Here is a 57,671-nt window from a genome sequence, read left to right on the forward strand (position 1 = left end):
TCTCGGCTGCCGCGCGCGGGTTCGTGCCGTGCGGGGGGCCGGGCGGCGCCGTGGCAGGCGAAGGCCCGCCCGCCGCCCGCCGGCCCCGCGCTCCGCCGCCGCGGCGCCCCGCAGCCGTACCGGGATTCCCGCCATGTCCCTCCCCCTCCCTCCCCTGTGCCCCCGTCATTCCCCCGTGAGCGACCCGAAGTCCGTGCCCGAGCCGAGCAGCAGTCCGGCACCGAGCAGGAGCATCGTCGCCGGGACCATGAACGTGGTGATCATCAGCGTGGCCCTGGGCACCGCGCGGGCGGCCTTGCGCCGGGCGTTCTGGGCGTCGGTGCGGCGCATGTCCTTGGCGAGGGCGACCAGGGTGTCGACGATCGGGGCGCCGAGTTCCTCGCCCTGCTGGAGGGCGGTGACGAACATGGCGACCTGTTCGGAGTCGTTGCGCCGGCGCAGTTCCGTGAACGCCTGGCGGCGGCTCATGCCGAGGTCCATCTGGCGCAGGGTGATGCGCAGTTCGTCGGCCCAGGGGCCCTCGTACCGCTCGGCGACGCGGTCGAGCGCCTGGCGGAAGCCGAGGCCGGCGCTGACGACGACGGCCAGGACGTCCAGGAAGTCCGGCAGGGTGCGCTCGATCTCGTCCTTCCTGATGCGGATCGCCGCCCAGATGCCGACCTCGGTCCAGAACGCGCCGAAGGCGAGGAGCAGCAGCGCCACCAGGAACTGGCCGCGCATCAGGAAGACCAGGAAGCCGGTCGCGCCCAGGAGGCCGTAGACGGCGCGGCGGGCGGCGTAGCGGTCGATGGTCAGGCCGCCGGGGTTGCCCGCGAGGTCGATCCTGCGGCGGTAGCGGGCGACGAGCGCGGGGCCCATCAGGCGCAGGACCGCGGGGGCGTAGCGCATGCCCATGCGGTCGACCAGCGAGTGGACGGCGCCGGTGCGGGTCGCGCCGACCTCCAGTGCCAGCGCGAGGTCGGCGGGCAGTCTGGTCTCCGCCCGGTACATGCGGATGCCGGCGAAGACGCCCGCCACGCTCAGCCCCATGGCCAGTGCGAGCAGCAGGCCCAGCGGTCCCGGTCCCATGTCGTCGCTCTCCCTTCCCCGGATGCTTCCGGCGGCTCAGACGTCGATCCGCGACATGCGGCGGATCAGGAAGAAGCCGACCGCGTACAGGCCGAACGCGATCAGTACCGCCGCCTGGCCGAGCGGTGAGCCGGTCATGCGGTCCAGGGCGCCGTCCTGGACGCCGTTCATCAGGAAGAGCGAGCCGACGCCGAGCACGGGCACGGCGTACGAGGTCATGCTGACCTGGGCGAGCTGGGTGCGGACCTCGCGCCGGGTCTCCTTGCGTTCCTCCAGCGTCTCGGTGAGGTTGCGCAGCGCGCTCACCACCTGGCCGCCGGCCCGGTGGGAGAGGACCAGCGTGGTGACGAGGACGACGAGTTCGCGTGAGGGGAGCCGTTCGGCGAGCTCGCCCAGGGCGTCGTCCATGGAGGCGCCGAGGGCGAGCTGGTGGGACACCTTGGCCAGTTCCTCGCCGGCGGGTGCCTCCAGTTCCTCGGCCGCGAGGCCGAGGGCGGTGCGCAGGGCGAGTCCGGCGTGGGCGGCGTTGGCGAGGATGCGGGCGAGTTCGGGGAGCTGGTTGATGAACCGCTCGATGCGCTTCTGGCGCTGCCAGTTGAGGAACTGCACGGCCGCCCACACGCCGAGCAGTCCGGCGATGGGGCCGAAGAAGGGGGCGAGCGCGGCCTGTCCGACGAGCCAGAGGCCCGCGACGGCCGCCAGCATCCAGACGAAGAACTCGCCCGGTGTGATGTCCAGGCCGGTCGCCGTCAGCCGCAGTCCGAGCCGCCTGCCCAGGGCGGTGCGGCGCAGCCGGCGGTCGAGTCCGGCGAAGCGGCGCCGCCGGCCGCCGGGGCCGGTGAGCTGGCCGGTGGCGGCCAGCCGTTCGACCAGGGCCTGGCGCCGGGCCCGGCCGGCCGCGTAGGCGTGCACGCCGGCCACGGCCAGGACGCAGGTCAGCAGCGCGGTGCCGGTCGTGAGGGCGATACGGGTCTGGAGGTCCATGGGCGGGGTCCTACCTGGCTTCTCGGGCGGCGAGTTCGAGCGGGGAGGAGGCGACGCCGAACGCCTGCGGGACCGGCTGGCCCGCCATGTAGAGGCGTTCGGCGGTGCGGCGGGGCAGCGGGTGGTGCAGGAAGGTGCCGTGGACGCGGCCGTCCGCCGTCATGGGCCGGGCGTCGAAGCGGGCGACGGTCACCAGGCGGTAGGGCTCGGCGCCGTGGCTGTCGAGGACGGCGATCTCGGTGACGCGGCGGGCGCCGTCCGGGAAGCGGGTCAGCTGGACGAGGACGTCCACCGCGCTGTTGATCTGGTCGTGCAGCGCCTCGAAGGGGACGGTGACGTCGGACATGGACGCGAGGGTCTTCAGCCGCATCAGGGCGTCCTCGGCGCTGCTGGCGTGCACGGTGGCCAGGGAGCCGTCGTGGCCGGTCGACATGGCCTGGAGCATGTCGAGGGACTCGCCGCCGCGGACCTCGCCGACGACGATGCGGTCGGGGCGCATCCGCAGGGAGTTGCGGACCAGGTCGCGGATGGTGATACGGCCCTTGCCCTCGACGTTCGGGGGGCGGGACTCCAGCCGGATCACGTGCCCCTGCTGGAGCTGGAGTTCGGCGGAGTCCTCGATGGTGATGATGCGCTCGGTCTCGGGGATGAGGCCGGACAGGGCGTTGAGCAGGGTCGTCTTCCCGGTGCCGGTGGCGCCCGAGACGATGATGTTGGACTTCGCCTGCACGAGTCCGGCCAGCAGGTACACCATGGGCTCGTCCAGGGAGCCGAGGCCGGTCATCTCGTGCAGGGTGAAGGAGCGCGGGAAGCGGCGGATCGTGAGGGTGGCGCCGGTCAGGGACAGCGGCGGGATGATGACGTTGACGCGCTCGCCGGAGGGCAGCCGGGCGTCCACCATGGGGTTGGACTCGTCGACGCGCCGGTTCACGGTGGAGACGATGCGCTCGATGGTCTGCATCAGCTGGTCGTGGGAGGGGAAGCGCAGCGGCAACTGCTCGACGCGGCCGCCCCGTTCGACGAAGATCGCGTCGGGGCCGTTCACCATGATCTCGGTGATGGACGGGTCCTCCAGGAGCGGTTCCAGGATGCCGAGGCCGAGTGCCTCGTCGACGACGCGGCGGATCAGCTGGGCGCGCTCGGCGGTCGAGAGCACGGGCCCCTCGCGGCTGATGATGTGCCCGAGGACGCGTTCCAGGCGGGCCCGGCGCTCGGCCGCGGCCAGCGAGCTCATCTCCGCGAGGTCGATCTCCTGGAGGAGCTTGGCCCGGTAGGAGGAGACCAGGTGGCCCTCCTCGCCCCTCCCGCCGTTGTCCTCGGGGGTGTTGATGCGTGACCTCAGGCTCATGGGGTTCCTCGTTCGGCGCCGGTGCGGTCGAGCGGCATGGTGGCGGTCTTCTCGGCGGGGTCGAACTGCCAGCCGGGGACGACGGAGGGGATCCGCACGACGGCGGTGACGGTCACCTCGTCGCCTCCCCCGCCGGCGCCGCAGGTGACGGTGAGCCAGTCGCTGACGGCGTTCGAGCAGGCCGCCTGCGCGCTCTGCTCCAGCGAGGCGGCGCGGGCGCCCGCGCGGGCCGCCGTGCCGGCCTGCTGGGCGGCGTAGGCGATGAGCCCGACCTGGATCCCGGCCAGCGCGACGAGGAGCAGGACCGGGACGAACCCGAGGTATTCGAGGGCGACCTGGCCGCGGTCGCGGGCCTTCCTGGCGTACGGCATCTCAGTCCTTCTCCTCCTCGACCGCGCCGGCGCGCCCGCGGACGTCCAGGGGGAAGCCGATCGCGCCGGGGAAGAGGACGGGGACCCGGAGGGTGACCTCGGCGGTGACGAGGCCGCCCCGGGCGCCGCAGTCGACACCGCCGCTCCAGGCGTCGGGGAGTTCGTCCAGTGCGGCCTGCCGGCACGCCCCCTCCCGCTCTCCGGGCGACGCCACCGCGCCGGCCCGCGCCGCCTCGTCCGCAGCATTCCCCGCGAGCGTGAAGGTGTACCCCACGAGCACGCACTGCCACAGCAGGACCAGGGTGACGACGATCAGGGGCAGCATGCCCAGGAACTCGACCGCCACCTGGCCGCCGTCCCCCCGCCGCCGCCTCACCGCCCGAGCTCCTTGCGCCTGCGGAAGGTCGGTGCCGCCCGCTCGGCGCCGCGGTGCCGCGCGCTCCGGGGGCGTGCGGCCTGCTCGGTGCCCTTGACCAGGCCCAGTTCCCCGGCGAGCGCCCACAGTGCCTGCTTGACGGTGGACTTGTGGTCGAGTTCGTGCACGCGGCCCGCGTCGACGGCGCCCTGGAGCTCCTTGAAGTGGGCGGGGACCGTGGTGGCGGCGACCGCGGTGCCGGTGATGCGCTGGATCAGGGCGGGCTGGATCTCGGTGGCGCGGGTGTGGCGGTTGACGACGACGGTGGTCTCCTCCGCCTTGCGGATCTGGAGGCGGTCCCACATCCGTACGGTCCGCTTGGCGCCGCGCACGGCGACGACGTCGGGGGTGGTGACGAGCAGCGCGGTGTCGGCGGACTCGATGGCGGCGGCGCCCGCGCCGGTGAGCTGGGCGCCGCAGTCGATGACGACGACCTCGTAGCGGGCGCGCAGGGCGGCGACGATGTGCCGGGCGGCCCGGTCGGTGACGTCCTCGCCGCGCTCGCCGTCGCCGGGGGCGAGCAGCAGGGCGAGCCCGCTGTCGTGGCGGAAGACGGCGTCGGCGAGGACGCGGGGGGTGATGTCGCTGATGGCGGCGAGGTCGGCCACCGAGCGGCGGAACTGGATGTCGAGGTAGGAGGCGATGTCCCCGGTCTGGAGGTCCATGTCGAGCAGGGCGGTCGCGCGGCCGGACGCCTGCGCGGCGAGGGCGAGTTGGACGGCGGTGAGGCTGGTGCCCACCCCGCCCTTGGCGCCGCTGACCGTCACCACGGTGCCGCCTGCGCCGTGGAACACGTCGGCCCCGGCGCCCAGATGGCGCCGTACGCCCACCGACCACTGGGCCACGGCGTGGACCCGGCTGGCCAGTTCCTCGTAGTGCAGGGGCAGTCCGACCAGGCCCCGGGCGCCGTAGTCCATGGCGGCCTGGAACAGGCCCGGTCCGGCGTCGGAGGTGACGAGGATGACGCCGACGGCCGGGAAGCGCAGGGCGACGTCCCGGATGAGTTCCAGGGCCGGTACGGGGCCGATGCGCTCGTGGACGACGACGACCTCGGGCAGTTCGTCGATGGACTCGGCGGCGAGCCGGGCGAGGGTGTCGACCAGCTGGGTGGAGTCGGTGACGGGGGTGACCGGCTCGGCGTCGGGGAGCTGGCTGAGCAGGTTCGTGAGGGTACGGACCGCGTCCGCGTCGCCGACGGCCGGGAGGATCCTCGTGGGCATGGGGGCCTCTCACTTGTCCTTGGCGAGTTCGTAGGTGCGGTCCGCGGGGGCGGTGTCGGAGGTGCCGCCCGGGGCCACCAGGGCGAGCCGGACCTCGTCGGCGAAGGACTCGGCGTAGGTGATGCGCTGGGCGTCGGCGGTCCGCAGCGCGAAGGTGATCGGGACGGCCTCGGTGGGCCGGCGCGCGCGGTCCGTGCGGTCGGGTTCGAGGGAGGTGAGCCGGCCGACGTCGATGACGCGGGCGTTCGCCACGATGAGCCGGGACTGGTCGGCGGCGCCCTGGCGCTGTCCCGGGAAGGTGGCGTAGACGTTCACCCTGGAGCCCGGGGTGATCTTGCCGGCGACTCCGGTGGCCGCGTCGATCATGATGGCGAGTTCCTGCTCGTCGGCCTTGAGGGCGGGCTGGTCGACGACCATGTCCTTCTGGAGCAGGGAGCCGGCCCGCAGACCGGTGACGGCGATCTTGCCGCGGATCTCGGCGAGGTCGGTGACGGCGGTGCGCGAGAGCCATCGCTCCGGCATCCGGATCTTCTCGAACTGGTCGGCGTTCAGCGGGGTGTAGGGAGCCACGTCGCCCTTGAGCCGGTAGGCGGAGACCTCCGGGCCGACCTTGGACTTCACGTCGTTGATGACGGACAGCACGCCGGCGAAGGCACCGAGGGCGCACAGGACCGACAGGAGCAGGAGTATCACGCCGCGGCGCTGACGGGAGTTCATGAACCGTGCAACCTCATTGGGGGAATCGGTCGGGGGCGGTGGGGTCGTACGGGTCCGGTCAGCCTGCGCGGGCCGGCTGCTCGTGGGCGGGCGGGGTGGCGGAGCAGAAGACGCAGCGGTCGCCGATGACGTCGATGCCGCACCAGTGGCAGACGCCGCGCCGTACGGAGGTGACGAGTTGGTGGAGCACCGGCAGGTCGGGCAGGTAGGCGCAGAACTCGATCAGCCTGGGCGTGCCCCACCAGCGGGCGGACTCGGCGGGCAGGGCGACCTCGCGCAGCCCCTGGGCGTTCCAGGACGGGGCCAGGGTGGCGGTGACCCAGTCGGACTGCAACTGCCCCTGGGCGACCAGCATCGAGGTGCCGAACTCGGGGCCGGGGAGGGTGACCTGCGGGGTGATGCGGGCGAGGTGCGGTGCCGGGTGGGCGAGCACCCCGAACTGGCTGCCGGGCATCCAGGACTTGGCGTGCGACTTGAGGTCGACGGGGACGCGGTCGAGGCGGGCGACGGAGCCGAGGAGCGCTCCGGCGTGCAGGTAGTGGGTGAGCAGCCGGCCGGCCGAGGCGAGGACGCCGGGGCCGAGGTCGCAGGAGGCCAGCTGGCGCAGCTGGCGGGCGAGGACGGCGAGGGCGAGCGGCGGCAGGTCCGGGCGGAAGAGGGCGATGCGGTCGCTCTCCAGCAGTGAGCGCACGGTGTGCAGCCGTTGCAGGACGGCCGGGGAGACCGACCGGGAGCAGACCACGACGAGGTGTCCGTGCTGCTCGACGATCTGCTGGAGGTCCTCCAGCGAGGCGTCCAGCGGCTCGCGTTCGAGGTCCTGGAGCACGACGGCGGGCACGGTCCGCTCGTCCTGCGCGGGCAGCGCCATGTCGGCACTGGTGACCGCAACGGCAGTTGACACGCGTCGCTCCCCGTTTCCCGCCCGGTCCGGTGCTCCGGCGTTGCTCCGGTGCGCCGGAATTGACTTCATTGCGTGACTGTCTCAGCACTGTATCCACGGCGCGATGACCGGAGAACAGCGTTTCTGTAGCCGGGAAATAACTCTCGACGCACAACTCACTCCAAATCGGGGCAGGTTGCGCGCACCGATTCTCCACGGACCGATCCCTTGACACCTGGATTGGTCTGGACCAACTTGTTGGCATGTCCATAAGCAGAGCGCACAGACGCTTCGCACGGCCGGCCCGCCTCCTCGCGGCAGCCGTGGCCTCCGCCCTCTCCCTGACCTTCCTCGGCGCCGGCCAGGCGTCCGCGGCCGACGTCAACAACGCCAGGAACGCCGGATTCGAGTCCGGCCTGAGCAACTGGACCTGTTCCGCGAACAGCGGCACGACCGTCTCCTCACCGGTGCGCGCCGGCGCGGCCGCGCTGAAGGGGACGCCGGCCGGCCAGGACAACGCCCGCTGCTCCCAGACCGTGGCCGTGCGTCCCTCCTCGACGTACTCGCTCAGCGCCTGGGTGCAGGGCGGCTACACCTACCTCGGCGTCACGGGCACCGGTACCACCGACGTCTCCACCTGGACACCGGACTCGGCGTCCTGGAAGCAGCTGTCCACCACCTTCACCACGGGCGCCTCGACCACCTCGGTCACGGTGTACACGCAGGGCTGGTACGGGCAGGCGGCCTACTTCGCGGACGACGTCTCCGTGTTCGGCCCCGACGGCGGCGGGGGCACCGACCCCGGCCCGACCGTCCCCGCTGCCCCCGCCGGGCTCAGGGTGTCGGGCACGACCTCGTCGTCCGTCTCGCTGGCCTGGAACGCCGTCTCGGGCGCGACCGGCTACAACGTCTACCGCAGCGGCACCAAGGTGACCGCGGTGAGCGGCACCTCCGCGACGGTGACCGGCCTGTCCGCCGCCACCTCGTACCCGTTCCAGGTGACCGCGACCAACGCGGCCGGCGAGTCGCCGAAGTCCGCGACGGTGACGGGGACGACGAACACCACGACGGGCCCCGGCCCCGCGCTGCCCAAGCACGCGGTGACCGGCTACTGGCAGAACTTCAACAACGGCGCCGCCGTGCAGAAGCTCGCCGACGTGCAGTCCCAGTACGACATCATCGCCGTGGCCTTCGCGGACGCGACCGGCACGCCGGGCGCGGTCACCTTCAACCTGGACTCCGCCGGCCTCAACGGCTACACCGTCGACCAGTTCAAGGCGGACATCCGCGCCAAGCAGGCCGCGGGCAAGAAGGTCGTCGTCTCCGTGGGCGGCGAGCGCGGCACCGTCGCGGTCAACGACGCGGCGTCGGCGGCGAACTTCGCGAACTCGGTGTACGCGCTGATGCAGTCCTACGGCTTCGACGGCGTCGACATCGACCTGGAGAACGGCCTCAACGCCACCTACATGACGCAGGCCCTGCGCTCGCTCTCCGGCAAGGCCGGCTCGTCGCTGATCATCACGATGGCGCCGCAGACCATCGACATGCAGTCGACGTCGAACTCCTACTTCCAGACGGCGCTGAACATCAAGGACATCCTCACCGTCGTCAACATGCAGTACTACAACAGCGGTTCGATGCTGGGCTGCGACGGGAAGGTCTACAGCCAGGGCTCGGTGGACTTCCTGACCGCGCTGGCCTGCATCCAGCTGGAAGGCGGCCTGGCACCGTCCCAGGTGGGCCTCGGCCTGCCTGCCTCGCCCCGCGGGGCGGGCAGCGGCTACGTGTCGCCGACGATCGTGAACAACGCGCTCGCCTGCCTCACCAAGGGCACGAACTGCGGTTCGTTCAAGCCGTCCAGGACCTATCCCGACCTGCGGGGCGCGATGACCTGGTCGACGAACTGGGACGCGACCGCGGGCAACGCCTGGTCCAACGCCGTGGGCCCGTACGTGCACGCGCTGTCGTAGCCGGCGCCGTGCCCGCCGGCGGGGTGAGGGGTGGCTCGGACCCCTCACCCCGCCGGCCGGTGGTGCCCCGGCACCCCGGCCGGCTGCGCGACGGGGGCGTACGCCTGCCGCGGTGGCGGCGCGTACGGGGGCGGTCCGTACCGCGGGGGCGGCGGGCCGAAGCCCGGCCCGGGTGGTGGTTGCTGGGGCATCCCTCGGGTCCTCGTCCCTCGCCCGGCCTGCGAGCGCGTACGGCGCGTCGGCGTCGCGGTGCGGGCCCGTTCTCCCCGCACCGCCGCACGCCCGTGCCGGGGGCCTCAGAAGAACCGGGACCACGGCTGGTCCCAGACCTGCTTCACGCACAGCACCAGGAACAGCAGGCCCGCGAGGGCGAGCATCGCGTTGCTCAGCGGGCCGTTGCGCCATTCCCTCGGTGTGCGCGAGGAGTTCAGGAGCCAGAGCAGGGTGCCGGCGAGGAAGGGCAGGAAGGCCGCGCCCAGCACGCCGTAGAGGATGATCAGGCGGAAGGGCTCGCCCTGGAAGAGCAGCACGATCGGCGGGAACGTCAGCCACAGCAGATACGCCCGGAACGGCCAGGAGCGCTCGCGGGTCCCGGCGGCGACCTCCTCGCCCTTCTGCTGGCCCTGGCCCCGGAAGCGGGCGACGAAGTCGGCGAACATCAGGCTCACGCCGTGCCAGACGCCGATCAGGGAGGTGTACGAGGTGGCGAAGAAGCCGATCAGGAAGAACTTGGCGGTCGCCGTGCCGTACTCGTCCTCCAGGATGTCGCCGAGCTGGAGCAGCCCCTTGTCGCCGCTCGCGATGGCCACGTTGGCCGAGTGCAGCAGTTCGGCGCCGACGAAGAGCATCGCGACGACGAAGACGCCGGTCGTGAGGTAGGCGACGCGGTTGTCGAGCCGCATCACCTTCATCCAGCCGCTGTCCGTCCAGCCCTTGGCGTTGACCCAGTAGCCGTACGCGGCCAGCGTGATGGTGCCGCCGACGCCGCCGACGAGACCGAGGGTGTTGAGGACCGAGTCCTTCTCGTCGGGCAGGACCGGCAGCAGACCGGCGAAGGCTTCCCCGAGGTTGGGGGTGACCCGGACCGCCAGGTACACGGTCACCACGAACATGACGCCCACCAGGACCGTCATGACCTTCTCGAAGACCGCGTACTTGTTGAACCACACGAACACCAGGCCCACCACACCGCACGCGACGGCCCACCACTCCAGGTCCATCACGCCCGGGAACAGGGCCTGGAGGGGCAGGGCGCTCGACGACATCGCGGCGGCGCCGTAGACGAAGCCCCAGACGACCGCGTAGACGCCGAAGAACCAGATGGTCCAGCGGCCGAGGCCGGCCCAGCCGTCGAAGAGGGTGCGGCCGGTGGACAGATGCCAGCGGCCCGCCGCCTCGGCGAGGGAGATCTTGACGAGGCAGCCGAGGACCGCCGCCCAGAGCAGGGTGTAGCCGAAGTTGCTGCCCGCGATGAGGGTGGCGACGAGGTCGCCCGCCCCGACACCGGTCGCGGCGACCACGATGCCGGGGCCTATGTGACGCCAACTGGACTCGCGGGGACGGGAGTCCGCCGCGCCGACAGGTGTTGCCGCTGTGTTTCCCGTGGTGTCCGCCATGGGCGTCAAGAAAGCGCAAAGGCGCGGCGGGGACAAGAGGGCGTACGCGATCTCCACCCGATGTGCGCACGCGGGCGCGCGGGGCGGGGCGCGCAGCCCGGCGCCGCGGACCTCACGCGCAGCCCGTCCGGCGCCCGCCGCAGTCCCGCGACCCGCAGGTGCCGAGCTCGAACCACACGGTCCTGCCCGGCCCGTCCTGGTGGCAGCCCCAGCGCCGGGAGAGCGCGTCCACCAGGAACATGCCGCCGCCCGCCGATCCGCGGGCGGCCCGCACCGCCCGCGCCCGGTCGCCGGTGTCGCGGACCTCGCACCGCAGCGTGCCGTGCGCGGCGGACAGGGTGAGCCGGAAGCGGCTCGCCGAGCGCAGCAGGGCGAGCGTGGCCAGCTCGCTCACCAGCAGCTCGGCGGTCTCCGCCACGTCGGCGACGTCCGTCAGCCCCCAGCCCTCCAGCTGCCGCCGGGTCCGCCGGCGCGCCTCGCGCACCGCCAGGGGCCGCGGGTCGTACTCGACGCTCAGATGGCCCGCCCCCATGGGCGGTTGGAGATACGAGCCGTAGGAGGGGACGGGGTCGGGCAGGCGGGCCAGGGAGCGGTGCGGCATGGGTCCACAGTGACGGGTGCGCGCGGCCGTGCGCACGGGGAGGAATACCCGATTCCATACCTGCACGGGGCAATCCCCTACCCGTACTGCAGCCGGACGCTCGCGCCGTCTCGCTCGTCGCGGACGTCGACGTAGGCGCACACCTGGCGGGCGAACCACAGCCCCTGGCCCGGTTCGGGCGTCACGCCGGGCGGTGGCACGAAGCCCGCCAGCGGGTCCTCCACGCGGCGCACGGTCCGCAGTTCGCACACGCAGGCGGGCGCCTCGCCCCACAGTGCGGCCGAGTCCAGCGGGCCGAGCGCGGCGGCCGCCTCGACGACGGCCGTCGCGAACAGTTCGGCGTCCGCGCGGGCCAGCCCCTGCACGGTCGCCCAGGTGCGCACGTGCCCGGCGGTGGGGGCCGGGCCGGGCACGCGCTCGACGTCGGGCGGGGGCGGCGGCAGCGGTACGGCGTCGAGTTCGGCGGCGAGCCGGGCCGGCTCCTCGTAGACCTCGGTGTCGGGGTGCGCGCGGCGGGCGGCGGCGACGACGGCGGGGCCGGCGTGACGGGCGTCGTAGGCGCACAGGGCCGTCGTGGCGAGCGGGGCGAACAGCAGGTTGGCGAGGGCCTCGTAGCGGATCCACTCGGCCGCCTCGCGGGGTGTGCGGCCCGCCCGGCCGCCCCACTCCGGCTCCATCAGCAGGTGGATGCGGCCGCCGGGCCCGGCGTGGGCGGCCAGGTAACCGGCGGCCTGGGCGATGGCGTTGGCGGCGGAGCCGGTGTACCACTCGGTGTGCGGGACGAGCCCGACGCCGTGGGCGCCGGGTCCCAGCACGTCGCGCAGGGCGTCCAGGTTGCGGGGGGCGGCGATGACCACGGGCGGCGGTTCGCCCGGGGCGCCGAGGGCCTCGGTGACGAAGGGGAGGGCGGCGGCGAGGAACTCCTCGTCGCCGCCGAAGACGGCCATGCGGTGGTCGAAGGGGGTGGCGGGCGGGCTGGTTCGGGGGGTCATGGGCGGGTTCTCCTCCCGGGCGGGGTGCGGGCCCCGGGCGGGCCCGCGGGGGCGGGGACACGGCGGGGCGGCTCAGCGCTGGGCCGCCACCCAGGCCGCGATCTGGCTGCGGTTGCTGAAGCCGAGCTTGCCGAGGATGCGTTCGACGTGGCCCTCGGCGGTGCGGCGGGCGATGACCAGGCGTTCGGCGATCTGCTGGTTGGCCAGGCCCTGGGCGACGAGTTCGGCGACCTCGGACTCTCGGCGGGTGAGGACGGCGCCGGTGACGGTGACGGGGGTGCGGACCACGGCCGCGGGCTGCGCCGGCCGGGCGCGGGCCGTGCGGACCGGGCCGCGCGGGCGGTGCGGCTGCCCGGTGTCGCCGACGGCGTAGGCGACGGTCTCGGGCAGGGCGAGCGCCGCGCCGCGGTCGTACGCCCGCCGGAAGCCCGCCCGCCCGAGGGCCTCGCCGGCCCGCGCCTCGCTGTCGGTGCGGGGGCTCAGCAGGGCCGGGGAGCCCCAGCGGTCCTGGTCGATGGCCGACCAGGTGTGGTCGGCGGCGCCCAGCAGGACGGCCGCCCGCTCGTGCGCGCCCGACTCGGTGGCGATACGGGCCAGCAGGTCGAGGGTGAGGGCGATGCCGATGACGTCGTGGACGGCGAGCTTGAGGCGCAGGGCACGGCATGCCTGGTGCTCCGCCCGGGTCCAGTCGCCGCGCACGGTGTGGGCGAGGGCGAGCACGCGCAGCACATAGGAGTGCACCCACTCCTCGCCGTGCCCCTCGCACAGCCGCCGGGCGTGTTCGCACACCTCGACGGCGCGGTCCGCCTCGCCCAGGAAGCCCAGGGCGCAGGCGAGTTCGACCTGGTCGAGCCCGTGCAGGCTGAGGTGCTGGCCGGGGACGGGGCCGCGGGCGACGCTGGCCTCGAAGTGCCGCAGGGCGGTCGGCAGGTCGTCCGTGAACAGGGTGATGACCCCGATGACGTACTCGGCGTGCGCCGCCTCGGCCGCCTCGCCGAGGTGCAGGGCGAGGTCGTGGGCCTCGCGGGCCCGCTCCAGGCCGGCGGTCAGGGCCGAGGTGGAGGCCGCGAGCAGTCCGGCGACCCACAGCGCGCGGGCCCGCTCCGGGGTGGGTTCGGGGTCGGCGGCCAGGGCGCGGTCGAGCCAGTGCCGGCCCTCGCGGGGGGCGCCGCAGGCGTGCCAGTAGAACCACAGGGTCCCGGCGAGGCGCAGGCCCGTGCGGCGCTCGCCGGGGGTGGCGAGGCTGAAGTCGAGGGCCGCGCGCAGGTTGTCCTGGTCGGCGCGCAGCCGGGCGACGATCTCGCGCTGTCCCGGACCGAACCAGGCCCGCTCGCACGCCTGAGCCCGCCGCAGCATCCAGTCCCGCAGGCGGCGCCGGGCGGCGGCCTCCTCGCCGGGCAGCCGGCGCAGCCGGTCCAGTCCGTAGTGGCGCAGGGTGTCCAGGAGGCGGTAGCGGATGCCGTCCGGGCCGGACTCGCGGGACAGGACGGACTTGTCGACGAGGCCGGTGACGGCGTCGAGGACGTCGTGGGCGCCCGCGTCCCGCGCGCCGTCCGGCCCGGGTTCCTCCTGCGCGCAGACCGCCTCGGCCGTGGCCAGGTCGAAGGCGCCCGCGAGCACCGACAGCCGTGCCCACACCGTCTGTTCGCGCCCGGTGCACAGGTCGTGGCTCCAGTCGACGGCGGCGCGCAGGGTCTGGTGGCGGGGCAGGGCCGCGGGGCTGCCGCCGGTGAGGAGGCGGTAGCGGTCGTCGAGGCGGTCGAGGAGCTGGTCGACGTCGAGGACGCGCATGCGCACGGCGGCGAGTTCGATGGCGAGGGGCAGTCCGTCGAGGCGGGCGCAGAGCCGGGCGACGGCGGCGCGGTTGGCGGCGGTCAGCCGGAAGCCGGGGACCACTGCGGCGGCCCGGTCGGCGAAGAGGGAGAGCGCGGGGTGGCCCGCGGGGCCGTTCAGGTCGCCGTCGGGGTCGGGGACCGGCAGGGGGCGGACCTCCAGGAGGTGTTCCTCGGTGAGGCCGAGCCGGTGCCGGCTGGTGGCGAGGACGCGGACGCCGGACGTGCCGTGCAGCAGCGCGGCGGCCAGGTGCGCGCAGGCCGCCGGCAGATGCTCGCAGTTGTCGATCAGCAGGAGCAGCCGGTGCTCGCGCAGCCGTTCGACCAGGGCGTGCAGCGGCGGGCGGGCCGAGTGGTCGTGGAGGTCGAGGGCGTCGGCGACGGCCAGCGGGACGAGCGCGGGGTCGTCCAGGCCGGAGAGGGGCACGAAGTGGACGCCGTCGGGGAAGGTGCGCCGCACGCCGGACGCGATGCGCGCGGCGAGGCGGGTCTTGCCGACACCGCCGGGGCCGGTCAGGGTGACCAGCCGGGTCCTGGCCAGCAGTTCGCGTCCGGCGGCCAGTTCGCCGCGCCGGTCGACGAAGCTGGTGGTCTCGACCGGCAGCCGATGTTCCCGTCGTGGCGCTGATCCGCCCATGACCAGCCGTTCTCCGGAGGGTGTGTCGCAGGGTGACCGGGTGTCCGGTGCCAGGGGACCGGTGGGGGGAGGTCCGGGGCCGGGGAGCCGGCGGGTGCGCCGGACTCCTCGCTGTGGCCGCTGCCGCCGCTGCCGCTCCCACCGCTCCCCTGGCGCGCGGACCCCCACCCTCCACCGGTCGCGCATCACCGTGCACGCCCGCATCACACGCCCGGGTGGATTTCACCCGTGACGGCTCGCGGGGAGGGTGGCGCGCGTACACTGCGCGGCCGATTTTGGGATGGTTCGCGGTGTCACGGACCGCCCCACCCTTGACCTGTCCATGCCATCACCGCACCATGAGCGCCACACCCGCACGACGCACGTCGCACTGAACCCCACCCCCACTCCCACAAGGAGAATTCATGCGACTTCGGATACGCGGCTCGGGCACCGGCGGCCGCAGACGGACCGCCGCCCTGGTCACCCTGCTCGCCCTCGCCATGGCGGCGCCGCTCTCCGCGAACGCGCCCGCGAGCGCGGACAGCGGAGTGCGGGCGGCCTCCTCCGCCGACGACGTACGGCAGTACGAGGTCCGCCTCCGCTCGACCGCCGAGGACCGCACGGCCCTGCAGCGCACCGGCGTGAGCGTGGACCGGGCCGACGACCACGGCGTGGTGGTCTCCGGCCGGGCGGACCAGATCAGGAAGGTGAAGGGACTCGGCTACGACGTCACCCCGCTCGGCGCGGTCCCGGACCGCTCCGCCGGGGACGGCGACGTCCGGCTCAACGACTTCCCCTCCGGCGACTCCGGGTACAGCAACTACGCGGAGATGACCGCGCAGATCAACTCGATCGTCGCGGCCAACCCGGCCATCGCCAGCCAGCGGGTCATCGGCACCTCGTACCAGGGCCGCAACCTCGTCGCCATCAAGATCAGCGACAACGTGGGGACGGACGAGGCCGAGCCCGAGGTGCTGTTCACCAGCCAGCAGCACGCCCGCGAGCACATCACCGTGGAGATGGCGCTGTACCTGCTGCGCGAGCTGACGTCCGGCTACGGCAGCGACTCCCGGGTCACGAACATGGTGAACAACCGCGAGATCTGGATCGTGCCGACCATGAACCCGGACGGCAGCGAGTACGACATCGCGACCGGCTCCTACCGGTCGTGGCGCAAGAACCGGCAGCCCAACTCCGGCTCCTCGTACGTCGGTACGGACCTGAACCGCAACTGGGGCTACCGGTGGGGCTGCTGCGGCGGCTCGTCCGCGTCGGCCTCCTCGGAGACCTACCGGGGCGCGTCGGCGGAGTCGGCGCCCGAGGTGCGGCAGGTCGCGAACTTCGTGCGCGGCCGGGTCGTGGGCGGCAAGCAGCAGATCAAGGCCGCGATCGACTTCCACTCGTACAGCGAACTGGTGCTGTGGCCGTTCGGGTACACCTACTCCGACACCACGACCGGGATGACGGCCGACGACCGCAACGCGTTCGCCGCGGTCGGCGGGAAGATGGCCGCGAGCAACGGCTACACCGCGGAGCAGGCCAGCGATCTGTACATCACGGACGGGTCGATCGACGACTGGCTGTGGGGCAGCCAGAAGGTCTTCTCGTACACCATGGAGATGTACCCGAGGTCCGGCGGCGGGGGCTTCTACCCGCCCGACGAGGTGATCGGGCGGGAGACGGCCCGCAACCGCGACGCGGTGCTGCAACTGCTGGAGAACTCCGACTGCATGTACCGCTCGATCGGCAAGCAGGCGCAGTACTGCGGCTGACCGGCTACTTGGCGGCGGCGTCCGCCGACTCGGCCTCGTCCGCGTCGGTGGCGTCCGCGCCGGTCTTCCCGGTGTCCGGCGTGCCGGTGTCCTCGGTGTCCGGCGCGCCGGTGTCCTCGGCGTCCGCCTCGTCGGCGCCGCCGTCGTCGAAGTAGGCGTCGAGGACCGCGTCCAGTTCCGCGTCCCACTCCGTGAAGCGGCTCCTGGCCGCCGCCTCGATCTCGATCGGGTACCAGCGGCGGTCGGGAGTGTGGACCGTGACGGTGTACCGCTTGCCGAAGCGCGGCGACTCGGTCTCCACCGCGCCGATCTCGTCCCAGCGGAACTCGCACCGCTGGTCGTCCAGCGAGAGCCGGACGCCCTTGTGGTCGGCGACGATCCGGGCCCGGCGGTCGGCGGCCTCGAACACCGGCCCGTCGACGGGCACCGCGTCCTCCCCGGCACCGTCGTCCCCGGCACCCTCCTCGCCGTCACCGTCCCCGGCGGCGGACCGCGCGCCGGCGTCCGGCGCGTCCTGGGCGGCGTCGCGCTCCGGCTCGCCGGGAGCCGTCCGTTCGGAGTCGCCCTCCTCGGCGGCGTCCTTCTTCTTGACGCCCTCCGGCTCGGCGGACGCGGGCGAGGTGAGCCCGGGGATGAAGGCCGGGTCGAACCCGGCGCCCTCCAGGGGCTGGCTGCCTGAACCTATGCGCTGCTCCACAGCGGGCAGTATGGTCGACAATCCTGTGCGCCGCGCAACCGGCCCCCGCATCGTTACAAGAACCACCGCTCCCCCAGGGGCCCTTCAGGCCACGGTGGCTGCAAGACGAGGCTCACCGCCGCCGCGGCGGCGGGTCCGGCCACCGACGGCACGCTCTCCCGCACCGTCCGCGTCCTGGGCGTGTCGCGTCCGCTGGTGCCGAAGTACCCGGCGACCGTCCGCAAGCCGCCGCCGACGTGCGGGGCGAGGATCGAGCCGACCGCGACTGCCAGGACGGCCAGGGCGGCCAGGGCGGCCAGGGCGGCCAGGGCGGCCAGGGCGGTGAACGCCCGCGAGGGGTGGATGCCGGGCGCCGCCGGTCACGGGAGCTCGCGGCATGGCGCCCCGGGGAGGGACGGGCACCATGCCGTGCGCGGCGTGCGGGGGTGCGGCGGCGTCAGCCGAGTACGGCGAGCGCGTCGATCTCGACGAGCAGTCCCGCGGGGAGGCCGACGTAGACCGTCGTGCGCGCGGCGGGCGGCTGGGTGAGCCCCTGCTCCTCGAAGTAGGTGTTGTAGATCCCGTTCATCTCGGCGAAGTGGTCCACGTCGGTCAGGTAGACGCGGATCATCATGACGTCGTCCCAGGAGGCGCCGCCCTCCTCCAGGATCGCCTTGACGTTGGCGAGGGTCTGGAGGGTCTGCTCGCGCAGGGCGGGACCGGCGGGCGTCGGCGGCTGCCCCTCGACGGCCGGGAGAAAGCCGACCTGGCCGGCGACCTGGAGGATGTTGCCCTTGCGGACGCCGTGGGAGAACTTCGCGGGCGGCGTGGTGTGGGTCTTCGGCGTGAGTGCGGTCTTGTCGGTCATGCGGTGCCCTTCACTGGGGTTCTGCCGGAGTACTCGCCGCTGATGCCGTCCGCGGTACGGCGCACCAGGGGCAGCAGGGTGAGGAGTTCGTCGGCGGTGACGACCACGTTGGGCGCCGAGACCGACATCGCGGCGACGACGCGGCCGTCGGCGCCGCGGATCGGCGCGGCGACGCAGTTGATGGACTCCTCGTGGCCGCCGAGGTCGGTGGCCCAGCCCTGTTCGCGCACCTTGTCCAGCTCCCGCAGGAAGGCGGGGGCGCTGGGGGTGGAACGGGCCGTGTACAGGGGGTAGTCGAGCTGTTCGGCGAAGGCCCGGCGCTCGTGCTCGGGAAGGTCGGCGAGCAGCAGCTTCGCCACGGCGGCGACGGTGATGGCGACGGGCTTGCCGATCCGCGAGTACATCCGCACCGGGTAGCGGCTCTCGACCTTGTCGATGTAGAGCACCTCGCCGTCCTCGTGGACGGCGAGGTGCACGGTGTGCCCGCACCGCTCGTTGAGCCGGACGAGGTGGGGGTGGGCGATCTCGCGGATGTCGAGGTTCTCCATCGCCTCCTGGGCGAGGGCGATGAGGCGCGCGCCCAGGCGGTAGCGCTGGTCGGACTGGCGGTAGACCATGCCGTGGTCGTGCAGGGTGCGCAGCAGGCGCAGCGCGGTGGACTTGTGGACGCCGAGGCGGTCGGCGACCCGGCCGAGGTCGGCGGGGCCCTCGGCGAGCAGCGGCAGGATGCTGAGCGCCCGGTCGACGGTCTGGCTCATGGCGTACGTACCTCCTCGTCGGCCCGTGGTGCGGCTTGCGTCCAGCCGGGGCCGAGTCGAAGTTTCTCCCACGCGGCGGCGTCGAGGGCGGCCAGCCGGTCGGCGGCGTCGCGGGCGGGGGGCGGGGCCAGGTCGCCGGGGGCGGCGAGGGTGGCGGCGGCCCACAGGTGGCCGTGGCGCAGCCGCTCGCGCAGCGGCAGGCCGCGCAGGGTGGCGGAGAGGAAGCCGGCGGCGAAGGCGTCTCCGGCGCCGGTCGCGGCGACGACGTCGACGTGCGGGGCGGGGACGAAGACGGGGGGCCGTCCGGTGGCGAACGCGGTGGCCCCGCGGCCCCCTTCCTTCACCACCAGCACGGCCGGCCCCGGCAGCAGTTCGCGGATCGCCTCGGGGCCGCCGGTGGCGCCCCAGGCGTCCTCGGCCTCGTCCGCCCCGACGAACACCAGGTCGCCGGCGCGGGCCAGGTCGAGCAGCACGGCGGGGCCGCCGGGCGCGCGCCACAGCGCGGGCCGGTGGTTGACGTCGAAGGAGACGAGGGGGCCGTCCTCGCGGGGTGCGACGAGGGCGCGCAGCAGGTCCAGGCAGCCGGCCGAGAGCGCGGCCGTGATCCCGGACAGGTGCAGCACCCGGCCCGAGCGCGCGGCGGCGAGGTCCACGTCGTCCACGGACATCGCCGAGGCGGCCGAACCCGCCCGGTAGTAGGCCACCTCGTGGGCGTCGGTGGCCCGGTCCCCCGCGGTGCGGAAGTAGATGCCGGTGGGGCGGTCGGGGTCGATCCGTACGGCGCTGGTGTCGACGCCGTGGGCGGCGATCCGTTCGAGCAGGTGGTCGCCGAACGCGTCGGCGCCGACCCGGCTGACCCAGCGCACCCGGTGGCCCGCGGCGGCGAGCCCGCAGGCGACGTTGGACTCGGCGCCGCCGATGCCGCGCGCGAACGAGGGTACGTCGGCGAGGCGTCCCGGCCGCGACGGCAGGAAGGTGACCATGGACTCGCCGAGCGCGACGACATCGACGCCGTCGGGGGCGTTGCGGGGTCCGGTGCGGGTCACGGTCGTCGTGGCTCCAGGTCGTGTGGGGGCGGGACGGCGGCTCCGTTGACCCGCGGTTGGCCGAGATGTTAGACAGCGGTGAGCGAGGTACGCAATGAACGTTGCAGTCAATGCAACGCACCGGATCCAGGGAGGTTCCATGAGCAACGAGGCGCTCGCCCGGCTGGCCGAGGAACGCGTCGACCACCGCTTCAAGGGCCTCCCCCCGGACGCCGACGGGCTGACCGTGGCCGAACTGGCCGCCGAGCGCCGCAACCTGTTCACCGGCGGCTTCACCACCCCGGTGCTCGCCCTGTCCGCCGAGCGCCTGGCGCACAACCTCGACCTCATGGAGACGTACGCCGCCCGCCACGGCCTGGCCTTCGCGCCGCACGGCAAGACCTCCATGGCGCCCCAGCTGTTCCAGCGGCAGATCGAGCGCGGCGCCTGGGGCATCACGCTCGCCGTGCCCCACCAGGTGCGCGTGGCACGGGCGTTCGGCGTCCAGCGCGTCTTCCTCGCCAACGAGCTGGTGGACGCGCCCGCCCTGCGCCGGATCGCCGCGGAGCTGACCGCCGACCCGTCGTTCCGCTTCGTCTGCTACGTCGACTCCGTGCGCGGCGTGGAGCTGATGGACCGGGCGCTGCGGGACGCCGGGGCCGCCCGCCCGCTGGACGTGGTGGTCGAGCTGGCGGCCGGCGAGGGCGCGCGCACCGGGGTGCGCACCGGGGAGGAGTGCGCGGCGGTCGCGGACGCGGTGGCGGCCGTGCCGACGCTGCGGCTGGCGGGGGTCGCCGGCTACGAGGGCGAGGTGCCGCGCGCGGACCCGGAGCGGGTGCGCGCCTGGCTGCGCCGGCTGGTCGCGCTGGCCGCCGCGTTCGACGAGGCGGGCCGCTTCGCGGGGCTGACGGAGATCGTGGTCAGCGCGGGCGGCAGCGCGTGGTTCGACGCGGTGGCGGACGTCTTCGCGGAGATCCCCGAACTCTCCCTCCCGGTGCTGAAGTTGCTGCGCTCGGGCGCGTACGTCTCGCACGACGACGGCCACTACCGCAAACTGACGCCCTTCAACCGGGTGCCGCGGGAGGGCGCGCTGGAGCCGGCCTTCCGCCTGTGGGCCCAGGTCGTCTCCCGCCCCTCCCCCGAGCAGGCGTTCGCCAACGCGGGCAAGCGCGACGCCGCCCACGACCTCGATCTGCCCGTGGCGCAGGCGGTGCGCCGCGACGGCGCCGAGCGCCCGGCCGACGGCGTCACGGTGACCGGGCTGTCCGACCAGCACGCGTGGCTGGCGACCACCGCCGAGGCGGACCTGGAGGTCGGGGACTGGCTCGGCATGGGGCTGTCGCACCCGTGCACGTCGTTCGACAAGTGGCAGCTGATCCCGGTCGCCGAGGCGGACGGGACGGTCGTCGACTACATCCGCACGTTCTTCTAGGAGGCGTACCCATGGAGGAGCTGGTCATCCGGGACGCGGAGGTCGTGGACGGCGGCGGCGGCCCGTCCTACCGCGCCGACGTGGTGGTGGACTGCGGCCGGATCGTGTCGATCGTCCAGGAGGCGGCCGCGGCGGGCTGCCAACGGCCCGAAGCGCGACGCGAGTTGGACGCCGAGGGCCTGGTCCTCGCGCCGGGCTTCGTCGACATGCACGCCCACAGCGACCTGGCGCTGCTGCGCGACCCCGACCACTCCGCGAAGGCCGCCCAGGGCGTCACCCTGGAGGTCGTCGGCCAGGACGGGCTGTCGTACGCGCCGGTCGACGACCGCACGCTGGCGGAGGTGCGCCGCGCGATCACCGGCTGGAACGGCTCCGGCGACGACGTCGACTTCGACTGGCGGACCGTCGGCGAGTACCTGGACCGGCTGGACGCCGGGTTCGGCGGCGAGGGCATCGCCGTCAACGCCGCCTATCTGATCCCGCAGGGCACGGTCCGCGCGCTCGCGGTGGGCTGGGAGGACCGCGAGGCCACGCCCGCCGAACTGGACCGGATGCGGCGCCTGGTGGCCGAGGGCATGGAGCAGGGCGCGGTCGGGCTGTCGTCGGGGCTGACGTACACACCGGGCATGTACGCCAAGGACGCCGAACTGACCGAGCTGTGCCGGGTGGTGGCGTCCTACGGCGGCTACTACTGCCCGCACCACCGCTCCTACGGGGCGGGCGCCCTGGCGGCGTACGCGGAGATGGTGGCGCTGACCCGGGAGGCGGGCTGCGCCCTCCATCTCGCCCACGCCACCATGAACTTCGGCGTCAACGAGGGCCGCGCGCCCGAGCTGCTGGCCCTGCTCGACGAGGCGCTGGCGGCCGGCGCGGACATCAGCCTGGACACCTACCCGTACACCCCCGGCTGCACGACGCTCGTCGCCCTGCTGCCGAGCTGGGCGGGCGAGGGCGGCCCGGAGGCGGTGCTGGCCCGGCTGGCGGACGACGCCACCGCCGAGCGCATCCGCCACCACATGGAGGTCGTCGGGGCGGACGGCTGCCACGGCGTGCCCGTCGAGTGGGACACCGTCGAGATCTCCGGTGTGGGCGACCCGGCCCTCGCGGACCACGTGGGGCGCACGGTGCTGCGCGCGGCGCGCGAGCGGGGCGAGGAGCCCTGGGTGACCGCCCGCCGGCTGCTCCTGGCGGACCGGCTGGGCACGACGATCCTCCAGCACGTGGGCCACGAGGAGAACGTACGGGCGATCATGCGCCACCGCGTCCACACGGGCGGCTCGGACGGCATCCTCCAGGGCACGAAGCCGCACCCGCGCGCGTACGGCACCTTCCCGCACTACCTCGGCCGCTACGTACGGGAGTTGGGGGTGCTGTCGCTGGAGGAGTGCGTGGCCCGTCTGACCTCGCGCCCGGCGGCGCGGCTGCGGCTGGCCGACCGGGGGCTGGTCCGCGAGGGCTACCGGGCGGACCTGGTGCTGTTCGACCCGCGGACGGTGGCGGCCGGTTCGACCTTCGAGGAGCCCCGGCGGCTGCCGACGGGCATCCCGCACGTGCTGATCGACGGCCGGTTCGTCGTCGAGGACGGCCGCAGGACGGACGTGCTGGCGGGGCGGGCGGTCCGCAGGACACCCCGGTGACGGCGAGGGCCGCGAGTGCCCCGGGACCGCCCGCCGCGCGGCGCTACGGCCTGGGCAGCGTGCAGCCGCTCGCGCTCAGGTCGAGCTTGTTGCCGACGCCGAAGCAGGCGCCGATCCCGTACGTCTGCTGGGCGTAGTTGATGCCCTTGCGGACGGTGATCCGGCCGTTCTGGTCGACCTCGCACGGGTTGTTGAGCGTGCAGGACTGGCCGTCCTCGTTGCCGGTGTTGTTGACGGCGACGACGCGCTTGGTGGCCTGGTCGACGACCGGGGAGCCGGAGGTGCCGCCGACGGTGTTGCAGGCGGAGGTGTAGCGGACCGAGTCCTTGAACGTCCAGCCGCCCTCCTTGAGTCGGTAGGCGAACCCGTCCACGTTGCAGCTGTAGAGCCGCTTCCAGTAACCGGAGGCGACCGTGATCGCGGTGCCGGCGGCCGGGCGGGTCTCCGACATGGTGAGCGCGCTGATCCCGTACGAGCTCCTGATCTGCCCGTAGGTGGTGGTGAGCTGGTAGATCGACACGTCCGTGTCGGTCATCGCACCGTAGGCGATCTTGCTGGCGCGCAGGGTGCCGACCCGGGTGCCGGCGGCGTTGAGCAGCCCGAAGGTCCGGCTGGAGGCCCGGTCGACCACGACCTCGCCGGGGGCGGGCATCCCGGTCTCCAGACAGTGGCCGTTGGACATCACGAGCGCCGGGTCGTTGTCCTCGGAGTCGGCGAAGCGCACGACGGAGCCGGAGCAGTTGCTGAGCGCGACGGTGCCGGCGAGGTCGACGGCCTGCACGGCGGGCCGGCGGGCCTGGCCGAGGCTCTGCGTGGCGGAGGTGACGGCGTCCCGGACCACGGAGGTGAGCGAGGCGGTGCCGGTGCCCGCGCCCTTCCCGAAGGACGGCACGTCCGCCGCGACCGCGGGAGCGGCACCGGCCCCGGCGACGGCCAGGGCGAGGGCGAGGAGGGCGGCGCCGAGAGGTTTTCTCATGTGGGGGTCCCCTCATACGAGGAGGGTGACCGAAGATTCTCCGGCCACCCGCATTTTTGTCATGCACATTGTCACCCATGAGGGGAACGGGAACAAGGACTCCCCGACCGGCGGTCCCGGACCGTAGGGCTTTCCCTATCACGCCCCCCGCCGCGACGGACCACCCCACGCACCACGTTCACAGGACCGGCGCCCACGCTCCGCCCCCGCCCGCCGAGGCGGCGGCCGGCCACCGCCGTGGGGGTCGGGGACGGTGGTCACGCGGTACGCGCGGAACCGGTAGCGCCCCCGTGCGGCGTCGCGGACCGGTGCGCCGGTGTCCGCGGTGTCAGGCACCCTCGTCCGCCTCGTCCTCGTCCGCCTCGTCCTCGTCCCGGTCGGGGAGGCGCTGCCCGCGCGAGTCGGCCACCCGGAGCGCGTCCGCCAGGGCCTCGGTCAACCGGCGGGCCAGCCAGCGGTATTCGCCGACCGTAAGGATCTTCGCGCTGGGGCAAGTGGCGTCTCGGGCGTACTCCAGCAGCTCCCTGCCCATGCCGATCTGTACCGACTCGATGTTGTCGGCGAGGGTGGCGAGGTAGCCGCGACCGTCGGTGCTGAGGTAGCAGGGCTTCCCCTCCGGGCTGGTCCACGGCAGTAATCGGGGACCTCCGCCACCCGACGCGGCGTCGTACAGGTCTCTGCGACGCATGCGGTCGGCATCGCTCCTGGGCTGGCTCACTGGGCACCCCCGGCTTGGGTCACTGATCGTGGACACACCGACCGTAGGCACTGACTGATCGTCACCCCAGGCTGCAGCCCTGGCAGTTCGCGACCCTTGGTTCACGAACTCCCACGCTGCGTGGCAGCTACCCGACAACGCCCAGGTAGTCGGCCATTTCGCGCATCTCCGTCGTGAGGGTGCGCTTGCGCTTGCCCAGGATCTCCTGCATGGTCTCGGCGGCCCCGTTCTGGTGCCGCAGCCACTCCGGGGCAGCTCCTCTGGCACGGGTCAACTCGTCCATGGCGGCGGACAAGTCGCCGGTCCGCGTGTAGGCGCGCGCCACGTCGAGGGTGAAGCGATTCCCGTCATTGGTGCTGGGCCTGCCCAAACGCTTCCACGCCTTGGGCGACAGCTCCTCCTGCTCGCCGGCCCTGCGCACCACCGCGCGGGCGTCGCCGATGACCATGGAGTCTTCGAGTTCCTTGACCGCGACGGTGACCGAACCGAAGACGGACCAGTGCCGGGAGATGTTGCGATGCGCTGCCCCGACCGCGGTTGCCGCGACCCGGGCGGCCTGACGGTACGCCTTCGCCTCGTCAGGACGGTTGTTCCTCGCGGCTGCGGCGGCGGCCTCCATCGCCAGGCCGCCCCACACCGCGTACTGGTCCGGCTCGGCCCCGGTGATCTTCGGCTCCACCGCGTCCATGCTCCGGGCTGCGACCTGTTCCGCCTCGTCCAGCCTTCCCTGTCTCACCAGCAGCCAGCACATGCCGCCGACGCCAGAGCCCGCCGCAAGCATGTCTCCGGCCTGACGGGCGTCCATGACGGCGCCGCGCAGGGCGGCGTACGCGATGTCGTACTGCCGTACCTGGGTGAGGTAGGTGCCGGCCAAACGCAGCGCCTCGGCGCGGGTCAGCAGGGCCTGCCGGTGCTCGTCCCCGCTGTCGTAGTAGGCGACGGCCTGTGCGGCATCACGCAACAGGGCGGGCAGTTGAGCCGCGACGCTCTTGTAGCCGTCGGAGAAGTACAGCACCCGTGCGTCTTGCAGCGTCCGCCGGAAGGTGCGCAGGTTCGGCTCTTCGCCCACGGCTTCGGCGTCCTGGTCCACGAGTCCGACGGCTGGGGTGAGGGCGGCGCGGAGCTGGATCAGGTTGACGCGGTTCGGCTCCTCGGTCCGCCCGACGGGCTCCGGGGCATCGGACGCCAACAAGGCTGCCGTGGTCACCCGCAGGGCTCGGGCGAGAGCGTGCAGGGTCTCCATGCGGACGGCGCCGCCCTGTTCGACCTTGCGTACGGTGCCCGGTGACACGCCTGCGGCGTGGGCCATTTCCTCCTGGCTCATCCCCGTGCGACGCCGGTACCGGCGGACTTTGTCGGCCAGCTCCGTAGTCATCAACTCACCACCTCCCACCCCACGGTACGCCCGGACGACACATCACCCGAGGCGATCCGGCGGACGCCCTCCCGCAGGGGTACCCCAACACGTGACGGGCCGGGCTCCGGCAGAATCACGGCCGGGGCGGGGAGGGGGCCCTCGTCGGTCGGGCAGCTTCGCCGGACCAGGGTTCCCCGGGGTCGGAAAGGCTCACCTCGTGACGCGTGGACGGCCAGGCTCGGGCCATTCGGCGGACCACCGACATCCCCGTCCGTCACGTGAAGGCAAACAAACCCCACAAGGTTTCCGATGCGCCTGGGCCCACCGTCAAGCAACGGCCGGGACCAGAACGTCAAACATCACGTGGGACAGGACAGGACAGACGCTAGGCCAACGCTGGGCCGCAATTTTCATTGTACCGAATCTCGTACACTTGTGGTACTGTTTTAAGTACCCCTCGTGGAGGTTTGGCGACATGTGCAGGAGGACCCCATGACCATCAACGCAAGCGAAGCGCGGAAGGACTTCTTCGGTCTGATTCGGCGCGTCACCGAGGACCACGCGCCGGAACGCGTCACGTCGAAGGCGGGCACCGTCGTGATCATGTCCGAGGAGGACTACAACGCCTGGGAGGAGACGATGTACCTGATGCGCTCCCCCCGCAACGCCGCCCGCCTCATGCGCTCCATCGAGCAGATGGATGCCGGACGCGGCACCGTACGGGACCTGATCGATACGGAGGACGCGTGAAGACGTCGTTCTCGGACGACGGATGGGAGGACTACACCCACTGGGCCGACACCGACCGCAAGACGCTCCGCAGGGTCAATGACCTCATCAAGGAGATCAAACGGACCCCTTACGAAGGCAGGGGCAAGCCCGAGCCGCTCAAAGGGAACCTGTCGGGCTGGTGGTCCCGCCGCATCACACAGGAACACCGGCTGGTCTACCGCGTCACCGACTCCGACGGACTGGAGATCATCCAGGCCCGCGACCGCTACTGACCTGCCAGGACAGGAAGAAGCTCAGCAAGCACACCGCCAAAGTTGTCCGCACCTGGCTCAACCAACTCCGCACCACCTGCCAGTGCTGCAGGCGCGGGATCGACGCCCGGCGCGACCAGCCCCGCTGCTGCACCGCCGGCCAGTACTGCCACAAGCTGCTGTCCCCTCTGACGCTCACCTACATCCACCTCTTTACTCTCCGCCTTGGAGCACGCCGTCCAGGAGGAAGAGATCCCGCGCAACGTCGCCCGCAACGTCTGCACCGGCACCCCACGGCCCCGCCGCTTCGAGCCCCTCACCGCCGACGAAGCCCGCCAACTCCTCACCACCGCCCAAGGCCACCGGCTGCACGCGCTGTTCGAACTCGCCCTCCACACCGGACTCCGCAAGGGCGAACTCCTCGGCCTGCGCTGGGAAGACCTCGACTTGGCCGGTGGAACCGCCAGCATCCGCCGCACCCTCCAGCGCACCAACACCGCCGGCCTGACCGCCCTCCCGACCAAGCCCCAGAGCTCCGAACGACGCATCGCGTTGCCGACGCCGTGCCTGCGCTCCCTGGAACAGCACCGCACCTGGCAGCGTCGCGAGCGCGATGCGGCAGGGACAGCCTGGCAGGACAGCGGCTACGTGTTCACACGGCGCTCCGATCGAAGGAGCGACCCTCACCCGCCACTTCACCGCTCTGCTTGACCGGGCCGGACTCCGCCGCATCCGGTTCCACGACCTCCGCCACTCGACCGCGACCCTCCTCCTGGAACAGGGCGTCGAACTCGTCGTGATCAAGGAACTCCTCGGCCACGCTCACATCGGCGTCTACGCCCACGTCCGACTCCGCCTCCAGCGCGACGCCATCAACACCCTCAGCACCGCACTCGGCAGCCCGGAGACCGCCGAGACGGCAAGCGGCGACGGCGACGAACCGCCACCCTGCGCAGCCCCCATCCGCTGACGTTGCCGTCAACTACTGCCGTCAGACCGCGCAGAAGCCCCGTCAGGACACACCTGACGGGGCTTCGCTTTACTTGCGCGAACCTTCACCGGCTATTCGAATAGCTCCGTCTCAAGGCGATATTCGCGCCTCAAGCCCTCCACCAGGCGCCTACGCGCAAATTGCACCACGCCGCGCGCCCACCAGGATTCCTCAGGAATCCTTGGAAACGCATCCGGAATTAGGAGTTCACGGAATCTTGAGTCTACCGCTTCCACTTCTGCGCGAAGTGGCGCAAGCTCGGGAAAGCTTTGCAGTTCCGCAGATTCCATGGCCCTCGCCAGAGAATCCCTCGATGTCAGATCATTGAAGTAGTCTTCGGCGTCACCCCGATAGCCCTGTTCGCACTCTTCGACGAACGTCCTCCAGCGAGACAGGAGCGCCTCCGGTTCGACGTCACGCCACCGACCAGACTCTCTGATAAAGCTAGAGAACGCGTCGCGGAAGTTCTCAGTACCGTGAGTCATCGGGCCGCCTCCCGCTGGAAGTATGCGAGCGGATCATCTGGCCGGAAATAGGTAGTGATGGCATTTCCGTTCCTCATTCCTATTCTTCCCTGGGAATCAATTCGAATGATGACGCCATCACTTCTAACAGCTTCACGAGCGGCGGCAGGGCAGCTACCGGGACACATCAGCGCCTGCGCGTCCGCGACGTACCTTTCAAACCCATCATCCGTGTCATATTCCGGCATATCAGGCCTACGGGTGGGGTTTCCGGAATCATCGAGACCCAGGACATGCTTGTCGTACTTCTCGTCCGCAACACCAATCTCGAAATCGCAGTTGCTGTTGTGAACAAGGACCGGCGTGGTCCCTGCCAGCACATAGTACGTATGCAAGTCGCTGACAGTCAGGTTGTGGACCGTGGTCTTGGTCAGGGTCGTCCAGCGCTTGATCGCGGTGATCCGCACCTCGGCGCCGGAACCAGTGCTCAGCCGCTTGCCGACCTTCAGGTCCGTCGCGTCGATCCACTCGCCCAGTTCCGGGACCCAGAAAGGGTGTCCATCGGTGGCCGTGACCGAGGCTGTCCTGCTCCCCTTCTCGCCGTCGACGTCCACTGTCACCCTGACGAGGTTCTTCAGGCCCCGTCCCTTGATCTCGGCAGTGACCGTCTCGGCCTGCGTCCTGCCGGTTTCCGGATCGGTGGCGAGAACCTTGTCACCGACATCGACGTCCTGGATCTGCTGTGCGGATCCATCGGCCATCACGACCTTCGTCCCGGGCGTGAAGCTGTTGGAGCTACTGCATGTCTGCGCCGCCTCCGCCGCCTTGTCGGCCGCCTTCTTGCTCTGGCGCCACCCCTTGAAGTCGTCCCACAGCTTCTTTCCGAGCCCGATGATCCGCTTCCCCACCGCAGCGGCCTTGTTCAGTCGCCATCCGTACTTCACGGCGAGTCGACCAAGCGGACCACCAGAAACCAGCGACGAAACGACATTGGCTGCCGTGGCCCCGCACGAACCGAGAGCTCCCGTGGTGAAGCAGTCCAGGGCGTCCTTGATACCCAGCTCGTCCGCAATGATCCCCGCCAGCTCCTTGGCGACAGCCATCGCGCGCTTCTTCGCCGCGTCCTCCTTGGCGCGGGCCTCGTCCGCCTTGGCCTGCGCCGGCGTGCTCGTGAAGTACCCGCCCCCCACGCTCACAGACCGGCTGTCGGCCAGCGCCCCTCGCTTGGTCGACGGCCCGGGGCCGCACTCGTTCCAAGCACCCACGCAGTCCGCGAGCCGCAGACCGGATGGATCGCTGAAGACGACCGGGTTGTTGTTGGAGTACGCGTAGCCGTTGATCTGCTGCGGATCCGTGTAGTCGATGATCGGGTCCGCCGAGATGAAACGGCCGGTGTCGGAGTCGTACTCTCGCGCTCCCAGAGTCGTCAGCCCCGTCGACTCCTGGATCGTGCCTCCCACGAACCCCTTGTCGTTGACCCAACCCGACGACGCCGAGGTGGCCTCATCACGTGGGTTACCGAACGGGTCCTTACGCCGACGCGTCGTCTCTCCCGTTTTGGCATCGACTGCGACTTCCGCCGTGCCCTGGTAGTCCGACAACAGGAATTGGACACCGCCCGCCGCACGCATCGCGATCGTCATCCCGGCGAAGGAGTAGTAGCGCGTCGCCGTCACCTTCGACGTGGCTTTGTCCAGGCGCAGTTCCATACCCGGCAGGTAGAACGTCTTGTCGCCGGACGTCTCCCGCAGGATGCGTTCACCCGCTCCGTCGTACTTGAACGACGTCGCTGTCCCATCGGCGTTGGTGACCGCAGTCAGTTCCCCCTGCTTGTCCCAGGCCAGCGACTGGGTGTCGCCCCCCAGAACCCGGGTCGTGGTGTTGCCCGAGGCGTCGTACGTGTAGGTGTCACGGGACGTGATCTCTGGTGTCGTACTCGTCGCCGCGGTCTTCTCGGTCACCGACGAGACCGTGTGCGGCCCCGAGTCCGCGCCACTCGGGCCTGAGCCGTCGCCATAGGCATACGTACGCGTGGACGTCGCAGCGCCGTTCAGGCCTTGCCGCACCTCGCTGGTGCGGTTGCCGATGGAGTCGTAGCCGTAGTTCGTCCAGTACGGAGCGACACCGCCGACGGTCGATGGCGACGCACCCGCGCTGCACGCCCCGTCCAAACGGCCCGTTCCCTGAGCCTTGTCGGGATTCGTCGACGACGTCCACGCCGTGGTGAGACGGCGCAGGCCGTCGTAGGCGAAGCACTGGGTGTCGCTGGTGCCGCCTGTGGGGGCGTCGGCGATCGACCGGATGTTGCCGGCTGCGTCGTAGGTGAAGGTGGCTGCGTACGCCGTTGCCGAGGCTCCCTCGACATCGACCCTCGAACTGGTCAGTCGGTCTGTGCCGATCTCGAAGGTATTGGTGAGGAACACCTTTCGCGCGGCGGACTCCCCCGTGGACAGTGCCACCTGCTCCAGGTTCGACGTGGGCGAGTAGCTCACATCGGTCACGTAGCGGCGGCCGCCCAGCGATGTGTCCAGGCCTACCGGACGCTGCAGCCCGTCGTACGCGTAGGACAGTGCCTCTCCCGGCAGGTCACCTGCCGCGGGCAGGCCCTGGCCCTGAACCGTCCCGTCATCGTTGTACTGGTTGGTGTATTCGTAGGTACCGCCCAGCTCGGGTTCGGCCGTCTTGGACAGGTAGTACTTCGTCGAGGTCGGCTTGTAGTCGTTCTCGGCGTCGAGTGACGGGTAGGTCACCGACGAGTACACGGCGCCCGACTTGTAGGTGTAGGTGCCGTAGAGCTCACCCTTGGCCGACGTGTCGAACCTGTTCACCGACAGCCTTGTGCCGGTGTCCGGTTCCCCCTGCCAGGTGGAGACCGCACGGCCCAACTCGTCGTACTTCGTCGACCTCTTGTCTCCGTTGACGGTCACCGAGGTCTGGCGGTCCATGACGTCGTACGTGAACGTCGACGTACCTGTGTCCGGGTCGACCGCCTGCTTCTTGCGGCCCAGTTGGTCGTACTGATAGGTCCAGAGGTTCCCGGCGTCGTCCGTCACCTTGGACAGCTGACCGGCCACCGTGTAGCCGTACGACGTGGTGACCGCGTTGCCGCCCTCGGGGTACTGGATCTGAGTCGTGGTCTGGTCTCTGGCGTCCTTCACCACCGTCGTCTTCGCAGCGCCCTGGGGCGGAGTGGTGGTGACCCGGTCACCGCCGTACGCGTAGGTCGTGCGGTATCTCTCCGTTCCCCGCACCTGGAAGACCGAGGCCGCGACGCGGCCGGCGCCGTCGTACTCCGTGACGGTCTGCGCGTCGAGGTCGGCCTCGACCGGATCGAACAACGCCGAGGTCGGTGCGCCGGAGGTGTAGTACGTGTCATTGACCTGCACCACACGGCCGGAACCGTCGTAGTAGGTGTCGGCGACCATACGACCGCCCGACCCCTCCGTCTGCTGCTGGCGTGGTCTCAGCAAGCCGTCGTACAGCGCCCACTCACTGCCGTACGACGTCCCGTCGTTCTCGATCTTCTGCGTGTGCACGGCAGTCGGGCCTGCGTCGCCGCGGACCAGATACGTGTACTTGATGGACGCGGTCAGTCCGATACGGTCCGGCAGCCACACCGACGTCAGGCGGCCCAGACCGTCGTAGGCGAGTTCGGTACGGCGTCCGTTCTCGTCGACCTTGGCCTTCGGTGCGCCCCGCTGGGGTGCGTACTCGGTCGACATCGTCCAGCCGAGCCTGTTGGTGACCGTCGACTTGGTCCCGAGACCGTAGGTGTCCGTGTATGCCGTCGATGTGGTGAACGCCGTTGTGGAAGCAGCGGTCTCAGCGTCCTTCACCACCAGGGGGCGGCCGTACTCGTCGTACGTCGTGACCCCGGTCGTCTGGTAGGTCGCCGTGGTCCCGTCGTGGGAGGCGAGCCGCTTGGTGGTGGTCACGTCTCCCTTGGTGGGAGCCGCGCCCAGGGTTGTGGAGCCGTCGTAGTACGTCACATCGTCGGAAATGACCTGGGTGGCACGGCTGGGTGTCGTGGCGCAGTCGACAGCGACCTTCTCCACTCGCGAGACGTACGAGTACATGTGCAGGCTTGCGTTGTCGGCGTACTCGGTGCGAGTGCACTGGTTGTCGGCGACCCCGACCTCACCCACGTCATTGACCTGCTTGGCCCGGCCCGTCACCGCGTCGTACGTGGTGACGGCTCTGGTGTTCCGCCACTTACCGCCCATCAGGGCTATGTAGGTGTCAACGGTCTCCGGTGCCACGTACCGGGCTCTGCGCGTGCCCCAGTTCTGGGTCTGTGTCGCTGTCACCGCGGTCCAGGGCACGGTGACGGACTTCTGGGTTACCTCGGAGCCGTCATAGGTGATCGTCTCCAGCTGCTGGCCGGCCTTCCAGTCGGAGTCCTCGTACGAGACGCCGTTGGAGTCGGTCACCGTCGCGGAACGCGTCGCACCGGCCGCGTTGACGTCGCCGTCGAGACCGCGGAAGAAAGTGTGCTCGCTCTTCGTGTTCGAGGACGAAACCGTACCCTTGGAGGTTTCGACACGGACCTTGCCATATCCGCGCCAGTCACCCCAGGTGCGGTACTCCGATTTGGTGATGCCGTCGGCCGGCGTCTTCCGCCAGCCGGCATCACCGATGTAGGTGTACTTGGTCACCTGATCGTCGCCGCCACCGGTCAGATCGGTCTCGATGACCGACGCGACGACGTACTTGTGGAACCAGTCCAGGATCGGGTCTTGGGCTCCTGGGGGATTCCACTTCACCGGGAAGCAGCGCTTGGTGGAGGAGTCTTCCGCCGGACGGTTGGCGGTGGTGCAGTCCGGAGCCGCGTAGTTCACACTCAGGGCACCACCGGTCTCGCTCTTCACTGCCGCCAGCCGATAGCGGTAGAACGGATGGAGGTTGTCACCCGCCTCGTCCACGCGGTTGGGGAGTTGCTGCCCCAGAAGCTGGACGGACGGCAGGGAGACATCGGCGCCCACCTTGCCGGTGTGGTTGATTCCGTTCAGCCACAGGGACTTGGAGGCATCACCGTTGTCCGTGTAATTGTGTGCGAGGGACCACTCGTCGACCGCGCTGAAAGTCGTGTCACCCGAACGGACCTGAGTCGTGATCTTGGTGAGCTGCTTACGGGTCCAGAAGGTGGGTGAGTTCTGCCCCGTGCACTTGGTGTCGGCCTTGCAGTTCTGGTCCCAGGGGACGTCCGGCCAGTCGGCTGCCGTGGCATCGGTGAGGTCGGAGGATTCACACTTGGTCAGGGAACCGACACAGCGTTCGGCAGTGGTGAACACCACACGGGCAGCGGGCTGAGTCGAGTAGACCTTGCCGACGCGCTGACCGTAGTCGATGCGCTTGAGGTAACCGCCCCTGATGTACGCCTTGCCGTTTTCGCTGGTCTTCAGGCCCTGGGTATAGTAGTTGGTCTCCTTGCCGTAGAAGTACGACATGACGTTGCCGCGCGGGTCCACGACGTAGTCAAGGTTCCAACGCCAGGCTTGGGTGCAGTAGGCGTTGGCGAAAGTCGAGTTGTAGCAGGGCTCGCCCGCGTCGTCTCCGTACACCGGCACGGTCCACGTGGAGTCCGTCTCCTCCTTGCCGCTTGCGTAGCCCGGCAGGCGATTGAGGCCGAAGAAGTACTGGGTGCCGTCGGAGGTCGTGATCTTCCAGTACTCGCCGTTGTTGTCGCCGTTCGTCGTCCCCGTCAGCTTCTCGACCTTCGAGTTGTCGTCACTGCTGACCCGCCAGGCACCAGTGGTGTCATCCTTGACGATCTCACCGGATGTCCCGCCCGCGAGGGCGACAGTCGCGTTGTCGAACGCCCAGCACTGATCGCCGAACGTGTCGTCGCGCCCGTCGTCGGCGCATGGCTTGTACCGTCGCTCGATGTAGCCGGGCTCGTAGGAGAAACCCTGACCGATCCAAGAACCCTGGTTGTTCGTCGTCGCAGTCTGACCGTCGATCGACTGCGAGTTGTAGCTGAGACCGACCGTGGGCTGAAGACCTCCGGGGACGGGCGGCGTCGTCATCGGGTAGTTCCAGGTAAAGGCACCGGAGGACGTGTCCACACCCCACTGGGCGGAGGGGGTGAGGCTCGTGGCCTTGTAGTCACCGCCGTCACCGCCGCTGCCCGCGGTCGCAGCGAGGACTGTGCCGACGGTAGAGCTGGAAGCCGCGGCGCGTGCCGGTTGCAGCGAGGTACCGGACGTGTCACCGGCCACATCGACCGTCGCGGTGAGGGTCTGCTTCTCCGCGTTGTTGTCGCTCTTCAGATAGGTCGGAGTGGAGCAGCCCTTCTTCCCGGGTGTCGACAGCACACACTGGGGGTAGCGGGCGAGGCGGAGGCGGGAACCGTAACTGCCGCCGTAGGCATCCGCGAAATCCGCATAGTTCAGGCTGACTTGCGCCCGGCCACCAGCCGTGGTTCCGTCCGTTCGCTCCACGGCGAACAGGACACCTTCGACACCGGCCGCCTTGGTCGCCGAACGGTCGAAGACCTCGACCCGCAGGGACTCGGCGCCCTTCTTGCCTCCGGCGGTCCTGGCTGCGATCGGGAGACCCTTCGCCTTGGAAATCGTGGGCGAGAGTTGGACCTCCGCGCTGCCGGCCTTGGGCCAACGTGGTGCTTCAATGCGCTTGACCGCCGCCTTCCTTGCTCCGTCGGTCTTCCCAAAGACCTTGGGCTTGGCGTTCTTCCCACGCACCAGGTCATCAGGGCCGGTCTGTGTCATCGGCCTGGTCAGACCGCTCTCCGCCGCAGCCTCCGGGGCGTACTGCGGCAGCAGGCCGACAGACAGCGCCAGGCCGAGCAGCACCGCCGCGCGGCGGCGACTGCTGCGCCAGGCCGGTCCGGCAGACCGAAGCCAAGAGGGCGAGGACATGACATCTCCATCGGAATCGGGGGATGCGGAAGAACGAAGACGTGGGGGGACCGGTGGGGCGGACGGCATCAGGCCGTCCGCCCCATGGAGATCGAGTGCTAGGCCGAACTCTCTTCGATGCTGCTGCCTGCCGGCATGACAGCGACAAGCGTCACCAGCGAGGAATCCAGTGGGCCTTGATACATGCGGACTTCATCGATCGCGCCGGAGAAGTACTCGCTTGCGGTCGACTTGGTCAGGGTGCGGCCGACCTGGAGGCTCGTCGTGCTGAAGTCCCAGGCGTTGTCCCAGGCCGCGTCGGCCACCGCCACGCCATTGACGTAGAGGAGCACGTCGCCGAAGACAGCGTTATAGACAAGCGCCAGATGGTCACCATCGCCCACGGAACTCGGCAGGTTGCCGTTGTCGAGGATCGTCGTGGTCACCGCATCGGGCGTATCCGCGCTCGTCACGACGAGTTGCCAACGAGACTCAGTGGCGTTGTATTTGACCCTGACCGCGCTGCCGTTGCTGCCGGACAGAGACAGGACTGTCCCGTCCTTCGTGGGGTTCGCCGAAGCCAGACGGGCACGGGCGGTCACGGTGAAGCTGTCCTGCGCGGATAGCGGACCGGGGGCACGTGTCGCGTAGCTGTCTGTTCCGTTCAGAGCCAAGTGGCCGTCGCCCCAAAGTGGTTCTGCGGGGGGAACGCACTCCGGGTCGGCCTCCGGGTCGCACGACTCATCAGGCTGGTAGATGGTGGCACCGCCGCCAAGCGTCAGTGCGGTTCCGCCCGCGCTCTCCGGCGAACGCCCTGTCGTGGCTTCGTCCAACTGCCAGTAGGCAAGTTGGCGAGGCTGAACACCGCCGAGCTCCTGCCCCTCGGCGGGCGGGACGACCCGGTTGTAGATCTTGACGTCTGCGACGCTGCCCTTGAGGTTGTTCGTGTAGCCGCCGAGCGAAATCTTGCGGCCGATCTGCAGTGCACCCGTGGCGTTCCACACGGTGTTCCGCCCTGCAATGTCCTCCGCAATGACCGTACCGTTGACGTACAACATCATCTTCCCGGTCTCGGAGTCGTACACGCCGATGAGGTGCGTCCACACCGTGGGGACTGCGGCGGCGCCGGAGACCTTCCACGTGCCGAGGGACTCCATGTCACTGACCGGTGTGCGGAACGTCCAGGAGGCGGAGTCGACGTCGTAGCCGAGTTCGAAGCCAGGTTGTCCGGTGCCGTCCTGACTCACGACTGTCACGTTCTGAGTCGGCAGAGTGGGAAGCATCACCCACGCGCTCACGGAGAAGGTGCCGCCGGTGTCGATCGCCGACCTGCCGGCGTCGAGGTACGCGTTCCCACTTCCGTCCAGCTTGGCCGCCGTGTCGGTGGACCCCAGCGGCCCCTGTTCACCGAAGGTCACACCGGAGCCCGCGGTGGCATCCGGTGCACCGCTGCTTCCTGCCGCCTTCGCCGACCCCTTGGCATCGCCGAGGGTCCACGCCGCCACAGGTGCCCTGCCGTCGCTCACCAGGAACACATATGCGGTCGGTACCTTCTGAGCTTTACCCGCTCCGTCGATGGCGGTGACGTGCAGGACGTACGCGCCCTCACTGGGTGGCATCCAGGGGATCGTCGCCGGGCCACCCGGCGATGTGGCATCCACCTCCTCGGGCTTCCTGTCCGCCTGCGGGCCGGTGAAGTAGTAGGAATACCTCACCACGTCGGAGGATGGAGAGTCCATAGTGAAACGGCCGTAGTCACCGGTGCCGGCATGCCAGGCATCGTCGTCCGGATAGGCGGCCGAGGTGACCGAGGCCGCCTTGGGCGCGGTGTTGTCGTAGATGAATTCGCAGCGCGTCTGATCCCCGTCGGTGGACCAGGGGCCCGCCGAGTTCTCGTCAAGGCCGCGCACCGCCCAGGCGATGGTGGTGTTCTCCGGAATAGAGAAGCCGTCCTGGCCGTCGCCCGCGATGTTGTCGCCAACCGTGTACCTGAACAGCGCCTCTCCCGTCTGGCCCACGCCGGTCGTCGTCTTCTGAACCGTCGTCGCATAGCGGACGACCTCGGCCCCCGCACTGTTCGTCCACCAGACCTTGAACTCCGCCTGCACCTTCTGACCGCTGGATCCGGTGTCGTTGTGGTCGTAGTCCTTGATGACTGCACTGAGCTTCGGCGGGCCGGTCACATAGTGGGAAGTGGCCTTGCCGGACTCGCACGTGCCTCCGGGAGTCATGTTCAGCTCGTCCTGGTCCGGCTGCAACGGGGGGCGGTTGTAGGTGACCGACACGTACGCGTTGCCGCAGAACCGCTTCCAGTACGAGTAGACGCTCTCGTTCCCAGCCCTCAGTCGCAACGTCGTGGTGTCCCAGCCGTTGTCGGCGGCTTTCTGGACGGTGCCCTTAACGTCGAAGAGGACGTTCTGATTGGTGGAGGTGCAGGAACCAGCCGGATTCGTCGGTGACTTCGTGGCGATGGTCTCCTTCAACGACGGCTGGTTGCCCCACGTCGTCGCGGAGTTGATAGCACTGGCCCCAGTCGAGTTGACCCGCCCGAGCTGGACCTCTCTGGCCGAGTCGCTGTAGGTGAAAGTCATCGTCACCGCGAACGTGGCCGAGATGATGTCCTTGCCCTCGAAGGACGAGGTGGGGATCGCGAAGAACTGGCGTTTCACGTCGGTGGATGCCGCGCACAGAGCCGATACGTCGGCCGGACAGCGACCGACCCCTTCGTCACCGCCGAACTTCCAGAATGTCTGGTTGGCCCAGTAGGACGACACCATCGTCCACCCCGTCCGACTGGCCGTCTTGACAACGGGGTCGATGTAGACCGGATAAACGGTGTCGTCAGAAGTGAGCAGATCCCTGTCGGGCCTGAGACTCACGGTGTCCGATGTGATGTCCACCGCAACATCGGCAACCTCCGCTCCGTCGGGAGGTGTCGTCGCACTCTCGGCAGACGGGGACACGGACGGTGCGGTGGCTGCCTTACGACTGGAGTCCCACATCATCGGCTTCGGCGCTTCGAAGACTGCGCCGCCGGATCCACTGTCGATGGCGGTCAATCCGCCATCGACAGTCTCCTCCAGCTTCAACGATGCGGTGGAAACCGGGAGTTCGAGTTCGGCCAGCTGTGGGTTGGCAGCAGCCTCGGCACTCTTCACCACCAGAACGTGCGAGAACCCCTCGGCGCTCGCAGTGACGTTGAGATCGACGCCGGACAACACGTTCGCATAGCTTGCTGTAGAACCTGAGATCTTCGGCTTGGGCAGCGGGCCCAGCCAGTCGAGGGCCAGGGCCCGTCCGTCCTTCTCGATCTTCGCGAACGTCTTGTCGCCACCACCGGAGAAGGACATGGCGGTCAGCGCGGCCTTGGGGGCGAACGTACCGTTCTTCTGCTCGACAAGGGTGGTGTCGATGTCTGTCCACTTGCCGTCTTGACGAGTACGGACGGGTTCCACGTATCGGTTGATCGTGAAGGTGCCATCAGGATTTGCGACTGTCGTGCTGCGCTCGTCGCGCAGGCTCAGAACCTCCACCGGATCGCCCGTCTCCGCGGCCTTGGCCTGCGCGGCTGTCTGGGTGAGCGAGGGGCTGTCGTTCCTCTCGTCGGCAGCCGGCTTCATGGCCACTTCCTGCGGCGCCAGAGGGAGGCCAGTCACACCGGTCGTACACAGGGCCACAAGCGCCGTGGTGACGGCTACGCCACGACGCCCACCCCTTATGCGGAATTTCATCACGCTATGCTTCCTTCTCCCGAACCGCCGCTCAACCGACCGTTCCGAACGCGACACCTTCGTCGGGAATGCCACCCGCGCCAGGCAGGTAAGTGATCGTTCCGGTGCCCGTGGACCCGTCGATGTCCTTCCACGGGAGGACGTACAGCGCCCCCTTGGGAGAATCGGGCGCCTTGCTGTAGGGCACACCGACGTAGAGGTTGCTCGAACCCGAGATAAGGGCCATACCGTTGTAGTCGCGAGCCGTGGCCGTGCCGGGCAGTCCAGCGCCGCGAGCGAGGATCTTGTCGGCGTTGCCGACTGCCGCGTCCAGCGGACGGAAGACCTGGACAGCTCCCGCGTCCGCGACTGCACCCTTGTCCCGGCCAGGGATGCCCACGGCAAGGCGGACGGTGGCTGAGGTGGTCACGACGGTGGTGTCGGTGTTGACGATCGTCACCCGCTGACCGAGGAAGTCCCCTGCCAGCGGATCGCCCTCAACATCGGCGATGCCGGCGTCGATGGGCGCGATCTCCGTATACGCACCCGACGGCTGGATCCGGATCACCGTGACACCGCCCGCATCCGCGGCCGTCCCGATGTCCTCGTTCGGAGTGCCGACGGCCAGAAGTGCGTCCGAGTTGTAGGTCTGGTCACTGGGCCTGGAACCCGTCATGGAGAGCGAGGTTCCGAACCCGTCGCCGGCCTCCGCCACACCGCTGATGCCGCTACTGTTTTGGTCGAGCCCGACGAGAGCGGTCGGGAAACCGTTGTTCATGGTGTGGCTGAAGATGCTGACTCCCCCCGCGAACTTGGCATCGCCGATGGCCTCCCCCGGGGTGCCGACGGCGAAGTAGCGGTTCGTACCCGCCAGCGAATAGCCGAAGCGGTCGTTCACCTCCACGTCACCGGGCACACCCGGATCCTGCTGGCTCACGGAGACCTTCGTGGTGCCCTGGACGTACTCGATGGCACCCGCGTCGGGGATGGTCCTGCCGTTCACCGTGACGTTCTCGCCCGGCACACCGACCACGAGGTAAGGGGAACCACTCGCCGTCTCACCGGCCCTCACCGCATGGCCGAACCAGTCGTACGCCTCGGTGGTCGTCGCGGGATCCAGCTCGCCCTGCGTGTATCCCTCGATCACCGACCCGGCACCAATGCCTGTCGGGGTACCGCGGATCACGTAGACCGCACCGGCATCCACCAGCTGGGTCTTGCCGCTGCCGATGTCCTCGAACGGAGTGCCCACCACCAGGTCGGTACATCCGTCTCCGTCAGCGTCGTAGGAGGTACGCGAGAAGCCGAAACGATCGCCGGCTTCAGGAGTCGCAGGCATGCCGGCGGTCGCCTGAGAGATCACCGAGACGCCCTTGCCACCGCCGAGTACCACGCGCACGAGCCCAGCGCTCTTGGCTCCGTTCACGGTGGCGTTCGGGTCCGCGATAACCGTGTCGCTCAGACCGTCGCCGTTGAAATCGCTTGCCGTTCCTCCGGTGCAGCCGACAGCGGCAGCCTGTGGCAACGTAGGCGAAAAAATCCCCGTGGCTACCAGGAGAGCGCCCGCAACCACTGCACCAAATCCGGCCAGACGCGCACTCGTGAGCACACCACACCCCTAGGTCCCGCCCCGAGCGAGCCCTCCCCAGGCCCACTCCATGAAAGTTATAAGCGCAGACTAAATAGCGGCTCAGTAAAGGTTGTCAAGATCCCTTCCGGTATCCGCTTGCACATGCCGGGTACACACAGGGTGACAACTCCACCCCTCCCAGGCCGGTCTGCCGCGAGCGCAACCATTCCGAATATTACTGATCAAATCACCCATCTTGCCCCCGACCGAGACGGCCGACAACCGTTGGCTCACAAGAGGCTTGCTGGTCGGACACGGAAAGGTCATGCTATGTTCACTTCCTTTCCGGCATCTCCCCCTACCCAGAGCAACGCCCGAGCAGCAATAGCAGGGATTTCCAAATACGGGGCGTGCCCCCGTTTATTTGGAGAGCTTGACTATGTCCATCCCTGTGGTTTCCGTAATTATCGCGGCGTACAACGCAATGCCCTACATAACTCGGTGCATCACGTCTACCGCAGAGCAGAGCATTGGTCAGGAATTCCTGGAAGTAATCGCCGTGAATGACGGCTCAACAGACGGGACAGCGGAAGAGCTCGACCGCTTGGTCATGGCCCATCCTGGCCTCCTGAACGTTATTCACCAAGCCAACTCCGGCGGCCCGTCGATTCCACGCAACATAGGTCTCGACAATGCCCGCGGGCAATTCGTCTTCTTCCTGGACGCCGACGACTACCTCGGTCCCGAGGCTCTGGAGCGCATGGTGTCCGCTGCCCGGAGCAACGCCACCGACGTCGTACTCGGAAAGACGGTCGGTGTCGGCGGACGGGAGGCGCCCGTTTCGATGTTCCGCCAGAATCAGCCAAAGACTGACGTCTACTCGTCGCGCGTCTACTGGACCCTCAACCCGATGAAGCTGTTCCGCCGTGACCTCCTTGAGCGTCACGACCTGCGGTTTCCCACCGATCTTTCCATCGGTGAAGATCAACTCTTCGTGGGCCCGGCCTACATCCACTCGGCGGGCATTTCAGTGGTGGCCGACTACGACTGCCTGTACTGGGTGCAGCGGGAGGACGAGGGCAACATCACCCTGCGGACCGGTGGAACCGAACCTCGGCTGAAGTTCCTGCCGCGCATGGTCGACGTCCTTCTCGAAAATGTGCCGCCCGGCCCTGGCCGCGACCATCTTGCACACCGACACCTGACCGTGGACGTGCAACAACTCCTCGGCCACCTCGCTCTGGAAGAGCGTCCTGAGCAGGAAAAGGCCCTCACGCGCCTCGCCGAGATCATCGCTCCGCTGTGGCACGAGGGGCTGAACGACCGGCTGTCCGCCATGGCTCGGCTCCGACTGCACCTCGTGCGCCATCGGATGCTGGACGACGTACTGGAACTCTTGCGGTTCGAGGCGGAGCTGGCTCGCAGTGACGCGGCCACACCCGTACTCGTCGACGACGGCCGAGCGCTGGCCAGGTATCCGTTCCTTCGTGATCCCGTTCGGGCGATTCCCGACAACTGCTATGATGTAACGGCACAGTTGGGCATTCGCCACCGCATCACGCGGGCAGAGCTCGCTGCCTCGACTCTGCGTCTGGCCGGACACGGCTACCTGCACCGTGTGGAAACCCGTCAGGTCTCGACTGACCTCATCCTGCGCGAGCGTAAGAGCGGAACCGAGTTCCGGGTGCCGGGGACGCACACGGCCACACCTGGCCTCGGTTCCGATCACGACGCCGGGCGCTTCGCCTACGACCGCGCCGGCTTCGAGGCAGTCGTCGATGTCACCACGGCAGCCGACGGAAAGCCGCTTCCCGACGGCCTGTGGGACATCTCCCTCCGCGTCGGTGCCCAAGGCATCTCCAAAGAGGTCCGCGTCGGCAGCAAACGAGCCGAGGACGTCTCCGGAGCAGCATGCACGCACATCATCGCCACCGACGAGAGTCTGCGCGCGGTCACGCTCTACACGACCAACCCTCACGGCAACTTCACGCTCGACATCGGCGAGAAGAAGCACGCCGTGCGCTCGCAACTCCACCTCGACGCTGTGCGTTGTGCGGTGGACGGGGTCGCAGGGCTGGAGTTCTCGGGGCTCAGCTCCCTCGTCGTCGGTCCAGCCAACACCCTGGCCGTCGTCCTGGAGAACGAGCGCGGCGACAGAGCCGCGTTCCCCGCCACCCCGATCCACGAGGACGGAACGTTCACGGTACGCGTGGCACCGGCCGAATTGCCCGCCGGTGTCTGGCGAGGAGAACTTCGGCTCGGGGCGTGGTCATGGCCCCTTCCCAAGCTCCCCAAGTCGACTGTGCCGGTCAAGTGGCGACGGCGGGGGCTGCCCTGGTACGCCAAGTCCCACACTGCCGACGGTGACTTCGCGCTGGAGGTGGCGCGGACGAGCCTCGTCAAGGCCGTGGCTCGACGCCTCAAGGCTTGAGGCGCCTCGGCCGACGCCCATGGCCGCGAACGGGTCGGGCGGCCGTGGACGCAACGTGCTGACGGTTGCGCGCCGCGTCGCCGGAAAGCAGGTCCAGCGCCGAGCAGGCCACGCTTCTCCGCGTGCAGCCGGAGACGGACCGGCTCGCGGTCGGGCGCCGTGGGCGCGGACCGGCTTGACGGCAAGGCCCGCCCTGAACCCGTTCGGCGGTACGTGTCGGCAACCGGCGGCGGGCGGGTCCGGTCGTCCTGCGGGCCCCGCACCCCCCAGTCCCCCCGCCCCCGCACCCCCCCGTATCCGATATCCGGCCAAACTCCGCGTCTCACGTGGCGGAAAACACGGGCCGGGGTGCGTTACCGGGCCGTAAGCTCCTGGACATGCAGGTGATCCAGTCGACCAAGCTCGCCAACGTCTGTTACGAGATCCGGGGCCCGGTGCTCGAGGAGGCGATGCGGCTCGAGTCGGCGGGGCATCGGATCCTCAAGCTGAACACCGGCAACCCGGCGGCGTTCGGCTTCGAGTGCCCGCCCGAGATCCTGGAGGACGTCCTCCGCAACGTGTCCTCGGCCCACGGGTACGGCGACGCGAAGGGCCTGCTGGCCGCGCGCCGGGCCGTCGTCATGCACAACCAGACCCTCGGCATCGAGACCGACGTCGAGCACGTCTTCATCGGCAACGGCGTCTCCGAGCTGATCGTCATGGCGATGCAGGGCCTGCTGGACGACGGCGACGAGGTGCTCGTCCCGGCGCCCGACTACCCCCTGTGGACCGCCGCCGTGTCGCTGTCCGGCGGCACCGCGGTCCACTACCGGTGCGACGAGCAGTCCGACTGGATGCCCGACCTGGCCGACATGGAACGCAAGGTCACCGACCGCACCAAGGCCATCGTCGTCATCAACCCCAACAACCCGACGGGTGCGGTGTACGACGAGGCACTGCTCCGCGGGCTGACCGACATCGCCCGCCGGCACAACCTGCTGGTCTGCTCCGACGAGATCTACGACAAGATCCTGTACGACGGCGCCACGCACACCCCGACCGCCGCCGTCGCCCCCGACCTGCTCACCCTCACCTTCAACGGCATGTCCAAGGCGTACCGGGTCGCCGGGTACCGGGTGGGCTGGATGTCGATCTCGGGCCCGCGCGCCCACGCCGACTCCTACATCGAGGGCCTCACCATCCTCGCCAACATGCGCCTGTGCGCGAACATGCCGGGCCAGCACGGGGTGGTCGCCGCGCTCGGCGGGCGGCAGTCCATCAACGACCTGGTGCTGCCCGGCGGGCGGCTGAAGGAGCAGATGGACGTCGCCTACGACCTGCTCACGCGCATCCCCGGGGTGAGCTGCGTACGGCCGAAGGGAGCGCTCTACCTCTTCCCGCGCCTGGACCCGAAGGTGTTCAAGATCAAGGACGACCGGCGGATGGTCCTGGACCTGCTGCGGCGCGAGAAGATCATGGTCGTCCAGGGCACCGGCTTCAACTGGCCGGAACCCGACCACTTCCGGGTGGTCACCCTGCCCACGGTCACCGATCTGCGGGACGCGGTGGGCCGGATCGAACGGTTCCTCGACGGGTACGGCCAGACCTGACGATCACCCTGGCGACCACCTCGGCGACCAACCCGGCGATCACCTCGGCGACCACCCCGGCGATCACCCCGGCGATCACCCTCCGCATACAGACCGTCCGGTTTTGTGAATCGCTCAACTTTAGACGAAATCCAAGCTAGGATGGCTTCCTGTCAGCGCACTGGAGGCCATCCCCATGTACGAGCCGATCCGCACCAAGTCGGTCCACAGCACGATGGCCGGCGCCCCCTCGGACTTCCCGCACCGCTCGCGTGAGGAGGAGCTGGACATCCAGCTCGCGGGCCACCTCGCCGCGCTGCTCGCCGTCACGGACGAGCTGCGCGCGACGGCTCCCTCCGCCGACCTGGACACCGCGGCCGAGCGGCTCGCCGTCCAGGTGGCCCGGCTGCGCGGAGGCCGCAAGCCGGCCCGCTCCACCTCCCCCGACCGCACCCCCGACCGCACCCCCGACCGCACCCTCGACCGCACCTCCGGGCCCGCGGCCCTGCACGGCCGCGCGCACGCCCTCGCCGGGCGCGCCCTGGTCGTCGCCGCCTCGCGGGCCGACACGGCCGCCGCGATCCTCGCCGCCGAGCGCATGGACGCCCACGCCGCCGCCCAGGCCGAGGCGCAGGAGCTGACCGGCGTCGGCTGACCCCCGCGACGGCCCCGGTCCGCGCGCACCCGCAGCGGCGCGCGGGCCGGGCGCCACTGCACGCCCGTACCGTAACGGGACGGGCGCGACATCCGCCGTTCACCCCCTCCGGCAGGGAACGTTGGATTCCGGGAGCACGCTCCCGGTGTGAGACGAATCGCAGGAATCGTCCTCGCGGTACTGCTGATCGGTGGCGTGGTGGCCGCCGTCGTCGCAGGCCGCGGTGAAGGGGACACGAGCACGGCAACGAAGACCGTGCGCGCGGTGATCGGGTCGGAGAAGGCGGAGTTCTTCGCCGATCCCGATGTGGTGAAGGCCCTCGCCGCCAAGGGCTACACCGTACGGGCCGAGACCTCCGGGTCCTGGGCCATGGAAGGACTCGACCTCGCCGGCTACGACCTGGCGCTGCCGTCGAGCCGGGCGCCCGCCCTCGGGCTGGCGGCGAAGTACGGGGTGCGGGGCGAACTGCCGCGCCCCTTCTACTCGCCCCTCGTCGTCGTGGCGCACGAGAACGCCGCCGAGGTGCTCGCGGCGGGCGGTCTGGCACGGCTCGACGCGCCCCGCCGGGGCACGCTCGACATGGCCCGGTATCTCGACGCCGCCCGCGAGGACCGCACCTGGCAGCAGCTCAGGGGGGCCGCGAAGTACCCCGAGCTGACGGGCACGCTCTACCTGTCGAGCACCGACCCGGAGACCTCCAACTCCGGCGCGCTGTACCTGGCGGCGGCCTCCTACGTGGCGAACGGCGGCAGGGTCGTCGCCTCCCGCGCCGAGGTGGACCGCACCGCCCCGCTGCTGCGCAAGCTCGTCAGCGTGCAGGGCGCCCAGCAGTCCGGCAGCGACGCCGTCTTCCGGGACTTCGTCAGCGGCGCGGGCAATCCGCTCGTCGTGGTCTACGAGTCGCAGGTCGCCGCCCTCCTCGCGGGCGGCGAGCGGCCCGACGACCTGGTCGTCCTGTACCCGGACACCACCGTCACCAGCGACCACACCGCCGTACCGCTCACCGCGGGCGGCCGGGCCGTGGCCGCACTCCTGTCCACCGATCCGAGGCTGCGGGAGCTGGAGGTCCGCTACGGGTTCCGCCCGCAGGGCGCCCCCACCGCCTTCGCCTCGGCCACGGCCTATCTCCGCACGGAACTGACCGGGATCCACCAGGCGGCCGTGCCCACCTCCCCGGTGCTGCACGAGCTCGCGCGGCGGGCCCGCGGACAAGGGGGCGAGCGCACATGAACAGCAGTGGCCACACCGACGAGACCTTCGTCCTCACGCCGCCGGAGCCGGTGGCCGGCGTGCCGCGCGAGAAGGCCGGCGGACTCGTCCCGGTCGACGAGGCGGTCCGCGCCGAGACGACCGCCAGGGCCGCGGCCTACGTCGACGCGCTCGCCGTACTGGACGCCCGCTCCCCCGAGTTCGCCGGCAAGGTCGGTGAGATCACCGCGCTCGGCGCCGGGGAGATGCGCACGGCGGCAGCGCAGTCCAACCGCATGCTGGAGCGGACGCTGCGCGGCCTGCCGGACACCGGCGGGGACGCGCAGACGCAGGTCGCGGGCTCGCTCGTCGCCCTGCGGCGGGTCGTGGAGGACCTGGACCCGCGCGACCTGCCCGCCGCCCGCGGCCGCAGGTTCCTCTCCCGGCTGCCCGGCGGCGGCAGACTGCGCGACCACCTCGCCCGGTACGCCTCCGCGCAGGACACCCTGAACCGGATCGTCTCCGCCCTGCGCGGCGGGCAGGACGAACTGCGGCGCGACAACGCCGCGCTGCAGACCGAGCGGACCCGGCTGTGGGAGACCATGGGCAGGCTCCAGGAGTACGCCGTGCTCACCGAGGCCCTGGACGGCGCGGTGGAGGAGCACATCGCCCGCGCCGCCGAGCCCGGCCGGGCCGACGCCCTGCGCGCCGACGTCCTCTTCCCCGTCCGGCAGAAGCACCAGGACCTGCTCACCCAGCTCGCGGTGTGCGCGCAGGGCTACCTCGCGATGGACGTGGTGCGGCGCAACAACGAGGAGTTGATCAAGGGCGTCGACCGGGCCGCGACCACCACCGTGTCGGCCCTGCGCATCGCCGTGATGCTGGCCTCGGCGCTGGAGCACCAGAGGAAGGTCGTCGAACAGGTCGACGCGCTGCGCGGGACGACGGAGGACCTGATCCGGGGCAACGCCGAGATGCTCGGCACGCAGAGCGGCGACGTCCAGCGGATCGCCGCCGACCCCGCGGTGGGCGCCGAGACCCTGCGCGCCGCCTTCCAGCAGATCCACCGCACCCTCGACGCGATCGACGCCTACAAGGTGCGCGCCACCGAGGCGATGGCGACCACCGTGGAGCACCTGACCGCCGAACTCCGGGCGGCCGACGCCTCCTTGGAGCGCAGCAGGACACAGGACGCGCTGGCGGGGGGCCGGTCGTGAGAGCACGCGTCCTCGCCGGCGCGCTCGCCGTGCTGACCCTGCTGACCGCCTGCACCGCGCGGCGGGCCGACGGCCCGGAGCCCGGCGCCCCGCGCCCCGGCACGCTGCGCGTCCTCGCCTCCAGCGAACTCGCCGACATGGCCCCGGTGCTGGAGCGGATCGCCGGTGACACCGGCGTCCGGGTCGAGCCCGTCTACACGGGCACCCTCGACGCGGTGCAACTGCTGGCCGAGGGCCGGGCGGACGGGCGCTACGACGCGCTGTGGCTGTCCTCCAACGACTATCTGCGGCTGCGTCCCGAGGCGGCCCGCAAGGTCGTCTCGGAGACACCGGTGATGGCCAGTCCGGTGGCGATCGGGGTGCGCGCCGCGACGCTCGACGCGCTGGGCTGGAAGCGGGACGACGTCACCTGGTCGCGGATCGAGCGGGCCGTCCGCGACGGCAGGCTGACGTACGGCATGACCGACCCGTCCCGCTCCAACTCCGGTTTCGCCGCGCTCGTCTCCGTGGCCTCCGCGCTGTCCGGCGCCCAGTCGGCGCTGACCGGGCGCGATGTCGCGCAGGCCACGCCGCGGCTCCGGGAGTTCTTCGCGGGGCAGCGGCTGACGTCGGGTTCCTCGGGCTGGCTGGCGGCGGCGTACAAGCGGCGCGGCACGGTCGACGCCCTGCTGAACTACGAGTCCGTCCTCAAGGGCGTCCCCGGTCTGACGGTGATCCGGCCCCGGGACGGCGTGGTCACCGCCGACTACCCCCTGTCGTCGCTGGCGTCGGCGGGCGCCGCGGCCCGCGAGGACGTCCGCCGCCTCGCCGAGGCGCTCCGCTCGCCCGGCGTCCAGCGGATGATCACCGAGCGCACCCTGCGCCGCCCGGTGGTCGCCTCCGTGCCGCCCGCGCCCGGCCTGGACCGCGCCCGGCGGCGTGAACTGCCCTTCCCCGGCAGCCGGTCGGTCGCCGACGGACTGCTCGACGCCTATGAGAACAAGCTGCGCCGGCCGTCCCGCACGGTCTACGTCCTGGACACCTCCGGCTCGATGCGGGGCGAGCGCCTGGCCCGGCTGAAGAAGGCGCTGACCGCTCTGACCGGTGACTTCCGCGAACGCGAGGAGGTCACGCTGATGCCGTTCGGGTCGGCGGTGAAGCGGGTGCGCAGCCATGTGGTGGACCCGGCCCGGCCGGGGGCCGGCGCGGCCGGCATCCGCAGGGACACCGAGGCGCTGGACGCGCGGGGCGACACGGCGATCTACACCTCGCTCCAGGCGGCCTACGACCATCTGGGCGCCGCCGGGGACACGTTCACCTCGATCGTGCTGATGACGGACGGCGAGAACACCGCCGGCGCCGACGCGGCGCAGTTCCGGGCGTGGTACGCCGGGCTGGACGCCGAGCGGCGGGTCACTCCGGTGTTCCCGGTCCTGTTCGGCGACTCCGACCGCGCCGAGCTGGAGTCCATCGCCGCTCTGACCGGCGGCCGCCTCTTCGACGGCCGTGAGGACTCGCTGGGCGGCGCCTTCGAGGAGATCCGTGGCTACCAGTAGAGCGGTGGCGTATCTGGAGTCCCGCAGGAACATCGCGGGGAGCGCGTGCGGGCTGGCCGGGCTCGCGCTCACCTTCACCGGCGCGGCGGGCGCGTACTGGCCGGTGGTGGTCGCGGGGCTGTACGGCGCGGGCGCGCTGATCGCCCCGCCGGAGCGGCCCGCGCCACCGGGGTTCCCCGGCGCGTCCGCGCGGCTGGAGGAGGTGCGGGGCGACTTCGAGGAGCTGCGCGGCTATCTGGCGGACGTCGAGCTGTCGGTGACCGCCGCCGCGCGGCTGCGTGAACTCACCGTGCTGCTGGAGGCGTTGCTCGACCGGGGCTGGCGGGCGGAGCTGCTCGCGCACGACCCGGAGGGCGCGCACGTGCTGGCGCGGATCGTGCGGCGCGACCTTCCCGAGGCGGTCGACAGCTTCGTACGGGCGCGCTGGTGGACGCGGATGACCCCGGGCGGGGAGGCGCCGGAGCTGCATCTGGAGCGTCAGCTCGGCCTGCTGCGCGGGGAAGCGGAGCGTCTGGCGGAGGGGCTGCGCGAGGCGGAGGCCCGCCGCCAGGCGTCGCACACGCGGTATCTGGAGGACCGGGACGGGGCGGTGTGACGTGCCGCCGGCCGCGGGGGGCGGCCGGTCCCGCGCTCGTGCCGCCGCGGCGCGGGCGGAGACGGCGAGGGCCTGTCGTCGCGCGTTCCGCCGGGGCGGGCGGAACGGGACGACAGGCCCACAGCCCCGTACGCCGTTGTACGGGACCTCGCCGGTCACAGGGGTGGTGCACCGCGGCCGGCCGTGACGATCTTGCTGGTCAGGGCACGCTCGGTCGACCGGCCGCGGAGTCTTCGGGGCCTCAGCCCAGGCGCTGCACCAGGGCGCGGTACTCGTCCCACAGTTCCTTCGGCGTGTGCTCGCCGAACGTGTTGAGGTGCTCGGGGACGAGGGCGGCCTCCTCGCGCCAGACCTCCTTGTCGACGCTGAGGAGGAAGTCCAGGTCGGCGTCGGCCAGTTCGAGGCCCTTGGTGTCCAGGGCCCCCTTGGCGGGCAGGATGCCGATCGGCGTCTCGACGCCCTCCGCCGTGCCGTCCAGCCGCTCGACGATCCACTTCAGGACCCGGCTGTTCTCACCGAACCCGGGCCAGACGAACGCGCCCTCGTCGTTCTTGCGGAACCAGTTGACGTAGTAGATCTTCGGCAGCCTGGACTGGTCCTTGTCCTTGGCCACGTCGACCCAGTGGGCCATGTAGTCGCCCATGTTGTAGCCGCAGAAGGGCAGCATCGCGAAGGGGTCGCGGCGCAGTTCGCCGACCTTGCCCTCGGCGGCGGCGGTCTTCTCACTGGCCACGTTGGCGCCGAGGAACACGCCGTGGTTCCAGTCGAAGGACTCGGTCACGAGCGGTACGGCGCTGGCGCGGCGGCCGCCGAAGAGGATCGCCGAGATCGGCACGCCCCGCGGGTCCTCCCACTCGGGCGCGATGATCGGGCACTGCGCGGCGGGTGTGGTGAAGCGGGCGTTGGGGTGCGCGGCGGGCGTCCCGGACGCGGGCGTCCAGTCGTTGCCCTTCCAGTCCGTCAGGTGGGCCGGGGTCTCCTCCGTCATGCCCTCCCACCACACGTCGTTGTCGTCGGTGAGGGCGACGTTGGTGAAGACGGAGTTGCCCCACAGCGTCTTCATCGCGTTGGCGTTGGTGTGCTCGCCGGTGCCGGGCGCGACGCCGAAGAAGCCGGCCTCGGGGTTGATGGCGTACAGGCGGCCGTCCGCGCCGAAGCGCATCCAGGCGATGTCGTCGCCGATGGTCTCGACGGTCCAGCCGGAGACCGTGGGCTCCAGCATGGCGAGGTTGGTCTTGCCGCACGCGGACGGGAAGGCGGCGGCGACGTACTTGGACTCGCCCTGCGGGGGCGTGAGTTTGAGGATCAGCATGTGCTCGGCGAGCCAGCCCTCGTCGCGGGCCATGACGGAGGCGATGCGCAGGGCGTAGCACTTCTTGCCGAGCAGGGCGTTGCCGCCGTAACCGGAGCCGTAGGACCAGATCTCGCGGGTCTCGGGGAAGTGCGAGATGTACTTGGTGGGGTTGCAGGGCCACGGGACGTCGGCCTCGCCCTCGGCGAGGGGGGCGCCCAGGGTGTGCACGGCCTTGACGAAGAAGCCGTCGGAGCCGAGTTCGTCCAGGACGGGCCGGCCCATGCGGGTCATCGTGCGCATGGAGACCGCGACGTAGGCGGAGTCGGTGATCTCGACGCCGATCGCGGACAGGTCGGAGCCGAGGGGGCCCATGCAGAAGGGGACGACGTACATCGTGCGGCCCTTCATCGAGCCGCGGAAGACGCCCTTCTCGCCCTGGAAGACCTCGCGCATCTCGGCGGGGTCCTTCCAGTGGTTGGTCGGGCCCGCGTCGGCCTCCTTCTCGGAGCAGATGAAGGTGCGGTCCTCGACGCGCGCGACGTCGGTGGGGTCGGAGGCGGCGTAGTAGGAGCCGGGGCGCTTGACGGGGTCGAGCTTGCGGAAGGTCCCCTTCGCGACGAGCTCCTCGCACAGGCGCTCGTACTCGGCCTCGGATCCGTCACACCAGACCACGTTGTCCGGCTGGGTCAGTTCGGCGATCTCGTTCACCCAGGAGATCAGCTCGCGGTGTTCGGTGGGGACGACGGGGGGAGCCGCGATGTCGCGCGCCACGGTTGCTCCTAAGAGAGGGATTTTGTCGTGATTGGTCTTGCTATGCCCTTGTCTGCCCCGTGGGGGCTGCGGCCCGGACGCTTCGCGGACTGGATCTTCAGCGCTCATCCGGTGCCGACCGCACTCATTTGATCATCCGACGGGTGCGCCCATATGTCCAGAGGGCATCACAGGTGAGCGGAGTGAGCATCGCCACTCCTCGCGATGTTTCCGAAGCGTCACCGTGACGTCACCCCTGGTACGCGCCCGTTCGGCCGGGCATGAGACGATGACCACTTCGGAACCCCATCTCGCCCCTCCGACGCGTAACTTACGGTTCCGTAGGTACCATTCAGGGCATGACCGCGCCCGTCCCCGACGCGCACACGGACACGCCGGCCACCGGCGGCGACTCCGGCGCGCCGTCCCTGCCGCACCAGCTCGCCCACACCGCCCAGCAGCTCGGCGAGGAGATCAAACCCAGACTCCGCGGCTGGCTGCACCTGGGCATGTTCCCGGCCGTCCTGGTGGCCGGGCTGGTGCTCACGGCCCTCGCCGACTCCCCCCGGGGCCGGCTGGCCTGCGGGATCTTCGTCCTGACGGCGTGCCTGCTGTTCGGCGTGAGCGCGCTGTACCACCGGGGCAACTGGAGCCCGCGCATGGACGGCATCCTGCGCCGCCTGGACCACGCCAACATCTTCCTGATCATCGCGGGCACCTACACCCCGCTGACGATGCTGCTGCTGCCGGGCGCCAAGGGCCAGTGGCTGCTGTGGGGCATCTGGGGCGCCGCTGCGGCGGGCATCGTCTTCCGCGTCTTCTGGGTCGGCGCGCCGCGCTGGCTCTACACCCCGTGCTACATCGCGATGGGCTGGGCGGCCGTCTTCTTCCTGCCCGACTTCCTGCGCGCCGGCGGCATCGCCGTCCTGGTCCTGGTGATCGTGGGCGGCCTCCTCTACAGCGCGGGCGGCGTGATCTACGGCCTCAAGCGGCCGAACCCCTCACCGCGCTGGTTCGGCTTCCACGAGGTGTTCCACTCCTTCACGCTCGCCGCGTTCATCACCCACTACATCGGGATCTCGCTGGTGGCCTACCAGCACACGTAGACGCACCCGGACGACCCGGCACCAGGGCCACGGCCGATCCGGCCGTGGCCCTTCCGCCCGCCGCTGGTGGGCGCTCGGCGCCCTGATCGCGAGCATGCTCACGCTCTGCTCCGACACGACGATCCTCAACGCGGCGCCGACGACGACGGCCGCCCGGCCGGGCGCCGGACGGACGGGCCCGGCGAGGGCACCGGACGGACGGGCCCGGCGAGGGCGCCGGCGACCGCGGCATGACTGCCGGACAGGCCGATGCCCGACAATGACTCCCATGACGCCCGCACGCACTCCGTCCCTGACCGAACACCCCGAGCCGGGGCTTCGCGAGCGGAAGAAGATCAAGACCCGGACGGCGATCCGCGAGGCGACGTACGCGCTCATCCGGGAACAGGGCTACGACGCCACCACGATCGAGCAGATCGCCGAACGCGCCGAGGTGTCGCCGTCCACGGTCTTCCGCTACTTCCCCACGAAGGAGGACATCGTGCTCACCGACGAGTACGACGCCCTCCTGCTGGCCGAACTGCGGGCCCGCCCGGCCGGCGAACCGTGGACGGACTCCCTGCGGTACGTGATGCGCACGGCCATCGACATCGGCATGCAGCAGGAACCCGAGATCACCCGGCTGCGCTCGCACCTGATGGCGCGGGTCCCGGCGGTGCGCTCGCGGATGACGGAGAGCATGTCCGTCACCGGCCGGCTGCTCGCCGACGCCGTCGCCGAGCGCACCGGACGCGAGGGGGACGGCCTGGAGGTGCGGGTGTACACGATGTCCCTGATCGGCGGCCTCGCGGAGATCGCGCTGTACTGGGCGGAGAACGGCTTCCGCGACGACCTGCGGACGCTCCTCGACCGGGCGCTCACCGTCCTGGAGCACGGCCTGACCGTGGAGAACCCCTGAGGAACGGGCCGCCGCCCATGGCATCCTGACCGCGTGAACGGTCCCGAGATCCACGTCGAGTTCGCCCCCGAGCTGCGCCTCTTCCTCCCCGGCGCCCGGCGCTCCGGCACCGGCCCCGTCACCGTCGACGGGGTCGCCACCCTCGGCCACGTGGTCGAGTCCCTCGGTGTCCCGCTGACCGAGGTCGGCACCCTGCTCGTGGACGGCCGCGAGGTACCGGTCTCCCACGTCCCGGCCGCGGGCGAGTCCGTCGCGGTCCGGCCCGTCGCACGCCCCCAGCCGGTGCCCGGCGCCCCCTTGCGCTTCCTGCTCGACGTCCATCTCGGCACCCTCGCCCGCCGGCTGCGCCTCCTCGGCGTGGACACCGCCTACGAGTCGACCGACCTCGGCGACCCGGCCCTCGCCTCCCTCTCCGCCGCCGAGCGCCGGGTGATGCTCAGCCGCGACCGGGGACTCCTGCGCCGCCGCGAGCTGTGGGCCGGCGCGTACGTCTACAGCACCCGCCCCGAGGACCAACTGCACGACGTACTCGGCCGGTTCCGCCCCGAGCTGCGGCCCTGGACGCGCTGCACCGCCTGCAACGGCCTGCTGAGGGCGGCCACCAAGGAGGAGGTCGCCGACCGGCTGGAGGGCGGCACCCGGCGCTCGTACGACGTCTTCGCCCAGTGCGCCTCGTGCGGACGCGCCTACTGGAAGGGCGCGCACCACGAGCAGCTGGTGGCCATCGTGGAGCGCGCCCTCGCGGACTACGCGGACTGACGCCGCGCGCTCAGCCGTTCAGCGCGGCCCGCAGCCGCTCGGGGTCCGTGGTCGGGGCGTCGCAGGTGAAGTCGCGGCAGACGTACGCGGCGGGCGCGCCCTGGCGCAGCGTCCGGTCGGCGAGCAGCGGGAACTCCCCGCTGTCCGGGGTGCCCGCCGCCACGACCGCGCCGGGGGCGGTGCCCAGCAGTGCCGTACGGTGCAGGGCGCGCGTCGCCTCGTCCGTGAGCGCGGGGCCGACGACGGCGACCTCGCGGGGCCCGTCGAGCCGGGCCTCGGCCACCGCGAGACCCCAGCCGATGAAGCGCGGGACGCGCGGCCCGAGCGTCTTGACCACGCCCAACGCCCGCTCCGCGGCGTGGCGGTGGGGCGCGGAGGCGGTCTGCGCCGCATAGCCGAGGAGGGCTCCGGCGGCCGCGCTCCAGCCGGAGGGCACGGCGTTGTCGGTGGGGTCCTGCGGGCGGCGGATCAGCCGCTCGGCGTCGGCGGCGGTGTCGTAGAGGGCGCCCGACTCCTCGTCGCTGAAGCGGGTGAGGACGTGGTCGAGCAGGAACCCGGCGAAGTCCAGCCAGACGCCTTCCCCGGTGACGGAGGCGAGCGCGAGGAAGCCCTCGGCGACATCGGCGTAGTCCTCCAGGACACCGGAGTTGGCGCCGGCCTGCCCGTCCCTGCTGGTGCGGGTGAGGCGGGCCTGGTCGTCGAAATGCAGCCGGACGAGCAGGTCGGCGGCGCCGAGCGCGGCCTCCACGAGGTCGGGGCGGTCGAAGTAGGCGCCGGTCTCGGCGAGGGCGGCCACGGCCAGCCCGTTCCAGGCGGCGACGACCTTGTCGTCACGGCCCGGTGCGGGCCGTCCGGCGCGGTGGCTCAGCAGCCGCTCGCGCACGGAGGCGATCCTCGCCGCGTCGAACACCTCGTCCTGCCGGGGGAGTTGCAGCACGGAGGCGCCGTGCTCGAAGGTGCCCTCCTCGGTCACCCCGAAGTGGCGCGCGGCGAGTCCGGCGTCCTCGTCCCCGAGGACCTCGCGCAACTGCGCGGGCGTCCACACGTAGTACGCGCCCTCGACGTGCCGCCCGCTGCCGTCGTCGCTGTCGGCGTCGAGCGCGGAGGCGAAACCGCCCTCGCCCGTGCGCAGTTCACGGACCATGAAGTCGGCCGTCTCCAACGCCACACGCCGGGCGAGCTCGGAGCCGGTGGCCCGCCAGAGGTGGGCGTAGACGCGGCAGAGGAGCGCGTTGTCGTACAGCATCTTCTCGAAGTGGGGCACCACCCAGTCCCGGTCGACGGAGTAGCGGGCGAAGCCGCCGCCGAGCTGGTCGTAGATGCCGCCCCGCGCCATCCGCTCACAGGTGTCCTGGGCCATCTGGAGCGCGCCCTCGGCGCCGGTGCGCGCGTGGTGGCGCAGCAGGAACTCGATCACCATGGAGGGCGGGAACTTGGGCGCGCCGCCGAATCCGCCGCGCTGCGGGTCGTACTCGCGCGTCAGCCCGAGCAGTGCCTGTGACAGCTCCTGCTCACCGGGGGCCTCGGGGCCGCCGTAGGAGATCTCGCGTCCTGCGAGGTCGCGCACGATCTTCCCGGCGACCTCGGCCACCTCGTCGCGCCGGTCCGTCCAGGCGCCGCGCACACCCTCCAGCACCTGGCGGAAGGACGGCATGCCCTGGCGGGGTGCGGGCGGGAAGTAGGTACCGAAGTAGAAGGGCTCCCCGTCCGGCGTCATGAACACGGACATCGGCCAGCCGCCCTGCCCGGTGGCGGCCTGGACGGCCTCCATGTAGACGGCGTCGACGTCGGGGCGTTCCTCGCGGTCGACCTTGACGGACACGAAGTGCTCGTTCAGGTACGCGGCGGTGTCGTCGTCCTCGAAGGACTCGTGGGCCATGACGTGGCACCAGTGGCAGGCGCTGTAGCCGACGCTCAGGAACACGGGGACGCCGCGCCGCCGGGCTTCTTCGAAGGCATCCGGTGTCCACGGCCACCAGTCGACCGGATTGTCAGCGTGCTGAAGCAGATAAGGCGAGGTCACACCAGCCAACCGGTTCATACGCCCCAGCCTCTCACAGCGTCCGCCACGACCGGTGAAACACTGACGAGCCCGCCTCACCCGGCCGGATTGCCCTCATGCGCCATGACGTGGCGGTCGACCCCTTCCCTTCCGAGTGAGCGGTGTGCAACCGCCGTCCGGACGTCATCGTCTGTCGGGCGGAGACCATCGACCTCACGCCCACCCGCCCCGAGCACGTGCTCCTGGTCGTCGAGGTGGTGTCGCCCGGCTCGGAGACCACCGACCGGATCGTGAAGACTGGCGACCAATTGCTCCAGCCGGGTCTGGAGGTCGCGCCGTTCGGAACTCTGGGGGAACAACGATCCGAAGGAAGTGTCCTCGGGTACCGTGCACGCCTCCCACCCCAAGGACTTGACCTTCGGCTGCTCGGTCGCTGCCACTCCGGCGGCGTACGCGGTCAGGTCGACACCCGCACCGGCGTGGGCCACCTCCTTCCGATCGGACGCGACCCAGTCACTGACCGAGGTGAGCGCCGCGAGGGCCAGTTCCGCAGGCCCGTCCATCATCACCCGCGCCCAGTCGGCCGCACTCGGCTCACCCTCCGGGGTGCGACGCAACCTGCACAACTCGTCGGCCAGCGCCTCCACACGGGTGGCCCAGGTCTCCCCTCCGATCGCACCACGCTTGTAGGAGACCTGCCGGAGATCGGCCGGTCCCGGAACGTACCCGTGGTGAGCACCAAGCGCGGCCCCGATGGCCTCGGCAGTCTCCGCCGAGGCGCCCCACTTCACCAGCAGTTTCCGTACGTACAGCGCGCTGATCAGCCCGTGCGCCACATCCGTCCGCGCCCCCGAACTCCTCGGACCTTCCCGCAACCGGTCGATGGCAGCGTGATCGGACTCTGGCAGCAGCGTCTTGGCGACGTCCGCCCTCAACCCCTGGAAGGTGGGTGAACACTTGCCCAGGTCGTGCAGTCCCGCCAGCCTCGCGGCCCACTCCCGCGCGTCCCCGAGCGGCTCCAGCGCCGCTTCCAGACGGTTCCTGAGGTAGGGCCCGAGGCATAGGTCGAACAACTGGTACGCCACTTCCGCGGTGTCCAACGCATGACAGATGAGGGGGTGCGGCCGACAACCGTCGCCCAGCTTCCCCCAGATCAGACGGACGTCGACTGGCAGGCGGAATTCACCGTTCGAGAGAGACACGACGCCCACCCAACCAAGTGCCGGACTCCGACGGGCGGGGATTC

The 57,671-nt window shown here is 70.7% G+C and carries 40 protein-coding genes and 3 pseudogenes (1 of these 43 running past the window's edge); 18 read left to right on the forward strand and 25 right to left on the reverse strand.

The genetic code is table 11. From position 1 onward, the window contains the following. Positions 1 to 165: 165 nt before the first annotated feature. From SZN_RS11815 to SZN_RS11850, 8 genes are read right to left on the reverse strand one after another with little or no spacing between them, the layout of a single operon-like run. Complete coding sequence (locus SZN_RS11815) at positions 166 to 1,068, reverse strand: DUF5936 domain-containing protein (protein ID WP_007494599.1); 903 nt, start codon at positions 1,066 to 1,068, stop codon at positions 166 to 168. A gap of 36 nt (positions 1,069 to 1,104) precedes the next feature. Next, a complete protein-coding gene (locus SZN_RS11820; RefSeq protein ID WP_007494601.1) occupies positions 1,105 to 2,052 on the reverse strand; it encodes a type II secretion system F family protein in 948 nt (315 codons plus the stop codon). Positions 2,053 to 2,062: 10 nt separating this feature from the next. Further along, complete coding sequence (locus SZN_RS11825) at positions 2,063 to 3,400, reverse strand: TadA family conjugal transfer-associated ATPase (RefSeq protein WP_007494603.1); 1,338 nt, start codon at positions 3,398 to 3,400, stop codon at positions 2,063 to 2,065. Continuing rightward, positions 3,397 to 3,771 carry a TadE/TadG family type IV pilus assembly protein gene (locus SZN_RS11830; protein ID WP_007494605.1) on the reverse strand — a complete coding sequence of 125 codons (375 nt, stop codon included), beginning with the start codon at positions 3,769 to 3,771 and terminating at the stop codon, positions 3,397 to 3,399. Before SZN_RS11830 ends, SZN_RS11825 begins: the two co-directional genes overlap by 4 nt. 1 nt (position 3,772) lies before the next feature. Continuing rightward, complete coding sequence (locus SZN_RS11835) at positions 3,773 to 4,096, reverse strand: pilus assembly protein (protein ID WP_244313339.1); 324 nt, start codon at positions 4,094 to 4,096, stop codon at positions 3,773 to 3,775. A 47-nt stretch (positions 4,097 to 4,143) separates the two neighbouring features. After that, a complete protein-coding gene (locus SZN_RS11840; RefSeq protein WP_007494609.1) occupies positions 4,144 to 5,406 on the reverse strand; it encodes a CpaE/TadZ family protein in 1,263 nt (420 codons plus the stop codon). A gap of 9 nt (positions 5,407 to 5,415) precedes the next feature. Then, positions 5,416 to 6,123 (reverse strand): Flp pilus assembly protein CpaB, encoded by a 708-nt coding sequence (cpaB, locus tag SZN_RS11845; RefSeq protein ID WP_007494611.1) that lies wholly within the window; start codon positions 6,121 to 6,123, stop codon positions 5,416 to 5,418. A 58-nt stretch (positions 6,124 to 6,181) separates the two neighbouring features. After that, positions 6,182 to 6,991 carry a hypothetical protein gene (locus SZN_RS11850; protein WP_007494612.1) on the reverse strand — a complete coding sequence of 270 codons (810 nt, stop codon included), beginning with the start codon at positions 6,989 to 6,991 and terminating at the stop codon, positions 6,182 to 6,184. Positions 6,992 to 7,266: 275 nt separating this feature from the next. Here SZN_RS11850 and SZN_RS11855 point away from each other — a divergent pair, with 275 nt between their 5' ends. Then, the gene (locus SZN_RS11855) at positions 7,267 to 8,973 is read left to right on the forward strand and encodes a chitinase (protein ID WP_043730107.1); all 1,707 of its coding nucleotides are present in this window, start codon (positions 7,267 to 7,269) and stop codon (positions 8,971 to 8,973) included. A 296-nt stretch (positions 8,974 to 9,269) separates the two neighbouring features. Here SZN_RS11855 and SZN_RS11860 read toward each other — a convergent pair whose 3' ends face one another. The 4 genes from SZN_RS11860 to SZN_RS11875 form a co-directional block, all read right to left on the reverse strand. Continuing rightward, positions 9,270 to 10,589 (reverse strand): Nramp family divalent metal transporter, encoded by a 1,320-nt coding sequence (locus SZN_RS11860; protein WP_043730110.1) that lies wholly within the window; start codon positions 10,587 to 10,589, stop codon positions 9,270 to 9,272. A gap of 112 nt (positions 10,590 to 10,701) precedes the next feature. Further along, positions 10,702 to 11,190 (reverse strand): ATP-binding protein, encoded by a 489-nt coding sequence (locus tag SZN_RS11865; protein ID WP_007494615.1) that lies wholly within the window; start codon positions 11,188 to 11,190, stop codon positions 10,702 to 10,704. Between the two features lie 77 nt (positions 11,191 to 11,267). Further along, positions 11,268 to 12,182: an MEDS domain-containing protein gene (locus SZN_RS11870; RefSeq protein WP_007494616.1), complete on the reverse strand. Its 915-nt coding sequence runs from the start codon at positions 12,180 to 12,182 to the stop codon at positions 11,268 to 11,270. Positions 12,183 to 12,254: 72 nt separating this feature from the next. After that, positions 12,255 to 14,651 carry an ATP-binding protein gene (locus tag SZN_RS11875; protein WP_007494618.1) on the reverse strand — a complete coding sequence of 799 codons (2,397 nt, stop codon included), beginning with the start codon at positions 14,649 to 14,651 and terminating at the stop codon, positions 12,255 to 12,257. A 404-nt stretch (positions 14,652 to 15,055) separates the two neighbouring features. Here SZN_RS11875 and SZN_RS11880 point away from each other — a divergent pair, with 404 nt between their 5' ends. Next, a complete protein-coding gene (locus SZN_RS11880) occupies positions 15,056 to 16,405 on the forward strand; it encodes a M14 family metallopeptidase (protein WP_007494619.1) in 1,350 nt (449 codons plus the stop codon). 4 nt (positions 16,406 to 16,409) lie between these two features. On the opposite strand, the gene SZN_RS11885 is transcribed toward SZN_RS11880, so the two are convergent. From SZN_RS11885 to SZN_RS11900, 4 genes are all read right to left on the reverse strand, one after another. Then, positions 16,410 to 17,102 (reverse strand): hypothetical protein, encoded by a 693-nt coding sequence (locus SZN_RS11885; protein ID WP_007494621.1) that lies wholly within the window; start codon positions 17,100 to 17,102, stop codon positions 16,410 to 16,412. Positions 17,103 to 17,538: 436 nt separating this feature from the next. Continuing rightward, positions 17,539 to 17,949 carry a RidA family protein gene (locus SZN_RS11890; RefSeq protein WP_007494623.1) on the reverse strand — a complete coding sequence of 137 codons (411 nt, stop codon included), beginning with the start codon at positions 17,947 to 17,949 and terminating at the stop codon, positions 17,539 to 17,541. After that, positions 17,946 to 18,707, reverse strand: coding sequence for an IclR family transcriptional regulator (locus SZN_RS11895; protein ID WP_007494625.1), 762 nt, complete (start codon positions 18,705 to 18,707; stop codon positions 17,946 to 17,948). Before SZN_RS11895 ends, SZN_RS11890 begins: the two co-directional genes overlap by 4 nt. Next, positions 18,704 to 19,753 (reverse strand): sugar kinase, encoded by a 1,050-nt coding sequence (locus SZN_RS11900; RefSeq protein WP_007494627.1) that lies wholly within the window; start codon positions 19,751 to 19,753, stop codon positions 18,704 to 18,706. Before SZN_RS11900 ends, SZN_RS11895 begins: the two co-directional genes overlap by 4 nt. 139 nt (positions 19,754 to 19,892) lie before the next feature. Here SZN_RS11900 and SZN_RS11905 point away from each other — a divergent pair, with 139 nt between their 5' ends. Both SZN_RS11905 and SZN_RS11910 read left to right on the forward strand, forming a co-directional pair. Further along, positions 19,893 to 21,164 carry an amino acid deaminase gene (locus tag SZN_RS11905; protein ID WP_007494629.1) on the forward strand — a complete coding sequence of 424 codons (1,272 nt, stop codon included), beginning with the start codon at positions 19,893 to 19,895 and terminating at the stop codon, positions 21,162 to 21,164. A gap of 11 nt (positions 21,165 to 21,175) precedes the next feature. Next, a complete protein-coding gene (locus SZN_RS11910) occupies positions 21,176 to 22,801 on the forward strand; it encodes an N-acyl-D-amino-acid deacylase family protein (RefSeq protein WP_007494631.1) in 1,626 nt (541 codons plus the stop codon). A gap of 43 nt (positions 22,802 to 22,844) precedes the next feature. On the opposite strand, the gene SZN_RS11915 is transcribed toward SZN_RS11910, so the two are convergent. The 3 genes from SZN_RS11915 to SZN_RS11925 all read right to left on the reverse strand — a co-directional run bounded on the left by SZN_RS11915 (position 22,845) and on the right by SZN_RS11925 (position 25,870). Beyond that, positions 22,845 to 23,777, reverse strand: a complete 933-nt coding sequence (locus SZN_RS11915) for a trypsin-like peptidase domain-containing protein (protein ID WP_007494633.1) — start codon at positions 23,775 to 23,777, stop codon at positions 22,845 to 22,847. A 328-nt stretch (positions 23,778 to 24,105) separates the two neighbouring features. After that, entirely contained in the window at positions 24,106 to 24,465 is a 360-nt protein-coding gene (locus tag SZN_RS11920) for a hypothetical protein (RefSeq protein ID WP_050815049.1), read from the reverse strand. Between the two features lie 157 nt (positions 24,466 to 24,622). Then, positions 24,623 to 25,870 (reverse strand): helix-turn-helix domain-containing protein, encoded by a 1,248-nt coding sequence (locus tag SZN_RS11925; protein ID WP_043730116.1) that lies wholly within the window; start codon positions 25,868 to 25,870, stop codon positions 24,623 to 24,625. 474 nt (positions 25,871 to 26,344) lie between these two features. On the opposite strand from SZN_RS11925, the gene SZN_RS11930 reads away from it, so the two are divergent. The 3 genes and pseudogenes from SZN_RS11930 to SZN_RS43350 all read left to right on the forward strand — a co-directional run. Then, positions 26,345 to 26,602, forward strand: coding sequence for a type II toxin-antitoxin system Phd/YefM family antitoxin (locus SZN_RS11930; RefSeq protein WP_032763654.1), 258 nt, complete (start codon positions 26,345 to 26,347; stop codon positions 26,600 to 26,602). Continuing rightward, complete coding sequence (locus tag SZN_RS11935; protein WP_007494641.1) at positions 26,599 to 26,856, forward strand: Txe/YoeB family addiction module toxin; 258 nt, start codon at positions 26,599 to 26,601, stop codon at positions 26,854 to 26,856. The genes SZN_RS11930 and SZN_RS11935 overlap by 4 nt, the downstream gene beginning before the upstream one ends. A gap of 11 nt (positions 26,857 to 26,867) precedes the next feature. After that, positions 26,868 to 27,805, forward strand: a pseudogene (locus SZN_RS43350) (tyrosine-type recombinase/integrase); the annotation flags it as partial. A 502-nt stretch (positions 27,806 to 28,307) separates the two neighbouring features. On the opposite strand, the gene SZN_RS11950 reads toward SZN_RS43350, so the two are convergent. The 3 genes from SZN_RS11950 to SZN_RS11960 all read right to left on the reverse strand — a co-directional run bounded on the left by SZN_RS11950 (position 28,308) and on the right by SZN_RS11960 (position 40,466). Then, positions 28,308 to 35,168 carry a polymorphic toxin-type HINT domain-containing protein gene (locus SZN_RS11950; RefSeq protein WP_106432643.1) on the reverse strand — a complete coding sequence of 2,287 codons (6,861 nt, stop codon included), beginning with the start codon at positions 35,166 to 35,168 and terminating at the stop codon, positions 28,308 to 28,310. Positions 35,169 to 35,266: 98 nt separating this feature from the next. Then, positions 35,267 to 38,767 carry a LamG-like jellyroll fold domain-containing protein gene (locus SZN_RS11955; RefSeq protein ID WP_244313337.1) on the reverse strand — a complete coding sequence of 1,167 codons (3,501 nt, stop codon included), beginning with the start codon at positions 38,765 to 38,767 and terminating at the stop codon, positions 35,267 to 35,269. Positions 38,768 to 38,909: 142 nt separating this feature from the next. Continuing rightward, complete coding sequence (locus tag SZN_RS11960) at positions 38,910 to 40,466, reverse strand: integrin alpha (RefSeq protein ID WP_244313338.1); 1,557 nt, start codon at positions 40,464 to 40,466, stop codon at positions 38,910 to 38,912. 400 nt (positions 40,467 to 40,866) lie between these two features. On the opposite strand from SZN_RS11960, the gene SZN_RS11965 reads away from it, so the two are divergent. From SZN_RS11965 to SZN_RS11995, 7 genes are all read left to right on the forward strand, one after another. Continuing rightward, positions 40,867 to 42,858 (forward strand): glycosyltransferase family 2 protein, encoded by a 1,992-nt coding sequence (locus SZN_RS11965; protein ID WP_007494653.1) that lies wholly within the window; start codon positions 40,867 to 40,869, stop codon positions 42,856 to 42,858. Between the two features lie 377 nt (positions 42,859 to 43,235). Continuing rightward, positions 43,236 to 44,447 carry a pyridoxal phosphate-dependent aminotransferase gene (locus SZN_RS11970; protein ID WP_007494655.1) on the forward strand — a complete coding sequence of 404 codons (1,212 nt, stop codon included), beginning with the start codon at positions 43,236 to 43,238 and terminating at the stop codon, positions 44,445 to 44,447. A 175-nt stretch (positions 44,448 to 44,622) separates the two neighbouring features. Further along, positions 44,623 to 45,081, forward strand: coding sequence for an SCO4983 family protein (locus SZN_RS11975; protein WP_007494658.1), 459 nt, complete (start codon positions 44,623 to 44,625; stop codon positions 45,079 to 45,081). Between the two features lie 147 nt (positions 45,082 to 45,228). Beyond that, on the forward strand, positions 45,229 to 46,311 hold the full coding sequence (locus SZN_RS11980; RefSeq protein WP_007494660.1) for a hypothetical protein: 1,083 nt from the start codon (positions 45,229 to 45,231) through the stop codon (positions 46,309 to 46,311). Continuing rightward, positions 46,308 to 47,486, forward strand: coding sequence for a toxic anion resistance protein (locus SZN_RS11985; protein WP_007494662.1), 1,179 nt, complete (start codon positions 46,308 to 46,310; stop codon positions 47,484 to 47,486). Before SZN_RS11980 ends, SZN_RS11985 begins: the two co-directional genes overlap by 4 nt. Next, positions 47,483 to 49,021 carry a VWA domain-containing protein gene (locus SZN_RS11990; RefSeq protein WP_007494664.1) on the forward strand — a complete coding sequence of 513 codons (1,539 nt, stop codon included), beginning with the start codon at positions 47,483 to 47,485 and terminating at the stop codon, positions 49,019 to 49,021. Before SZN_RS11985 ends, SZN_RS11990 begins: the two co-directional genes overlap by 4 nt. Beyond that, positions 49,008 to 49,616 carry a hypothetical protein gene (locus tag SZN_RS11995; RefSeq protein WP_208865789.1) on the forward strand — a complete coding sequence of 203 codons (609 nt, stop codon included), beginning with the start codon at positions 49,008 to 49,010 and terminating at the stop codon, positions 49,614 to 49,616. The genes SZN_RS11990 and SZN_RS11995 overlap by 14 nt, the downstream gene beginning before the upstream one ends. A 241-nt stretch (positions 49,617 to 49,857) precedes the next feature. Here SZN_RS11995 and SZN_RS12000 read toward each other — a convergent pair whose 3' ends face one another. After that, complete coding sequence (locus SZN_RS12000) at positions 49,858 to 51,681, reverse strand: phosphoenolpyruvate carboxykinase (GTP) (RefSeq protein WP_007494666.1); 1,824 nt, start codon at positions 51,679 to 51,681, stop codon at positions 49,858 to 49,860. 338 nt (positions 51,682 to 52,019) lie between these two features. On the opposite strand from SZN_RS12000, the gene trhA reads away from it, so the two are divergent. From trhA to SZN_RS12015, 3 genes are all read left to right on the forward strand, one after another. Continuing rightward, positions 52,020 to 52,766 carry a PAQR family membrane homeostasis protein TrhA gene (gene trhA, locus SZN_RS12005; RefSeq protein ID WP_007494669.1) on the forward strand — a complete coding sequence of 249 codons (747 nt, stop codon included), beginning with the start codon at positions 52,020 to 52,022 and terminating at the stop codon, positions 52,764 to 52,766. Positions 52,767 to 53,034: 268 nt separating this feature from the next. Next, positions 53,035 to 53,664: a TetR/AcrR family transcriptional regulator gene (locus tag SZN_RS12010; RefSeq protein ID WP_007494671.1), complete on the forward strand. Its 630-nt coding sequence runs from the start codon at positions 53,035 to 53,037 to the stop codon at positions 53,662 to 53,664. A gap of 33 nt (positions 53,665 to 53,697) precedes the next feature. Continuing rightward, positions 53,698 to 54,423: a Mut7-C RNAse domain-containing protein gene (locus SZN_RS12015; RefSeq protein WP_007494673.1), complete on the forward strand. Its 726-nt coding sequence runs from the start codon at positions 53,698 to 53,700 to the stop codon at positions 54,421 to 54,423. Between the two features lie 10 nt (positions 54,424 to 54,433). Here SZN_RS12015 and SZN_RS12020 read toward each other — a convergent pair whose 3' ends face one another. Then, a complete protein-coding gene (locus SZN_RS12020; protein WP_043730130.1) occupies positions 54,434 to 56,464 on the reverse strand; it encodes a thioredoxin domain-containing protein in 2,031 nt (676 codons plus the stop codon). A gap of 128 nt (positions 56,465 to 56,592) precedes the next feature. Between SZN_RS12020 and SZN_RS41355 the strand changes: the two are divergent. Beyond that, positions 56,593 to 56,734 (forward strand): annotated as a pseudogene (locus tag SZN_RS41355) (Uma2 family endonuclease); the annotation flags it as partial. Positions 56,735 to 56,931: 197 nt separating this feature from the next. Here the strand turns inward: SZN_RS41355 and SZN_RS42480 are convergent. Then, positions 56,932 to 57,671, reverse strand: a pseudogene (locus SZN_RS42480) (CRISPR-associated endonuclease Cas3''); its annotated part runs 106 nt beyond the window's last position; the annotation flags it as partial.

Origin of the sequence: Streptomyces zinciresistens K42, assembly GCF_000225525.1 — a bacterium.
Taxonomy (GTDB): domain Bacteria; phylum Actinomycetota; class Actinomycetes; order Streptomycetales; family Streptomycetaceae; genus Streptomyces; species Streptomyces zinciresistens.

Bases quoted from the DNA above. Each gene is read 5' to 3' on its own strand.
- SZN_RS11815 (WP_007494599.1), bottom strand. From the start codon at position 1,068: ATGGGACCGGGACCGCTGGGCCTGCTGCTCGCACTGGCCATGGGGCTG.
- SZN_RS11820 (WP_007494601.1), bottom strand. From the start codon at position 2,052: ATGGACCTCCAGACCCGTATCGCCCTCACGACCGGCACCGCGCTGCTG.
- SZN_RS11825 (WP_007494603.1), bottom strand. From the start codon at position 3,400: ATGAGCCTGAGGTCACGCATCAACACCCCCGAGGACAACGGCGGGAGG.
- SZN_RS11830 (WP_007494605.1), bottom strand. From the start codon at position 3,771: ATGCCGTACGCCAGGAAGGCCCGCGACCGCGGCCAGGTCGCCCTCGAA.
- SZN_RS11835 (WP_244313339.1), bottom strand. From the start codon at position 4,096: ATGCTGCCCCTGATCGTCGTCACCCTGGTCCTGCTGTGGCAGTGCGTG.
- SZN_RS11840 (WP_007494609.1), bottom strand. From the start codon at position 5,406: ATGCCCACGAGGATCCTCCCGGCCGTCGGCGACGCGGACGCGGTCCGT.
- cpaB (WP_007494611.1), bottom strand. From the start codon at position 6,123: ATGAACTCCCGTCAGCGCCGCGGCGTGATACTCCTGCTCCTGTCGGTC.
- SZN_RS11850 (WP_007494612.1), bottom strand. From the start codon at position 6,991: ATGGCGCTGCCCGCGCAGGACGAGCGGACCGTGCCCGCCGTCGTGCTC.
- SZN_RS11855 (WP_043730107.1), top strand. From the start codon at position 7,267: ATGTCCATAAGCAGAGCGCACAGACGCTTCGCACGGCCGGCCCGCCTC.
- SZN_RS11860 (WP_043730110.1), bottom strand. From the start codon at position 10,589: ATGGCGGACACCACGGGAAACACAGCGGCAACACCTGTCGGCGCGGCG.
- SZN_RS11865 (WP_007494615.1), bottom strand. From the start codon at position 11,190: ATGCCGCACCGCTCCCTGGCCCGCCTGCCCGACCCCGTCCCCTCCTAC.
- SZN_RS11870 (WP_007494616.1), bottom strand. From the start codon at position 12,182: ATGACCCCCCGAACCAGCCCGCCCGCCACCCCCTTCGACCACCGCATG.
- SZN_RS11875 (WP_007494618.1), bottom strand. From the start codon at position 14,651: ATGGGCGGATCAGCGCCACGACGGGAACATCGGCTGCCGGTCGAGACC.
- SZN_RS11880 (WP_007494619.1), top strand. From the start codon at position 15,056: ATGCGACTTCGGATACGCGGCTCGGGCACCGGCGGCCGCAGACGGACC.
- SZN_RS11890 (WP_007494623.1), bottom strand. From the start codon at position 17,949: ATGACCGACAAGACCGCACTCACGCCGAAGACCCACACCACGCCGCCC.
- SZN_RS11895 (WP_007494625.1), bottom strand. From the start codon at position 18,707: ATGAGCCAGACCGTCGACCGGGCGCTCAGCATCCTGCCGCTGCTCGCC.
- SZN_RS11905 (WP_007494629.1), top strand. From the start codon at position 19,893: ATGAGCAACGAGGCGCTCGCCCGGCTGGCCGAGGAACGCGTCGACCAC.
- SZN_RS11910 (WP_007494631.1), top strand. From the start codon at position 21,176: ATGGAGGAGCTGGTCATCCGGGACGCGGAGGTCGTGGACGGCGGCGGC.
- SZN_RS11915 (WP_007494633.1), bottom strand. From the start codon at position 23,777: ATGAGAAAACCTCTCGGCGCCGCCCTCCTCGCCCTCGCCCTGGCCGTC.
- SZN_RS11920 (WP_050815049.1), bottom strand. From the start codon at position 24,465: ATGCGTCGCAGAGACCTGTACGACGCCGCGTCGGGTGGCGGAGGTCCC.
- SZN_RS11925 (WP_043730116.1), bottom strand. From the start codon at position 25,870: ATGACTACGGAGCTGGCCGACAAAGTCCGCCGGTACCGGCGTCGCACG.
- SZN_RS11930 (WP_032763654.1), top strand. From the start codon at position 26,345: ATGACCATCAACGCAAGCGAAGCGCGGAAGGACTTCTTCGGTCTGATT.
- SZN_RS11950 (WP_106432643.1), bottom strand. From the start codon at position 35,168: ATGTCCTCGCCCTCTTGGCTTCGGTCTGCCGGACCGGCCTGGCGCAGC.
- SZN_RS11955 (WP_244313337.1), bottom strand. From the start codon at position 38,767: ATGAAGCCGGCTGCCGACGAGAGGAACGACAGCCCCTCGCTCACCCAG.
- SZN_RS11965 (WP_007494653.1), top strand. From the start codon at position 40,867: ATGTCCATCCCTGTGGTTTCCGTAATTATCGCGGCGTACAACGCAATG.
- SZN_RS11970 (WP_007494655.1), top strand. From the start codon at position 43,236: ATGCAGGTGATCCAGTCGACCAAGCTCGCCAACGTCTGTTACGAGATC.
- SZN_RS11975 (WP_007494658.1), top strand. From the start codon at position 44,623: ATGTACGAGCCGATCCGCACCAAGTCGGTCCACAGCACGATGGCCGGC.
- SZN_RS11985 (WP_007494662.1), top strand. From the start codon at position 46,308: ATGAACAGCAGTGGCCACACCGACGAGACCTTCGTCCTCACGCCGCCG.
- trhA (WP_007494669.1), top strand. From the start codon at position 52,020: ATGACCGCGCCCGTCCCCGACGCGCACACGGACACGCCGGCCACCGGC.
- SZN_RS12010 (WP_007494671.1), top strand. From the start codon at position 53,035: ATGACGCCCGCACGCACTCCGTCCCTGACCGAACACCCCGAGCCGGGG.
- SZN_RS12020 (WP_043730130.1), bottom strand. From the start codon at position 56,464: ATGAACCGGTTGGCTGGTGTGACCTCGCCTTATCTGCTTCAGCACGCT.